The organism is Mesorhizobium sp. M0028 (genome assembly GCF_040323855.1).
Classification (GTDB): Bacteria; Pseudomonadota; Alphaproteobacteria; order Rhizobiales; family Rhizobiaceae; genus Mesorhizobium.
This window is the reverse complement of record NZ_JAMYVG010000025.1, coordinates 1-53,676: the sequence shown is the minus strand read 5'-3', so window position 1 is coordinate 53,676 and position 53,676 is coordinate 1. Positions and strand designations below refer to the sequence as shown.

Here is a 53,676-nt window from a genome sequence, read left to right as displayed (position 1 = left end):
AGCACCACGTCGTAGCGGTGCTTATGGCCGGTGCTGATGACCGCCTCGACCGCGGCCTTGCCGTTGCCGACCACTTTCACCCGATGCCCGGCCTTCAGGAGGGTGGCGCGGGCCAGCATGGCGTTGATGTCGTTGTCCTCGGCGATCAGCACCGACAGGCCCTGCTGGCGGCCGCCAATGGCGTGCCCAGCCTGCGCGCCGCGCTTTTGCGGTTGCGGCTCGGCGATGACCGGTGCGTGGCTGGTCAAAAGCACGCGCAGCAATGTCTCGCCGCGCACCGGCCTCGCCAGGAAGGTGGCGTAACCGTTGGCACGGAACTCGCCAAGCATGCCGCGGTCGGTCGGCGCGATCAGCGTCACCGCCTCGCAATCGACAAATCCGCTCTGGCGCAGGCGCCTGAGCAGCCTGCCGTCGCTTTGCTCCATGGCAGCATCGACCAGAAGCACGTTGCAGCCCTCGGCGAAAGGGGCGGCCTGGGCGGCGGCGGCGGCCAGATCGACCGTTCCGCCATTGGCGCGAATGGTGCGGGCGATGGCTTCGGCCTCGACCAGGTTCTTCGACACGATTACCGCATGCCGGCCCAACAGCGCGTTCTGGCGGATCTGCAGCGCCTCGACGGCGGAAATAGCGGGAATCTCGAAGACGAATTCGGATCCCTGGCCAAGCCGGCTCGACACCGAGATAGTGCCGCCCATCGCCGTCACCAGGCGCTTGGAAATCGCGAGACCGAGGCCGGCACCACCATGCGTACGGGTCGAGGTGCCGTCAGCCTGTTCGAAGTCCTCGAAGATGCGCTCCATGTCCTCCTCGCGCAGACCGGGGCCGGTGTCGGTGATGGTGAAGCGGATGCGGTTGGTGGTTTCGGTGCGGACGCGGCCGATGCTTGCCAGGACGCCGCCGCTGTCGGTGAACTTGACGGCATTGCCGATAAGGTTGAGCAGCACCTGCCTGACCCTGCCGGGGTCGGCGGTGATCAGCTGCGGCACGTCGGGTTCGACATGGCAGCCGAGGCCGATATCCTTGGCAAAAGCCCGCGCCGCCAAAAGCTCGATGACATTGTCGGCGATCTCGCGCACCGACATCGGTTGCGGTTCGGGATCGAAGCGGCCGGCCTCGATCTTGGAATAGTCGAGCAGGTCCTCGATCAGCGCCAGCAGCGCGCTGGCCGAGGTCGAGATGGCGCCGACATAGGTCCGCTGCTCGGGCGAAAGGCTGGTGTCGGCGAGAAGCCGGGCCATGCCCATGATGCCGTTCATCGGCGTGCGTATCTCGTGGCTGACGGTGGCGAGGAAGCGCGATTTGGCCTGGCTCGCATATTCGGCCCGTTCGCGGGCGGTGATCAGCGAGGATTCGGCGCGTTTGCGGGCGGTGATGTCACGGGCGATGGCGCGATGCGAAACGGCGCCGCTGTCCTTGTCGCGCACCGACAGCTCGATCCAAGAGAACCAGCGTGGGCCGTCCGGCGTGCGAATGGCGACATCAGTGGAACTCAGGCATTCATGGTCGGAAAAGGCGGCGTCGGGAACGATGCCGACATCGATGCCTAGTTCCGCCAGGGTCTTGCCGGCGAGGTCGCGCTGGTCGGTTTCGACAAGGTCGGCGAAAACCTTGTTGGCGTAGACGATATGGCCGTCGCGGTCGCGGTGGACGACGAGATCGCCGAGTGCATCGATCAGACCGCGAAAGCGCTCCTCGCTCTCCTGCATCTCCCACATGCGGTCGGCCAGCGTCTCGATCTCGGCGCGACTGCGGGCGGTCGTGGCATCGAGCAGGGCCACCGCGCGACGCTGGGTGCGCCTGTTGCGCAGATGCATGGCGAGCCCGGCGATGGCTGTCGCCAAAAGGCCAATGGTGATGAAGATCGGCGCTCCGGTCAGATGCGACAGGCCTGCCAGCACGACGATGGCGACGAGAGTCAGGAAGGGCAGGCCGTGGCGGTTGGCGTCCGGCAATTCCGGCGCCAGCGGCGGCGCGGCGACAAGCTGCCGCCCTGACGCCTCGGGGGCCGCCCGGTCGGCCCGTTCGGCTGGTTCCGCCTCTCTGATGCCGGGTTCCGCAATCATACGGAATTCCTGCCAGACAGAGCTTATTGAAGGTTGTGGTTGATCGTTCGAATTTTAGCGGTCGCGCTCTTTTTTTCCCTTTGGAGCCTCACATGTCCACCACCACGCGGCCGCGGATCTTGCCCTCGACGATGTCATGCGCGGCGCCGATGATGCCGTCGAAGCCGATGCTCGTCGACAGGCTGGCAAGCTTTGCGTGATCGAGATCGGTGCCGATGCGGCGCCAGGCCTCGATGCGGACCGCCTTGGGCGCCATCACCGAATCGATGCCGAGCAGCGAGACGCCGCGCAGGATGAACGGGGCGACGCTTGCCGGCAGGTCCATGCCGCCGGCGAGGCCGCAAGCGGCAACGGCGCCGCCATAGGAGGTCATCGACAGGACGTTGGCCAGCGTGTGCCTGCCGACAGCGTCGATGCCGCCGGCCCAGCGTTCCTTGGCTAGCGGTTTTGCAGGCTGCGCAAGCTCGTCGCGTGAAATCACTTCCGCGGCACCGAGGTCGGTCAGATAGGGGCTTTCGGCACTGCGGCCGGTCGAGGCGATGACGTGATAGCCGAGGCTGGACAGGATCGAGACCGCGACCGACCCGACGCCACCGGCAGCGCCCGTCACCACCACAGGGCCGCGGTCGGGCACGATGCCGTGGCGCTCCAGCGCGATGACGCAAAGCATGGCGGTGTAGCCGGCGGTGCCGACCGCCATCGCATCATGCGGGCTCATGCCGTCCGGCAGCGGTACCAGCCAGTCGCCCTTGATGCGGGCGCGTCCGGCAAAGGCGCCGAAATGCGTCTCGCCGACGCCCCAGCCGTTCAATATGACCTTGTCACCCTCGCGCCAGTCGGGATTGGAAGACGAGATGACGGTGCCGGCGAAATCGACGCCCGGCACCAGCGGCCAGCGGCGGATCACCGGCGCCTTGCCGGTGATTGCAAGGCCGTCCTTGTAGTTCACCGTCGTCGCCTCCACCGCGACGGTGACGTCGCCTTCCATCAGGTCTGCCTCGGTGAGCTCGGTCACCGCGACCGACTGGTTTTTCTCGGCGTCGCGCGAAACGAGGATGGCTTTGAAGGCTTCGGGCATTTTTTCTCCTCGGGCTTGCAAATAAGAAATGTGCGGTGCCGGGCGAGTGAGGTCAATCGCTCGATGTTCCGCGCCACCAGCCAATGAGCTCATCGAAGACGACCAGCACGGCACCGACCGAAATGAAGGCATCGGCGAGGTTGAAGATCGCGAAGGACCAGACCGGCGTGTGAAACAGAATATAGTCGATGACATGGCCATAGGCAGCGCGGTCGATCAGATTGCCGAGCGCGCCGCCGACGATCAGCGCGAAGCCGACGCGGGCAAGCAGGTGGCCGGGCGGCGTGCGGGCCGCAAGATAGAGAACGAAAGCGACCACCAGAACCGCGACGACCACCAGGCCGGTGTCGCCGAAGGACGAAAACAGCGAAAACGCGATGCCGGTGTTGTAGGTGCGGTACAGCGCCAGGAACGGCAGGAGATCGAGCCTTTCCTGGAAGGCAAGGCCGGTCTCGACCAGATATTTCAGCCACTGGTCGAGCGCTATCGCGGCGACAACCAGAAAAGCGTAGGGGCTCCAGGACTTCATGGTTTGCAGTTTCACGGTTTGGGATGTCACGATCGGGCATCCTCCGGGCCGAGCTTCAGCGCGCCGCGCCGGATCTCGAACAGCATGACGCCGGTGGCCACCGCAAGGTTGAGCGAATCGGCGCGGCCTGCCTGCGGTATCCGCAGCAGCTTGTCGCAGCTTGCGGCAAGCTCGTCAGGCAGGCCTTGCTGCTCGTTGCCCATCATCAAAAGCACCGGGCCTTTTGAAAAATCGACCGAGCGGTAATCGACCGCACCCTTAAGATGGGTGCCGGCGACGAGGCCGGGAAAGCTCTTTCGCCAGGCGAGAAAAGCCTCGGCCGACGCCTTGGCGACCGGCACGGCGAAGATCGAGCCCATGGTGGCGCGTACCGTCTCGACCGAAAAGGGATCGGTGGTCTCGCCGACCAGGATGACGCCTTTGGCCCCGACGGCGTCGACCGTGCGGATGACGGTGCCGAGGTTGCCGGGGTCGCGGACGCGGTCGAGCACCACCCAGACGTCGCCATCATGGGCGCGAATGTCCTTCAGCGGCAGCAATTTCTGCGAGAACACGCCGACGACCATTTGCGGATTGTCGCGGCGGGTGATGGCGACCAGCACGTTTTCCGAAACTTCAAGTACGGTGCCGCCGGCGGCAACCGTGCGCGCCGCAACTTTTTCAACCGCCGCATTGCCACGTCCGGCCTTGGCGAAAACCAATGTCCTGATAGACCAGCCGAGATCGAGCGCGTCGATGACCAGCTTCAGGCCTTCGGCCATGAAGGCATTCTGCTGGTCGCGGAATTTCTTCTGCGCGAGCGCCTTGATGTCCTTGACCAGCGGATTGGCGAGGCTGGTGACTTCCTTCACCTGCCCTGGCGCGCCCGCGTGCCGTTCGTACGCACTCATTCAGGCCACCCAGCGCGAGAACAGCGAGGTCGAAAGCGCCCGGCCGGCGGATTTCTCGCGGATGATCAATTCGCCGGATTCGACCGTGCCGCCCATGCCGGCGAAGGTGTCGCGCATCAAGGCGTGGATGGCGAAGAAAGAGGCGCGGATCGAATAGGCGGTCAGCACCACAGCGAGCGGCTTCGGCGTCAGGATCGCACGGCAGATGTCGGTCAGCGCCGGCAAATCTTCGAACAGATGCCAGACCTCGCCCTTCGGTCCGCGGCCATAGGCGGGCGGGTCGAACAGGATGATGTCGTAGCGGCTGCCGCGGCGCTCCTCGCGCTCGGCGAATTTCACGGCATCGTCGACGATCCAGCGGATCGGCCTTTGCGACAGGCCCGCCATCTCCTGGTTTTCGCGCGCCCAGCCGATCGCCTTCTTGGAAGCATCGACATGGGTGACCTCGGCGCCGGCACGCGCCGCCACCAGCGAGGCAAGACCGGTATAACCGAACAGGTTCAGCACCTTCACCGGCCGTTTTGCCGCCGCAATCAGCCCGGCCATGTGGTCCCAGTGCGAGGCCTGCTCGGGAAAGACACCGACATGGCGAAACGAAGTGAAGCGGCCGAGATAGTCGATGCCGTCATGCTTCATCGGCCAGGTCTCGCCGAGCGGCGTCTTCGGAAAGCGCCAGCGGCCGATGCCTTCCTCGTCGGTATCGCCGGTGAAAATGGCATCGGCGCGTTCCCAGTCCCTGGCCGGCAATGCCTTTTGCCAGATCGCCTGGCCCTCCGGCCGAACGATGCGGTAGGGGCCGTATTGCTCGAGCTTTTCTCCGGCGCCGCTGTCGAGCAGCGCGTAATCCTGATTGGCGCCGACTTCGAGGATCAGCGGCAGATGTTCGGCAGGCAGCGCGCCATCGCGGCGCGAAAGTGGGCGCGGCGCTGCTTTCTGCTCGGACCGGTCCTGCGGTTTCGTCTCCGGACCAGCGGTTGGATTGGGGTCGCGCCGCCGCGGCTGCTCTATCCCGCCTTTTTTCGCGGGCGGGCGGCTGTCGCGGCGTTTGTCGCGAAAAGGTTTCAAGAAGGCGCATCTCCGGACGGCGGCTGCGCCGCTTCTGCCACAGCGAATTGACCGGCGCAACAAAAGGGCTGCAGGCGTTTGCGAACGGATCAGCCACGCCTGATCGACAGCAGCCCGACTGCGAGCGCGATGAAACCGACGGCCTTGAAGCCGGTGACGACCATATGGCCGGCTTCCCAGCGGCTCCGGATAGCTTCGAAATTGCCCGGGATCGGTCCAGGCACCCAGGTGGCCAGGACATCGTTTGCCGGTTTGACGAGCGCAACCCACGCGACAAGCGCCATCAGATAAAGCATGGTGGCGGCCAACACCCACCAGAATGCCGGGCGGTCGCCGCGCAGCATCCATGCGAGGAGCCCCGGACAGGCGACGGCCGCCACGTCCAGCGGTGCGCCGACAGTCAAAAAGAACTGGAACTGAGCATTGAAGACCGTGGTTTCTCGCCAGAGCGAAGGCGGCCATCTGGTCAGCCGCGGCACCGATTCCAGTACGTGGGCGAAGGATGGTCCGAGGCTTAGGGCAGCAACGGTGGCGGTCAAAACAGACCAGAACAACAGAAGACCGCGTATATCCATAATGGCCAGACAACGGCGTCAGGCCGCATACGTTCCGGTCGGCGATCATCCTGCTTGCCGCCGAAAGCGCAGGCGCACTATCGTCCATCCAAATTGGGCATCCATCCAAACCGGGTTGCGATCCATGTCCCGCGCCGAACGCCTGCTCGACTTGATCCAGATCCTGCGCCGGCATCGCCGGCCAGTCAGCGGCCGCAGCCTTGCCGGCGAAATGGGTGTGTCGATCCGCACGCTCTATCGCGATATCGCCACGTTGCAGGGGCAGGGCGCACCGATCGAGGGCGAGGCGGGGCTGGGTTACGTGCTCAGGCCAGGCTTCATGCTGCCGCCCTTGATGTTCACCGACGAGGAGATCGAGGCGATCGTGCTCGGTTCGCGCTGGGTGGCCAAGCAGCCGGACTGGCGGCTTGCCAACGCCGCCACCGACGCGCTGGCCAAGATCGCCGCCGTGCTGCCGGACGATTTGCGCGAAGAGCTCGATGCCTCGACGCTGCTGGTCGGGTCGCGCACCGAGGTCACCGAAGGCATCGATCTCGGCGTGGTGCGGCAAGCCATCCGCGAGGAGCACAAGTTGAGCTTTGTCTATCGCGATGCCGGCGGCGCTGCCTCCGAGCGCACCGTCTGGCCGTTTGCACTCGGCTTCTTCGACAAGGTGCGCGTCGTCGCGGCGTGGTGCGAGATGCGCCAGGATTTCAGGCACTTTCGCGCCGATCGGATATCCGGCCTCAACGCCACCGAGACGCGTTATCCGCGCCGTCGCCAGGTGCTGCTCAAAGAATGGCGGGCGACGCTCGACAAGCCAAGCTAAGGCTGCCGCTCAGTTAAGACTGCTGCCAGAATCTGGCAGTGGTGCACGCTATGCTGCTCCAGTCGAAACCATCTGGAGAGCAATTCATGACACCGCCCAATTTCGTCATCCTCTATGTCGACAAGCCTGAGCAAAGCGGCGCCTTCTACAGCGCGCTGCTCGGACGCGAGCCGGTCGACACCTCGCCGACCTTCGTGTTGTTCGTGCTCGACAACGGCTTCAAACTCGGCCTCTGGTCGCGTCATACCGTAGAGCCGGCCGCGGCGGCCGCAGGCGGTGGCGCCGAGGTCGTCTTTGCGTTGGATACGCCTGGCGCTGTCGACACCACCCATGCCGAGTGGGCCGACCGTGGGCTGACCATCCTGCAGAGCCCGACCGACATGGATTTCGGCCGCACCTTCGTCGCGCTCGATCCGGACAACCACCGGCTACGGGTTTATTGGCAAAAGGAGTAAGGCAGTAGGGCAGTAGGGCAGTAGGCGAGAGCAAAGTAGCACTAGGCGCGGCGCCGCACGATTAGCACGGTTTCCTACTGCCCTACTGCCCTACTGCCCTACTGCCCTACTGCCCTACTGCCCTACGCTTGCGCGATACACGGCAATGCCGGCGGCCAGGTCCTCGAGGGCCGCGCCGACCGACTTGAACAGCGTGATCTCGTCATTGCCCTGCCGGCCTTTTTTCTGGCCGCGTGCCAGTTCATAGAGGTCGGCGACGATGGCTTGCGGCTTCAGCACGCCGGAGGCCAGCGGCTGGACGATGTCGCCGGCTTCCTTGGTGGCGCCGGCGCGGGTGTCGACATAGACGCGGGCGCGTGCAATCGCGTCGTCGTCGCTTTCGCGCATCGCCGGCGTGAAGCCGCCAACCAGATCGACATGGGTTCCCGGTTTCAAGAGTACCCCTTTGATCAGTGGCGCGGTGGTGATGGTCGCCGATGACACGATATCGGCCTGGCCGAGTTCGACGTCGAGATCGCCTGCGGCGTCGGCCGCAAAACCCTCGGCACGCAATTTTGCCGCGACCTTTTCGGCATTGGCCGGCGTGCGGTTCCAGATGCGGATGTTCTTGATCGGCCGCACCGCCGAATGCGCCTTTGCAAGGAATGGCGACAGCGCGCCGGCGCCGACCACCAGCAGCCGTGATGCGTCTTCGCGGGCCAGATAGGACGCGGCCAGTGCCGAGGCGCAGGCGGTGCGCCACTGCGTCAGCCGCTGGCCATCGATCAAGGCCTGAGGCTCGCCGGTGGCGCCGTCCAGCAACAGGTAGAGGCCCATCACCGCAGGCTTGCCGACGGCGTTGTTGTCGGGCGACACTGTGACGATCTTGACGCCGATATGGCCATCGGCCGAGGTGCCGGCGTTGAAGTCGGTCCAGGCCGGCATCAGAAGCAGCGTCGAGGCGGCACCGTCGGGCCGCTCGACCGTGTGATGATGCCTGACCGGCTGCACGGCGCCGTCGCGAAAAGCGGCGCGCAATGTCTCGACCAGCCCGGGAAAGGTCAGCGCGCGGTCGACCTCGGCGGCGGAAATGGTCAGCATGATGGCTCCGTGGAGAAATAGGCCGGTTGCGCTTCCTGCCCGAGCCGCGGCTCAGTTCATCGGCTTCGGCAAGGCCGGGCCCTGCGCCGCTGTGGGCGCGCGGCTGACTGCCAGACGCAGGTTCTCGGCCTCGGCGGCGCGCTGGCGCGCCAGCTTGCGGTAGCGGCCCTGCTTGATCCAGGTCGCCAGGCTGCCGACGATCATGCCGATGGCCAGCGCCAGGAACAGGAAAATGAACAGCGGCACGGTCAGCGTCAGCGCCGGATTGCCGGGATTGAACGGATCGAGCGTGAAGGCCACCGGTTCGCGGTTGGCGACGGCCAGCGCAATCAGGATGACGGCCAGCGGCACGAAAACCACGATGAGGATGAAGCGATTGAACATGTTTTTCCGTTCGGAAGAAAAGGCAGCAACGGGTCGGCGGGCGCCGCGCCTATTTGCCTCCGTTCAGCCTTTCACGCAATTCCTTGCCGGTCTTGAAGAACGGCACCCATTTCTCCTCGACCTCTACGGATTCGCCGGTGCGCGGATTGCGGCCGGTGCGGGCAGGGCGGTTTTTCACCGAAAACGCGCCGAAGCCGCGCAACTCGACCCGGTTGCCCTCGGCAAGCGCGTCGGTGATTTCATCGAAGATGGCGCCGACAATGTTTTCGACATCGCGCAGGAAAAGATGCGGATTGCGCGTGGCGATGATCTGCACAAGTTCGGATTTGATCATGAAAAGGCTCCCCGTGAAAGCAGTGCCGCCGAAATTATCAGAATGATTTTATTTGCTTTTTCACTCCCAAGCGGCTCCTCAAGGGTGCCAGACGGAAACGAGACCGTCAAGAAACAAGCGGTCCGCTCCAATTTCGTGAAGGACGTCGCCGCCATGGCCAGGCAGGCCAAGCGCAGCGCCGACGGTCTGCGCCATCGCCTTGGAGAACAGGAAACCACCGCGTTTTTCCGTGTCCTTCCATTCCACCACCTTGAGCTTGGCATCGACACCCTTGCCTGCAAGCCAGTCGATCGCTTCGGCCTCGCCGCCGACCGCGTCGATCAATCTGTTTGTGACCGCCTGCCGGCCGGTGAAGATCGACCCGTCCGCGAGCGCCAGCGCCTCCGGCTTGGTCATGTTGCGGCGCTCGGCGACGATGCCGACGAACCAGTCGTAGCTGTCGAGAATGAGTTTGCGGACCATGGCGCGTTCATCGTCATTGGTCGGCTTGAAGGGGGAAGGCGAGGCCTTCAAGGGCGAGGATTTCACCTCCTCCAGCTTGACGCCGAGCTTGTCCATGAGGCCGCTGACGTCCGGGTACTGGATCAGAACGCCGATCGAGCCGACGATCGAGGATTTGCGTGCGACAATATGGTCGGCCGCGGTGGCTATCATGTAACCCGCCGACGCCGCGAGCGTGCCGACCTCGGCCACCACCGGCTTGTCGGCGGCGAGCTTGCGCACTGCCTCGTAGATCGACTCGCCACCGACGGTGGTGCCGCCGGGTGAATCGATCGACAGGATCACAGCCTTGACGCGCGGCGACTGACGGATGGCTTCCAGCCGCTTGATCAGTTCTTCGTCTTCGGTGATGGTACCTTCGATCTTGACCTTAGCGATGTGGTCGACAGCCGCGCCGGTGAATTCGTCACCATAAATCCACGCGGAAAAGGCGATCAGCCCGGCTGCGGCGACAAGAATCGCCGCAACACGCCAGAATGTCAGCTTGCGGCGCAAGCGGCGGCGGTCGATCAGGTCGTCGGCTCTCAATGCCATGGTCAGCCTCGTAGTCGGTGGGAGCAGATGCTTTTAAAGCAACCATTCGCGCCCGGCTACCGTTTCCTGACGGCCTTCGCCAAAGCCGTCTTCGGCGTTCGGGCAAGCTTCAATCTGTCGCGTTCCACAGGCTCTAACACTGTGCGCCCATATCTGGTATGAGGTTCAGGCTGCGCTGGGGCCATTTTCGTTGTATAGGGGCGGCTGTCATATTTTTGCGGTTTTCCTCGGCTTGTGCTTGCTTGAGGGTGCCGGCACCCCACCTATAGGGCGGCCTGGCGGGCAGGGGTTTAGAAGAAGCAGTCATGTTAGCGGGACCAATCGAACCGACCAACACCGAGACGGAGTTGGCTCCCAAGGCCGCAGGCCGGGCGCGGGTCGACGCCTTTGACATCGCGCAGCGTCATTCGCGCCGGGTGCGGATCCTCAAGCTGGCCGTGCCGCTGGTCGCCGCCCTGATCGCGGTCGCGTTTCCGGTCTATTCCTATCTCATGGCTCCCGCTGCAATCGAGGTGCAGGCCGACGGCGGCTCCTTTGCCAATGGCAAGCTGGTGATGGCCAATCCCAAGCTCAACGGCTTCACCAAGCAGAACCTGCCCTATTCGATGACGGCCCTGCGCGCCATACAGGACGTCAGCAAACAAGGCATCATCGATCTGGAAGGCATCAAGGCCAGGCTGCCGATTGCGGCCGACAACACGGCCGCCATCGATGCCGCGCGCGGCACCTATGATCGCGACGGCAACACGTTCAGCCTGACCAGCGACGTGACGGTATCGACCACGGATGGCGTGGTGGCAAAATTCAAATCAGTCTATCTCGACATGGGCGAAGGCACTATGAAGACAAGCGAACCCGTCGATGTCAGCCGCGGCGGGTCCCGGATCAGGGCGGATTCGATGTCGGTCCAGGACAATGGCAAGGTCCTGGTTTTCGAGAACAAGGTGCGCGTCGACATCGATCCCGCCAGTTTGAAGGCGGCAGAGGCAAAGAGCGGAGAGACCAATGCGGTTCAGTAGTTCGGCACGGCGCCTCGCCGCGGTTTCGGCGTTGCTGACCCTCGGGCTGCCATTGGGGCTCACCCTGGGGACGGCTTCGTCGCTGGCGCAGTCCAGCGCCACCAGCCAAATGTCCGGCCTCAGGCTGTCGGGCGACAAGCCGATCCAGATCGAAAGCGACAAGCTCGAGGTGCGCCAGGCGGAAAGCGTCGCCGTCTTCACCGGCAACGTCAACGTCGTCCAGGGTCCAACCGTACTCAAGGCCGGCAAAATGACGGTCTATTACGTCAGGGATGCAGCCGCCGCCAAAGGCGCCGAGCCGGCGGGTGCCGCGGCGATGACCGGATCCGCCAACATCGACCATCTCGTGGTCGACGATAAGGTCTACATCAAATCGGACAATCAGGTTGCCACCGGCGACCGCGGCACCTTCGACATGAAGACCGAGGTGCTGGTGCTTTCGGGCAGCAAGGTCGTGCTCTCGCAAGGCGACAACGTGCTTGTCGGCTGCAAGCTTACCGTGCAGATGAAGAGCGGCCTTGCCCAGGTCGACGCCTGCGGCGGCCGCGTCATGATGTCGATCACGCCGCAGGCGAAGTCTGGAGCAGCGAAACCCTGATGACCGGCATATCGTCGCTGCTGGCGCGTCTTCCAGGGCGCGCCGCCAGCAAACTTGCGGCACCGGCCAGGGTCACCGTCGAAGCGGCAAAGTTCAAGGGAACCTTGATCGCCAAGGGGCTGACCAAAAGCTACAAGGGCCGCAAAGTCGTCAGCGGCGTGACGCTGGGCGTGCGCGCCGGCGAGGCGGTTGGGCTGCTCGGCCCCAATGGCGCCGGCAAGACCACCTGTTTCTACATGGTGACCGGGCTGGTGCCGGTCGACGAAGGCACCATCGAAATCGACGGCTTCGACGTCACGTCGATGCCGATGTATCGCCGCGCCCGTCTCGGCATCGGCTATCTGCCGCAGGAAGCGTCGATTTTTCGCGGCCTGAACGTCGAGCAAAACATCCGGGCCGTGCTCGAAGTGGTCGAAAAGAGCCGCAAGGAGCGTGAGCGCCTGCTCGACGAATTGCTCGAGGAATTCCACATCAGCCATCTGCGCAAGGCTCCATCGCTGTCGCTCTCCGGCGGTGAGCGGCGGCGCCTCGAAATTGCCCGTGCGTTGGCAACCCGCCCCGCCTACATGCTGCTCGACGAACCGTTCGCCGGCATCGACCCGATCGCCGTCGCCGACATCCAGCAGCTCGTGCGCCACTTGACGGCACGTGGCATCGGCGTGCTGATCACCGACCACAATGTGCGTGAGACCCTTGGCCTGATCGACCGCGCCTACATCATCCATGCCGGTCAGGTGCTGACCCATGGCCGAGCCGACGAAATCGTCGCAAATGCCGATGTGCGGCGGCTTTATCTTGGCGAGGGATTTACGCTCTAAATGCGAAATTCCGGTTCGAACGGGATTTCCGGCGTAGTCCGGCAGCTTTTTCTTCGATTTTCTGCCTGAAAAACGCGCTGGCAGGCGAGTTTTTCCGCACCTCGCCTTGACAAGCAAAAGCCGGGCCAGTTTCTATGCTGGCCTGGAAAATTCTTTCCAGCAGTGCGGGTGCGTAGACGGGGCGTTTGAAACCGAACCATGGCGTTGGCGGCAAAACTACAGCTACGACAGTCGCAGTCGCTGGTGATGACGCCGCAGCTGATGCAGTCGATCCGCCTGCTGCAGTTCACCCACCTCGAGCTGGAACGCTTCATCGACGACGAGATCGAACGCAATCCCCTGCTGGAACGCGCCGAACCGCAGGACGACGCCGCCAGCGACCAGGCGCAGAAGAGCGACGCCGCATCGGAACCGGCCGCCGACGGCGACTGGTTCGAAGCGGAGACGGCGTGGAGCGCCGAGGCGATCTCGGAAAAGCTCGATACGTCGCTGGAAAACCTGTTTCCCGACGATCCTGGAACGAGCGAGCGGCTCGGCCCCGACCTGACGGCGCAATGGAAATCGGCGTCCGGCAATAGTTCCGCCTCTTCCTCCGACGGCTTCGACGTCGCGGATATGGCGGCGGCTGCCATCACGCTGCGCGACCATGTCGGCGAGCAGGTGGCGCTCGCCTTCGCCGATCCGGCCGCGCGCCTGATCGCCAGCGAGCTTGCCGACGGCCTCGATGAGGCCGGCTACATGCGTGCGGACATGGCCGAGATCGCGGCCCGCCTCGGCACGGACCCCCCGGCGGTGGCAATGGCGCTGGCGATTTGCCAGACATTCGAGCCCGCCGGCATCTTCGCCCGCGACCTCGCCGAATGCCTGTCGCTGCAGCTTGCCGTGCGCGACCGGCTCGATCCGGCGATGAGGGCATTGATCGCCAATCTCGAACTCCTGGCACGGCGCGATTTCCAGACGCTGAAGCGGATTTGCGGTGTCGACGAGGAGGATCTGCTCGACATGCTGGCCGAGATCCGGGCGCTCGACCCGCGGCCGGGAATGGCGTTTTCGCGCGGTGCCAGCGATGCGATCGTGGCCGACGTCGAGGTGCGCGCAGCCAATGACGGCAGCTGGACGGTCGAGCTCAACGCCGAGACGCTACCGCGCGTGCTGGTCGATCACATCTATTTCGCTCAGGTCACGCCGCATGCGAAAAACCAAGCGGAAAAGGATTTCCTCGCCGAATGCCTGCAGAATGCCAACTGGCTGACGCGCAGCCTCGACCAGCGGGCGAAGACTATCCTGAAGGTCGCCTCCGAGATCGTGCGCCAGCAGGACGCTTTTCTCGTCCACGGCGTGCGGCACCTGAAGCCGCTCAACCTGCGCACGGTGGCGGACGCTATCGGCATGCACGAATCGACGGTCAGCCGGGTCACGGCAAACAAATACATGCTGACGCCGCGCGGCGTGTTCGAGCTGCGCTATTTCTTTACCGCCTCGATCGCTTCGTCGGGTGGCGGCGATGCGCATTCGTCGGAAGCGGTGCGCGACCGCATAAAGCAGCTGATCGACGAGGAGAAAGCCGTCGATGTGCTTTCCGACGATGCCATCGTGGACATGCTGCGGGAAAGCGGCGTCGACATTGCCAGGCGCACGGTTGCCAAATACCGGGAAGGCATGAACATACCCTCTTCGGTGCAACGGCGGCGCGAAAAACGCGCTTTGGCCAGCGCCGGCCGTTGAACTCCGGCAGAATTTCCACAGCTTTCGCGTTCATTGACAAGCGGCAACGAAGTGGCTAGAAGCCCGCCCGCATGAGACGGGCTGGCGAGTGGATTTGAGTTCGCTGATGCCCGCACGAGAGATGGTCCGTCACGACGTAGGCCACGGACGGCCAAGAAGGCGGCTTGTGATCAACCGGAAAGTTCGGATTTAAAATCGGCGCAAGTGACGCCGCAAAGCTTGTGCGCACGGACCACGAGTATAAACTCGGGACAGTTTGAAGCCTGAGCAAGGAAGGTCAGTTTTCAGATGACATTGCGCATATCGGGAAAACACATGGATATCGGCGATGCGTTCCGTACGCGCATCAACGACCGTGTCGGGGAAGTGATCGGGAAATATTTCGATCGGGGCTTTTCAGGGCAAATCGTAGTCGTCAAATCGGGGTCGCGCTACACGGCCGATTGCATGATCCGGCTGGATTCCGGTGCTTCGCTGCAGGCGACCGGCGATGCCCAGGATCCGACGCTTGCCTTCGATGCCGCGGCGGACCGTCTGGAAACCCGCCTCAGGCGCTACAAGCGCCGGCTGAAGTCGCACAATTCAGGCAATAGCAATGGCGAACTCACCGACGTCGCCTATACGGTGATGGCCCCGCTTGCCGATGACGACGAGGAGATACCGGAGAATTTCGCGCCGGCCATCGTCGCCGAATCGACCATGACGCTGCGGACCATGTCGGTGGCGTCAGCCGTGATCGAGCTCGACACCAAGGACAGCCCGGTCCTGGTCTTCCGCAATGCCGGAAACGACCATCTCAACATCGTCTATCGCCGGCCGGACGGGAATATCGGCTGGATCGACCCGTCTACGGCCAAGGTCGCGCAGGGGTAAAAACCAGCCGCACGCAAGCGTGGGGACTGGCGACGGCAGGCGAACAAGGGATTTCAAGCATGGATCTGAGCGATCTCGTCAACGTTCCGGCAATCATGCCGGCGTTGAAGGCGAACTCCAAAAAGCAGCTGCTGCAATTGCTGTCTGAAAGGGCGGCGGCAATTTCCGGCATTCCGGAGCGGGAGGTGTTCGACACCATCCTGCAACGCGAGCGGCTGGGTTCGACCGGCGTCGGCAACGGCATCGCCATTCCGCATGGCAAGCTGGCCGGGGTGAAGCGGATCGCTGGAGTTTTTGCCCGGCTGGAGACACCGGTCGATTTCGAGGCCCTCGACGATCAGCCGGTCGACCTGGTGTTTCTGCTTTTGGCCCCCGAAGGTGCCGGCGCCGACCACCTCAAGGCGCTGTCGCGCATCGCGCGGGTGCTGCGCGATGCCGACACGGTTGCCAAGATCAGGGGCACGCGCGATGCCGTGGCCATCCACGCGCTGCTGTCGGATACACAGGCCTCGCACGCCGCCTGAGTTGATTGGACGCGTTGAAGGGCCGCCGTGAGCGGCCCTGTCCGTTTCAGCCAGATCGGCGCGCCGTGTTGTTAGTGGATAGCGACGGGGGTCAGATCGTTTTCCAAGGCGCCGGCCAGCGCCCGGTCGCGAGCATCCGAAAGCAGGATCGGCTGGCCGTTGGCGGCAAACAGGGCCCACAGTTCCAGCCCGGGCGCGATTTCGCCGAGGCCCGGGAAACGGCCGCGCAGATCGTCGCTCGACACTTTCCTGAGATAGGCGACCGAACCTTCGCCGAGATGAGCGAATTCGCCGCTGGTCATGATGATATTTTCGTCAGTTCTGGTCATTTCAAGCCTCCTTGCCGCGAGACGCCGCTCAAGGCCATCCCGCATGAGAGCTATCGGCAAAACTCAGTCTTTCACCGATATGTTTATTTTTCGTACCAGCCGTTCGGACTCCGGCCGATCGAGATCGATCGACAAGAGGCCGTTCTTCAATTCCGCCGCAATCACCCGCATGCCGTCGGCCAGCACGAAACAGCGCTGGAACTGGCGCGCGGCGATGCCGCGGTGGAGGAATTCGCGCTCGGTGTCGTCGTTCTGACGGCCGCGCACGACCAACTGGTTCTCCTCCGTGGAGACATCGAGATCGCTTTCCGCGAAACCGGCGACGGCGAGCGTGATGCGCAGCCTTTCGGTTTTGCCGTCGGCACCGCTGAGGCGCTCGATGTTGTACGGAGGATAGCTGTCACCCGACTTCGCCAAGCGCTCCAGTGTCTTTTCCATGGAATCGAAACCGAGGAGAAGCGGGCTGGAAAAAGGCGTCATTCGGCTCATGTTACAGTGTCCTCTCAAGAGCGACATAAAGTGGAAAAACCCGGATGGCATTTTTCCCGATGGTCTTGATATGGTCCGCCGCCCGGCAGACTTCAAGCCGTCACACGTCCCGCCCAAAAAGACTTGCCAAAACAAGGAATTGAAATGCCCCAATCCCGCAGGATCATCATCGACACTGACCCCGGTCAGGACGATGCCGTCGCCATATTGCTGGCGCTCGGCAGCGCCGAGCTGGAGATCGTCGGCATCACCGCGGTGGCCGGCAACGTGCCGCTGAAACTCACCGAAAAAAACGCACGCAAGATCTGCGAGTTGGCCGGCCGGCCGGATGTCAAGGTCTATGCAGGCGCCATCCGGCCGCTGGCGCGTGAACTCGTCACCGCCGAGGAAGTGCATGGCAAGACCGGCCTCAACGGACCGCAACTGCCTGAGCCAAAGATGAAGCTGCAGGATCAGTATGCGGTCGATTTCATCGTCGAGACGCTGATGAAGGAGGAGACCGGCACGATCACGCTTTGCGCGCTCGGGCCGCTCACCAATGTTGCGCTGGCGCTGATCCGCGAGCCGAAAATCGCGCCGCGCATCAAGGAGATCGTGCTGATGGGCGGCGGCTTCTTCGAGGGCGGCAACGTCACGCCGACTGCCGAGTTCAACATCTATGTCGACCCGCATGCCGCCGATGTCGTGTTCAAATCCGACATTCCGATCGTGATGATGCCGCTCGACGTCACCCACAAGGCGCTGACCACCGCCAAGCGCACGAAGGCTTTCCGCAAGCTCGGCACCAGGGTCGGCACGGCGACGGCGGACATGCTGGAATTCTTCGAACGCTTCGACGAAGAGAAATACGGCACCGATGGCGGCCCGCTGCACGATCCTTGCGTCATCGCCTATCTGTTGAAGCCGAAGCTGTTCAAGGGCCGCAACTGCAATGTCAGTGTGGAAACCGCCTCGGAGCTCACCATGGGCATGACGGTGATCGACTGGTGGGGAGTGACCAAGCGGCCGAAGAACGCCATGGTGATGCGCGACATCGATCATGATGCGTTTTTCGCGCTGTTGCTGGAAAGGCTGGGGCGGCTTTAGTGCCGCTCAGTCATTGAGCAGGCGGTAGGTGCTGGTGCCGTTATTGCGGTGCTGTTGTTCGATCGAGACTTCCGATCCGATCATGTGGGGCGTCTCCACCTCACCATCGATAAATACCAGTGCGTTGCCGTCATGGAGACGGACTTCATATCTATAATAAAGTCCATGGCCGACGGAACCTTTCGGATTTAGAGGCATCGTCGCAACATCTTCGACGATGCCTCCTATGCGTTGCGTGCCCATGATCGGGCTATTCTGTCTTGTTACAATCGCCACGGCGGCCACAAGAGCGAATGAGCAAAAGAAAGCGACGCCAACGACTGTATCGCGAAACTCTTCCCGAAGCAGAAGAAGGCGGTTTCTAAGAGAAAGATTCGTCGGCCCCATCACTTAGAGTTGAATAGCGTAAGGGCTTTGTTCAAGAGCGATTTCTTCGAAGAGAGCTCTGTCACTCGTTTACCTTCGAAAACAGCTTCATTGATCGATCGCCGTTCAATTTGGAAATCGGTAGAAGACAAAGCCATTGTCGCGCGTGACGCGCTCGATGCCGACGTGCGAGCCGATCAGGCGCGGACGATCGTCGTCGATGAAAACAGATGAACCGTCTTCAAGGACCAGCATGTAGACACTTCGGCCTTTGCCCCAATGGGCACTTTTGACGGCTGCATCGATTGGGTCCACCGAGCGGATCGGGCTGGCGTTATTCGTCCACTTGAGCGGATCGAGGGCCAACACCGCCGCAAACAAAGCAACAATCAGGATCACGCCGATCGCGTGCCTTTTCACATCCACAAAAGTCCATGGCACCGGCATGAACCCCCAACTGTCGATTCATGTGGTGCACAGAAGGCTGACTTTCAATCGGGCTTCCTGTTCCAGGAGATTGCTATTTGCGTCCCGGCTCGCGGCTGTTACTTCGCCTTGGAAAACGCCAGCCACAGGCCGCCGCCCACCAGGAAGCTGCCGCTGATTCGCGACAAGAGCTTGACGCGGCCGGCCGAGAGCAGGCGTCCGGCGCGGCCGGCGGCCAACGCGTAGGTCGAATCCGAGACGGCGGCGAAGATCATGGCGGTGAGACCCATGACGCCGATCTGTAACGCGTAATTGCCTTCGGGGGCGATGAACTGCGGAAAGAAGGCGCCGAAGAACACCAGCGTCTTCGGATTGCTGATCGCCACCAGCAGGCCCTGCAGGAAGAAGCCGCCGCGCGGCTTTTTAGCCGATCCGTCGGCGTTCAGCTTGCCTTTCGAGCGGAACATCTGCACGCCCATCCAGATCAGGTAGGCGGCGCCGATCAGCCGGACCCATTCGAACCAGTGGCCCATGCCGGCGATAAGCGAGGTCAGCCCGATGCCGACGATGGCGATCATGATGGCCAGCCCGGCCTGGGTGCCGGCGACATTGGCGAGGCCGGCGCGCGAGCCGTGGCGGATGCTGTTGGCGATGATCAGCGTGACCGTCGGCCCCGGCACAAGAATGATGACGATGCAAGCGACGACGTAGGTGGCGTAGAGTTCCAGCGACATTTTTCCCTCCGCAGAATGCCGCTCGTGCGGCGCGCTGTCGCGATCAATGCATGGCGATGAGTTGCGTGCAAGCCGGCGAGGCGCCGACAATGCGGAGCTGATTTCAGCAGGCGCCGGCCTGCCATGGTAGCGTTGCCTCATAGGCGGCAGCCGCCCCCAGCACCGAGAGGTCAGCGCGTGGCCGCCCGATCAATTGCATGCCCATCGGCCTGCCCTTGGGGTCGAAGCCCACCGGCACATTGATCGCCGGGCAGCCGCCGAGCGTGGCGAACGCTGAAACCTGCATCCAGCGATGATAGCTGTCCATGGCACGCCCGGCCACTTCCCTTGGCCAGTGGGTGGAGACCTCGAAAGGGAAGACCTGCGCGGTCGGCAGCGCGATGAGATCGAATCGATCGAAGAGCGACAGCAGGGTTTTGTGCCATGACGAGCGCCTCACCGTGGCGGCGTGGATCTGCGGTGCGGTGAGGCCCAGTGCATGTTCCACTTCCCACACGGCCTCCGGCTTGAGAAGGCGGCGTTTCAAGGGATCGTCGTAATGCACCTTGAGCGCACAACCGCTGCTCGCCTGGCGAAGCGTTACAAAGGCCTGCCACAGCGCTTCGAACTCGAATTCCGGCATCAGCGGCTCGGCTTCGAAGGATAGATCCGCTAACCGGCCGAGTGCTGCCTCGCAAAGCTGTAGAATGCCTGCTTCAATCGGCAGATGACCGTCAAGATCGCCGAGCCAGGCGATGCGCCCGCCGGCCGCCCGCGATTCCAGCCCTTCGAGGAACGAGCCTGGCTTATCATGCGACAGCGGCGCGCGAGGATGATAGCCGGCCTGAACGTCGAGCAGCAGGGCGATGTCGCGCACGTTACGCCCCATCGGCCCTTCGACGCCCATTTGCGCATGAAACACATCAAGATCAGGGCCGGCCGGTACCAATCCCTGCGACGGGCGGAAGCCATAGACATTGTTGTAGGCAGCGGGATTGCGCAGCGAACCGCCGAAGTCGCTGCCATCGGCAATGGGAACCATGTCGAGCGCCAGCGCGACCGCCGCGCCGCCGCTCGAGCCGCCGGCGGTCAGCGCTGGGTCGAACGCGTTGAGCGTCTGTCCAAACACGGTATTGTAGGTGTTGGAGCCGAGCCCGAATTGGGGAACGTTGGTCTTGCCGATGATGATGGCGCCGGCCTGCCGAACACGCTCGACGAAGAAGTCGTCTTCCTCAGGCACGAAATCGGCGAAGATCGGCGAGCCGAAGGTGGTTCTCAGGCCTTTTGTCAGCGCAAGATCCTTGATCGCGATCGGCAGACCGAACAGCGATCCGGTATCTGCTCCTCGCGCCAAATGAGCGTCTGCCTCGTCGGCCTCGCGCAGGATGTCGGCACGCTCACGCAATGAAACGATGGCGTTGACCTGTGGGTTCACCGCCTCGATCCGGTCCAGGAATGCAGCGATCACTTCGCGCACCGAAAGCTGCCGGCGCCTGATCCTGTCGGCCAGTTCCACGGCGGACAGGCGGCAGATGTCGCCGGCGGGCGGCACGGCATGCCTGGTGGTCGGGCGCGTGGCTGTCATCGCGCTTCAGCCGGCAGATGTCGGCATGGCGGCGTCGACATCCCTGGCCAGCGGGATGGCAGGCTGGGCGCCGGCTTTCAGGCAGGCCAGCGAACCGGCTGCGGCAGCGCGGGCAAGCGCCTGGTCGAGCGGCAGGCCTGCCGCCAGTCCGGCAGCAAAATAGCCGCAGAACGTGTCGCCGGCGCCGACCGTGTCGAGCGGAGTGATCTTCAGCGCCGGAACCATCAGGAGATCGTCCGGCGTCGCGGCGAGAACGCCGTCTGGGCCAAGCGTGACGACGATGGTGCGGCCAGTTCTCGAGGCATAGTCGCGCATCCGTGCCGGGCGGTCGCGGCCACTCAACGACAGCGCCTCACCATAGAGGTCGAACTCGGTCTCGTTGGCGACGAGATAGTCGGCCTTGCCGAGGAAGCCGGCCGCGTCGCCGTGGAAAGGTGCGGTGTTGAGCACGGTGACCGCGTTGGCCGTCCTTGCCGCGTCAAGCGCTGTCTCGACCGTTTGCAACGGGACCTCCAACTGCAGCAGCACGACATCGCCGTTTTTCAGGAAAGCCTTGGAAAGGTCACCCGGCACGACCGAATCATTGGCGCCCGCCACGACGGCGATCACGTTCTCGCCGTCGGCGCCGACCATGATCAACGCGGTACCCGTCGAGGCAAAGGTCTCGCCGACGCCGGACAGGTCGATCTTGCCGTCGCGCAGCAGCGCCAAAGCCTCGCCGGCGAAGCTGTCCTTGCCGACCGCGCCGACCATGCGCACCTTGGCGCCGGCGCGGGCGGCGGCCAGCGCCTGGTTGGCTCCCTTGCCGCCGGGGGCGGTGGCGAAACCGGAGCCGCGCACCGTTTCGCCGGGACCGGGCAAGCGGTCGACACTGGCGATGAGGTCGAGATTGATGGAACCGATGACGACGATCAAGAAGTGCCTCCCGCTAGCGCATGTCACTCTAATTGCGCGGGAAGCTACTCCGTAAGATCGCTGCTTGTCACCCTCGGGGCCCTTCGCTCCTATCGTTCCATTCGTTGGCTATTCAAGAAGAGACTTGTCCCGCCTCCCAGCCGAGGATGGCGCGTTTGCGCGTCAGGCCCCAATGGTAGCCGGTGAGCGCGCCGGACTTGCCGAGAGCCCGGTGGCACGGCACGACGAAGGACATCGGATTGGCACCGACCGCGGCACCGACAGCCCGGCTGGCGCTCGGTGCGCCGATGCGCGCGGCGATCGAGGAATAGGTGCAGGCCTTGCCCATCGGAATGCGCAGCAAGGCCTCCCAGACGCGGACCTGGAAGTCGGTGCCGATCATGACGACGCGCAGCGGCTGGTCGGCGCGCCACAGCGTCGGATCGAAGATGCGCGCGGCATAGGGCGCCGTCGCCGCCATGTCCTCGACATAGGTCGCATTCGGCCAGCGGCTGGACATGTCGGCAAAGGCCGCGCGCTCGCCGCCGGGGTCGTTGAAGGCGAGGCCGGCAAGGCCGCGGTCCGTCACCATGATCAAAGCGATGCCGAAAGGCGAGATATGATAGCCGTAGCGGATGGTGAGCCCTGCGCCGCGGGTCTTGTAGTCGCCCGGCGACATCGCTTCATGGGTGACGAACAGATCGTGCAGCCGGCCTGGGCCGGACATGCCGAGTTCGAACGAAGTTTCCAGCAGCGGCATGCCGGAATCCAGCAGTTTGCGCGCATGATCGAGGGTGACGGCCTGCAGAAAAGCCTTCGGCGACAGGCCGGCCCAGCGGGTGAACAGCTTCTGCAGCCCGGTCGGCGTCTCGCCGACCTCCTCGGCCAGCACTTCCAACGAAGGCTGGTCGCGATAGTCGAGGCTGATCTTTTCGATGGCACGACGGACGATTTCGTAGTCGCCGCCTTCAGGCGTGATGTCTTTCTGAAGGATTGCTGTCGTTTTGAGAGGCATTTGGGCGTTCATGGTAGTATCTCCTTGAGTGCGAATATCGTCCTTCGCGGCGCCGATCACCACCCGAAACTTGCTTTCCCGCAGCATGTACCCAGATAGAGTTGGCTTTGAATGGGGAGGACAATCATGGCCGGCGAGAAGATGCAGCTGACCAAGGAAAAAGAAACGCTGCTGATCACCGTCTACGGCAAGGCGCTGGAAAGCCGGCTTCCCAACTCGCTGCTGAAAGACCGCTTTGCGGACGAGGCGGTTCGCCGCATCGACTACGATTTCTCGCGGCTCAAGGTCGACAACAATCTCGGCGTCGGTCTGGCGATCCGGGCCAAGACGCTGGACGACTGGGTTTCGGCTTTTCTGGCGAACAACCCGAACGCCATTGTACTGCATCTCGGCTGCGGGCTGGACACACGAATATTCCGTATCGACCCGCCAGCCGGCGTCGACTGGTTCGACGTCGACTACGCCGAAGTCATCGAGCTCAGGCGCAAGCTCTACCCGATGCGCGAGCATTACCACCTGATCGGATCATCCGTCACGGAGCCTGGCTGGTTAGATGAAGTGCCCGGCGATCGCCCGGCGATGGTCGTGGCGGAGGCCTGACCCCCTACCTTGCCGCTGACGAGGGCCCAAGACTGGTTTCGCGGCTTGTGTCGCATCTGGCCAGCGGCGAATTTATCTGCGATGCCTACAGCGACCTGGGTCTAAAGCTCGTGCGCCTCAACCGGTCGTTCCGCGCCACCGGAGCCGAACTCCACTGGGCGATCAACGATCCGCGCGACTTGGAACGGTCAGTGCCCGGCCTGCGGTTGGTCGAGGAAACGATGGCGTACAAACCCGAACATGCCGCCCGTGTGAGCTGGTTCGCCGGACTGGTCTTTCGCCTCTGGAGCCACGTTCCGGCTCTTCGGAGGGTCGGCAGGCTGTTGAGATTTCGGTTTTGATCGTCAGCGCGCCTTGGCGGTCGCCAGAGCGCGCGAAAATGCGGTGGCAAAACTTTCGCGGTCGTCGGGGTTGAGGAAGCCACCGATCGAGACTGTTTTTCCTTGCGCCTCGACCGCCATTCTGGTGATGCCGATTTCGGTGTGGCGGGCGATCGAAAAGCGTGCCCAGAACGGATTGAAGCGATGTGCTTCCGATTTGCCTGACGGGGCAGTCTTGCGGATATCGAGGCTGGTGCGAGACACCGACACCTCCTCGCGAGCCCGAGCGGCACGATAATTGGCGCGGAAGGCGATATAGATGGCAATAACATCGAGGCCGAAGAAGCCGAACACCGGCCAGGCGCCGCGCGACAGGAAAAACGCTCCGGTCACCAGCCACCCGAACAGCAATGCGCCCATCAGGATGACAAAGCCGGTCTTGCCCAGCGACCGGTGCGGTATCAGCAGCGCCTGGAAGAATGGCTCGTCGGCCTGAAATGAGGCGTTTGTGTCGCTCATTACAGAATATTATAGGAAAGCAATGACAAGCCCCAAGTCCAAAAACTCTTCGGCGCTAAAAAAAGACCTGTTGCCCGGCCGCCGCGACGGCTCGAACGCCAAGCCGCGTCCGCGGCCGGCGAGGTCGCGGGCGCTTTACAGCCCGGCCGAGGTGCATGAGATTTTCCGGCGCTTTTCCGTTCAGCGGCCGGACCCGAGAGGCGAACTCGAACATATCAACGCCTTCACGCTGCTGGTGGCGGTGGTGCTTTCGGCGCAGGCGACGGACGCCGGCGTCAACAGGGCGACGCGGGCGCTGTTCAAGATCGCCGACACGCCGCAGAAAATGCTGGCGCTGGGCGAGACCAGGCTCGGCGACCATATCCGCACTATCGGGCTGTGGCGCAACAAGGCCAAGAATGTCATCGCGTTGTCGGAAGCCCTGATCCGCGACCACGGCGGCAAGGTGCCCGATGATCGCGATCAACTGGTCGAGCTGCCGGGTGTCGGCCGCAAGACCGCCAATGTCGTGCTCAACGTCGCCTTCGGCCAGCATACGATGGCGGTCGACACGCACATCTTCCGCATCGGCAACAGGCTCGGCCTGGCGCCGGGCAAGACGCCGGAACAGGTCGAGCAAGGATTCCTGAAGATCATTCCGGACGAATATATGCGACATGCGCATCATTGGCTGATCCTGCACGGCCGCTATGTCTGCAAGGCGCGTAAGCCGGATTGCCCTGCCTGCGTCATCGCCGATATCTGCAAGGCCAAGGAAAAGACGACCAGCGTGCCTGCACCACTGGTCGAGATCGCGCCGCTCGGGCCAGTAGAGGCGGCTACTGAATCAGTGCCAGCCAAGTGACTCTGAAGTTCCTCCTATGTGGCGCCATCCACGTTCAGGAGCTCTCTTCGACAAACACCTCCTCGCGCCTCTTCCTGACCGCGGGGAGAAACACGATGACGAGCACGGCGAGCGCGATGAGGAGCAGGCTGGCGCTGATCGGTCTCGTCACGAAGGTACTCGGATCGCCGCGAGAGAGGATCATGGCGCGGCGCAGGTTTTCCTCGAGCAGCGGGCCGAGCACGAAGCCAAGCAGCAGCGGCGCGGGTTCGCAGCGCAGCTTGGTCAGGAGATAGCCAAGCAAGCCGAAGAGTGCGACTGCATAGAGGTCGTAGACGTTGGTGTTGACGCTGTAAACGCCGATCGAGCAGAACGCCATGATGATCGGGAAGAGCACGTAATACGGGATCGTAAGCAGTTTCACCCAAAGCCCGATTAGCGGCAGATTCAAGACGATCAGCATCAGATTGCCGATCCACATCGAGGTGATGATACCCCAAAACAGTGCAGGCTGTTCGATCGCAACATTGGGGCCGGGTACGATGCCCTGGATGATCATCGCGCCGATCATCAGCGCCATTACCGGGTTGGCCGGAATGCCGAGCGTCAGCATCGGGATAAAGGAGGTTTGTGCGCCGGCATTGTTGGCCGATTCCGGTCCGGCGACGCCTTCGATTGCGCCTTTGCCGAATTCCCCCGGACTTTTCGAGACACGTTTTTCGACGGTGTAGGAGGCAAAGGCGGCAAGGATCGCGCCGCCTCCCGGCAGGATGCCGAGCGCCGAACCGATGATTGTCCCGCGCACGATGGGGGCCGCCATGCGCCGAAAATCTTCGCGGGTCGGCATAAGGCCGGAGATCTTTCGGATCAGCACGGAACGCTCATGCTCGTTTTCGAGGTTGCGCAGTATCTCGGCGACGCCGAAGACACCGACCGCCACTGCGACGAAATTCAGCCCGTCGGCATATTCGCGGATGCCGAGCGTGAAGCGGGGCGTGCCGGTGTAGATATCCGTGCCGACAAGTCCGAGCAGCAGGCCGAGCACGACCATGGCCAGTGCCTTGACGATCGAGCCGTGGGCGAGCGCGACGGACGAGACCAGGCCGACAATCATCAGCGAAAAATACTCGGCTGCGCCGAATCTCAGCGCTATCGCCGTCAGCGGTGGGGCAAAGATGGCGACGAGGAAGGTCGACACCGTGCCGGCAAAGAACGAGCCTATCGCCGCGGTCGCCAGTGCCGCCCCGGCGCGACCGTTCCTGGCCATTTGGTAGCCGTCGATGGCGGTGACGGCCGACGAGGATTCGCCGGGCATGTTGATGAGGATGGCGGTAGTCGAACCGCCATACTGCGCGCCGTAATAGATGCCGGCGAGCATGATGAGGGAGGAAACCGGATCGCCGATCTGGAAGGTGATCGGCAACAGCATGGCAATGGTTGCGGTGGCGCCGATGCCGGGCAGGACACCAATCAGCGTGCCGAGAAGGACGCCGATCAGGCAGAAACCGAGGTTTGCCAAAGATGTGGCCGTCGAAAAGCCGAGTGCGAGATTGTTGAGGAGTTCCATTTCATCTCCTCACAATGATAGGGGCAGCCACGGGCCGAAACGCCGGAACGGCAGGCCGAGTGCGTAGCTGAAGACGACGAATGCGAACAGCGTCAGGCCGGCCGACAGCACGAGCGCGGTCAGCGGCTTCATACGGCCGCTGCCGAACGATGCGATTAGCGCCGTCAGGAAGATCGAGGGGATAAAGCCGAGGCCGCGCACCGTCAGGCCGAAGAAGATCGGAGCGGGCAGAATGAACAGCATGCCGCGCCACGCGATGTGGCCGATCGGGTCGCTCTCGAAACGCACCGCTTGGACGAGGATGACGGCGCCAAGCAGGATCAGCACGATCGCCAGCACCAGCGGGAAATAGCCCGGTCCCATACGGAAGGCGGTGCCGATTTCGAGGCCGAGCGACTGCAGCGCGAAAAATGCGCCGAGGAAGATGAACAGCGCTGCGCAAATGCCGTTGGTTCTGTCGATTGCGAACGGTTTCATGACGTCCTCCCGGGCCGCGCCGCGGGCTTGCCCATGCCGTGTAAAAACGGGGCGCTGGTGGCGCCCCGTTCAAGCTTTAGTCGGCGTACTGGCCGGCCGCTTCGATGATAGGCTTCCACCGCGCGATCTCACTTTCCAGCTTGGCCTTGAGCGCGGCCGGCGTGGCGTCGGCCTCGGGCGACGGCTTGGTGCCGAGTTCGGCAAAGCGGGCGACGACGTTCTGATCCTTCAGCGCCACCTGCAGCGATTTCGACAGGCGCTCGGTGATCTCGGCCGGCGTGCCCTTGGGTGCATAGATTCCGTGCCAGATGCCGACCTGCACCTGCGGAAGGCCGGCTTCCGTCGTTGTCGGCACGTCCGGAAGCACGTCGAGGCGTTGCGCCGAGGTTACGGCATAGCCCTTGATCGTGCCGCCCTGGATCTGCTTGGTGGTGTTGGTCGTCTGGTCGCACATGATGTCGACCTGGCCGCCGAGAAGGTCGGTCATGGCCGGGCCAGTGCCTTTGTAGGGAACGGTGACCAGCGGCGTGCCGATGGCGCTCATGAACAGCATGCCGCACAGATGCGAGGCCGCGCCTATCCCGGCATTGGCGACGGTGACGGTGTCCTTGTTGGCCTTGGCATAGTCGACCAGTCCCTTCAGATCGGTCGGCTCGAGATCCTTGCGGCCGACGATGGTCATCGGCACTTCTGTGACGAGACCGATATATTCGAACGCGTTCAGCGTGTCGTAGGCGAGGTTCCTATACAGCGTCGCGCTGGTCGCCATGCCGATGTGATGCAGGAGCAGCGTATAGCCGTCAGGATCGGCATTCGCGACGCGGCCGGCGCCTAGCGTGCCGCCGGCGCCGCCGACATTCTCGACGATGACCTGCTGGCCGAGGTCCTTCGACATGGCTTCCGCGACAAGACGCGTGACGGTGTCGGTTGGGCCGCCGGCCGAAAACGGCACGACAACGGTGATGGTGCGTTCGGGGTACGTCTGCGCGCCCGCGGCCAACGGGTAAAGCATGGCGACCGCAACGGCAGCCAGCGCGGCGACGAATTTTCTCATCGTGATTTCCTCCCAGAATACGAATTACCAACCGCTGCGCGGAGTTCCTCTCAAACCGAATGTAGATGGAGCAATAACTAGCGCAACCCGACAAATGACAATCGCCTCAAACGGCAAACTGCACGTTTGTCCGCGCAAATGAGTGGAAAGGTCGGGCCGCGCGATGCCCTTCCTCCGACCTATCTTAATAGCCGTAGCCGCGCGCCATCGCCGCCGCGAACACCGGGATCAACAGGAAGATGAATGCCTCCGTGCGGACATAGGTGCGAACGGACGCTAGCTCCGCCGCAGGCACCTGGAAGCCGGGACTGGCGCTCGCCTGCCTGCTCCAGGACAGGAATCGGACGGTCGGGATAATCGACAACAGGCCGACAATTGCGAAAGCGGCCATCTTTGCCCAGAACATCCAGTTGTAGACGTAGAATTCCCAGCCCTTGAGACCATAGATGACGCGGCCGATGCCGACGACGATGATCAGCATGGCAATGATGCCGTAATGGCGATCGATACCGACAAGCCGCTTCAGCGTCGCGGCGGACAGGTCGCTGCGGATCAGGACGAATTCGGCGCCGATGATGCCTGCCAGCGAAAACACCAGCAGATGATGGAAGATGGTAAGCACAAGGTCGGTGGTGTCCATGCTGTTTCCCCTCTGTCGGACGGCAGCGCCGAAACCGAACGCAGTGAACCAAATACTGGCGAAAAACTAACACCGCTTGGCGGGATTCACATCAGCCTGGAAGATGATCTACACAGCCTTGGTTCTTGTTTTACGCAACGGATTTTGATTCCCCATTTTATGCATGTCGCTGTCCTAACCGTTGGATGACCGGCATTAGGCACCGGCAACACAACCGAGGCATGACCATGACCAGTCCGCAGACGATTGTCGCCCCAGTGATTGAGACCTCTCGCACGGTCCTGCGACCGCACCGGCTGGACGATTTCGACGCCTATGTCGCAATGTGGGCCGATCCCGTCGTCACCCGTTTTATCGGCGGCAAGCCGCGCACGCGGGAGGAAAGCTGGATGCGTTTCCTGCGCCATGCCGGCCTGTGGTCGCTTCTGGGCTACGGCTTCTGGGCGGTCGAGGAAAAGGCGACCAGCCGCTTCATCGGCGAGGCCGGCTTCCACGATCTGAAACGCGACATGACGCCGTCGATCGAGGGCATTCCGGAGGCCGGATGGGCTCTGGTTTCGGGCGTGCATGGCCAGGGGTTGGCCAGCGAAGTCGTCGCACGGGTGCTTGCCTGGGGCGATGAGGCATTTGCAGCCGCGAAGACCGTCTGCATCATCGATCCGGAAAACACCGGCTCGCTGAACGTCGCGGCAAAATGCGGTTATGGCGAAGTGCTGTGAACCGTCTATCAAGACAAGCCGACCATCCTGCTGCAGCGGCAGCCCTGACCGATGCTGTCTGGGCACTGCCTGCCACATCGTAGTCGGGCGTCGAGTTCGCCAGCCTGAACATCGCACGGGCCGATTGTGGCGCATGGGGAGTGTTCTGTCTTTGACAGGATGACGCAAACTCTGCATGAATTTTATCGAGCGGGTCTGAATTCAGGCTACGTTTCTGGCAGGCACCGGAGGAGGTGTCGCGATTTGGAGGAATCCCATGCTGAACAGACGCAGATTCTTGATGAGCACCGCGGCGGCAGGTGCTGCCGGGCTCGCGGCATCGCATTTTATCCCCGCTTTCGCGCAGGACGCACCGCAGCTGCAGATTTTCGTGCCGGCGGCGCCGGGCGGCGGCTGGGACCAGACGGCGCGCGCCATGGACCAGGTGCTGCGCAGTGAAAAGCTGATCTCCGGCTCGCAGATCACCAATGTCGGCGGCGCCGGTGGCACCGTCGGCCTGCCGCAGTTCGTCAACCAGTGGAAGGGCAAGGGCAATGCGCTGATGGTGGCTGGCATGGTCATGGTCGGCGCCATCATCGCCAACAAGGCGGCCAACAACCTTACCGAGGTCACCCCGATCGCCCGCCTTACCGGCGAGTTCGAGGCGCTTGTGGTGCCGGCCGCCTCGCCGTTCAAGACTGCGGCCGACTTCGTTGCCGCCCTCAAGGCCGACCCGACGCAGGTTCCAGTCGCCGGCGGTTCGGCCGGCGGCTCGGACCACATCTTGTTCGGCCTCATCGCCAAGACCGTCGGTGTTCCTGCAACCAACCTGTCCTATGTGCCGTTCGCCGGCGGCGGCGAGGCGCTGTCGGCGCTGCTCGGCAACCAGGTCGCGGCCGGCATCTCGGGCTATGGCGAGTTCGCCGAACAGGTCAAGGCGGGCGCGCTGCGGCTGCTGGCGATATCTGCCGACAAACGCCAGGAGGGCATCGATGCTCCGACCATGAAGGAAGCCGGCATCGACGTCGAGCTGTTCAACTGGCGCGGCGTCTTCGCGCCGCCCGGCGTCTCGGACGCCGACAAGGCAGCAATGATCAAGCTGATCGAGACGATGGCCAAGAGCGACGCCTGGGCCACCGAATGCAAGAACCGCAACTGGACGCAGATCCTGCTCACCGGTGACGACTATGCGAAATTCGTCGCCGAAGACACGGCCCGCATCGGGACGATCCTCAAGGACCTCGGCCTGGCGTGATGCTCTCGGCAAGGGGCGGCCTGCGCCAACCCTTGCCGACTTTCGCCAGCCGCATGGACATACGCGGCGCCGGAGGTGAAACTACGCCGAGATCGGCCGAGTGAGACCGGTCCAAGGAGAACCGGCCCCAAGGGACCGACATTGGGAGGACGATGATGAGCACCAGCGACCAGCAGGCGCCGCCGCGCCTTGCAGTGCCCGAACTGCTGATCGGCGTTGGGCTCCTCGCCTGTGCGGGTGCGGTTGCCTGGCAGACGCTGGCAATCCCGGTGTCGCCGCTCTATTCCAAGGTCGGTCCGACCGTCTTTCCCTACATCACCATGACGGGGATGGTGATCCTGTCGCTGCTGCTCATCATTGCCGCCTTGCGGGGCGGATGGCAGCCGGAGGACGAAAAGGAGACGCCGACCGACTGGAAGGCGATGGGCATCGTCGTCCTCGGACTGATCGCCAACCTCGTGCTGATCCAGCCGCTCGGCTTTACCGCCGCATCTGTCATCATGTTCGTTCTCATCTGCCACGGTTTCGGCAGCCGGCGTCCGCTGCGTGACGTGCTGCTCGGTCTGATCCTGGCGCTGGCCGCCTATTTCGGCTTTGCCAGGGCACTCGGCGTCAATATCGGCGCCGGCTTCATCGAAAACCAGCTGAACGCGATCGTCGATTCGGTCGTTGCCGTGCTGAGGGGCTGACGCCATGGAAACGCTCGGCCATCTCGCGCACGGATTTTCGGTCGCCTTCTCGCCGATCAATCTCATATGGTGCCTGGTCGGCACCACGCTGGGGACTGCGATCGGCGTGCTGCCCGGCCTCGGACCGGCATTGACCATCGCGTTGCTGTTGCCGATCACCTACCAGGTGGCGCCGGAGGCGTCGTTCATCCTGTTTGCCGGCATCTATTACGGCGCCATGTATGGCGGCTCGACGACATCGATCCTGCTCAACACGCCTGGCGAAAGCGCCACTATCGTCACCGCGCTGGAAGGCAACCGGATGGCCCGCTCCGGCCGTGGCGGTGCGGCCTTGGCAACCTCGGCGATCGGCTCCTTCGTCGCCGGCACGCTGGGCACGATCGGCGTTGCCTTCCTGGCGCCGATCGTCGTCAAATTCGCGCTGGCTTTCGGTCCGGCCGAATATTTCTCGCTAATGGTGCTGGCCTTCATCACGGTTTCGGCGGTGCTCGGCTCGTCGTCGGTGCGCGGCCTGACCAGCCTGTTCGTCGGCTTCGTCGTCGGCATGATAGGCGTCGATCTGCAGACGGGGCAGCCGCGCTTCACCTTCGGCATGAGCGAATTGTTGGACGGCGTCGACGTCATCGTCGTCGCCGTTGGCCTGTTCGCCGTTGGCGAGACGCTTTACATGGCCTCGCGCCGCTATGCCGGCAAGGACGACATCGTGCCGTTGAAAGGGTCGCTCTACATGACCGCGGCTGAATGGTCGCGCTCGTGGAGGCCATGGCTGCGCGGCTCCCTGATCGGCTTCCCGATCGGCGCCATGCCGGCCGGCGGCGCCGAAATCCCGACCTTCCTCTCCTATGCCATCGAGAAGAAACTCTCCAGACACAAGGAGGAGTTCGGCACGGTCGGTGCCATCGAGGGCGTTGCCGGGCCGGAAGCGGCCAATAATGCATCCGCCGCCGGCGTGCTGGTGCCGATGCTGACGCTCGGCCTGCCGACCTCGGCGACGGCCGCGATCATGCTGTCGGCATTTCAGAGCTACGGCATCAATCCGGGGCCGCTGCTGCTGACGACGCAGGCCGACCTGGTGTGGGGGCTGATCGCCAGCCTGTTCATCGCCAATGTCATCCTCGTCGTCCTCAACCTGCCGCTGATCGGGCTCTGGGTGCGATTACTGAAGATTCCGGCGCCGCAGCTCTATGCCGGCATTCTGGTGTTCGCCACGGTCGGCACCTACGGCATTTCGCAATCGCCGATCGACCTCATCATCCTCTATCTGCTCGGTGCCGCCGGCTTCCTGATGCGGCGTTTCGATTTCCCGACCGCGCCAGTCATCATCGGCATGATTCTCGGGCCGCTTGCCGAAACGCAGTTCCGCCGCGCGATGACCATCTCGAACGGCGATTGGACGGTGTTCTACAAGCATCCGCTGTCGCTGACGCTGCTGACGCTGGCCTTCATCGGGTTGGTTGGACCGCATATCTGGGCCTACATCGAGCACAGGCGCATGCGCGGACCGGAGCACGTGCCGGGCGATGCCTGAGCTGTTCGTGACGTCATGACAGACCTGCTTTCCGGCATCCGCATCCTTGACCTGACCAATGTGCTGGCCGGCCCCTATTGCGCCTACCAGCTGGCATTGCTCGGGGCCGACGTCATCAAGGTCGAGACGCCGCAAGGCGGTGATCTGGCGCGCCAGCTTGGCGCCTCGCCGGAGCTCAACCGGGTGGGCATGGGCGCTTCGTTCCTGGCGCAGAATGCCGGCAAACGCTCGGTGGCGCTCGATCTCAAGCAGGAGGCCGACCGCGAACGCTTCCTCGATCTGGTCGCTTCGGCCGACGCGCTGGTCGAGAATTTCCGCCCCGGCGTCATGGACCGGCTGGGGCTTGGCCATGCCAGGCTGAAGGAGGTCCGGCCAAGCCTTGTCTATTGTGCGATATCGGGCTTCGGCCAGACCGGGCCGATGCGCGACAATCCAGCCTATGACCAGATCATCCAGGGTCTTTCCGGCATCATGAGCATCACCGGTACACCGGAAACGGCGCCGCTGCGTGTCGGCTATCCCGTCGCCGATACGCTTGGCGGGCTGGTCGGGGCGTTCGCCATTACCGCCGCGCTGGTCAAGCAGAAGACGACAGGCGAGGGTGCGTTCCTCGACGTCTCTATGCTCGAATGCACGCTTTCTGCGCTCGGCTGGCCGGTGTCGAACTATCTGACGGCGGACGTCGAGCCGCAGCCGATGGGCAATGAAAACATGACGGCCGCACCGTCTGGCGCGTTTCGCACCGGCGACGGCTTGCTCAACATCGCAGCCAACAAGCAGGAGCAGTTCGTCACACTGTGCCGGTTGATCGATCGGCCGGAGCTGGCGTCGGATGTCCGCTTTGCCGAGCGCGAAACGCGCAAGCAGAACCGCATTGCATTGAAAGCGCTGATCGAGGATGCCTTGGCGAGCGGCTCTGCCGCCGCCTGGGAGGAGACGTTCAATCGCGCCGGCGTGCCGGCAGGCCGGGTGCTGACAATCCCGCAGGTACTGCAAGAGCAACAGGTGATCCAGCGCGGCATGACGGCGCGCTTCCAGGCTGTGTCCGGGATGGACCGGCCGCTGATCGTGGTGCGCGGCGGCTTCATGGTCGATGGCGAGGCACCTTTGCCGAGCAGGCCGCCGCCGGGGCTCGGCGAGCATATGGACGAGGTTTTTGCCGGTTTGCCGCCACGCGCCAAGAAAAGAGCGAAGGTATGAGCGGCACGGAAAAGAAGGCATGAGCGACACGGAAAACAAGACTGGCCGCGCGCGCGGCGAGGAATGGTGGCAGACCGGCATCATCGAGATGCGGCCCGGCGTCATCCGGCTGCGCGGCTATGAGATCCAGGATCTGATCGGCCGCGTCAGCTTTCCCGCAATGATCTGGCTGATGATGCGCGGCGAACTGCCAAGCGAGGAGCAGGCGACGCTGCTTGGCATCGCGCTGGGTGCCGCCGTCGACCACGGACCGCAGGCGCCGTCGATCGCCATCGCCCGTATGGCGATCACTTGCGGCGTCGGCATCAACAGCGCCATGGCGTCGGCCATCAACGTGCTTGGCGACGTGCATGGCGGCGCCGGCGAACAGGCGCTTTCCTTCTACGGAGACATCGCCGCCGAACTGGACGCCGGCGTGCCGCTCGCGGACGCCGTGTCGGCGCGGGTTGATCGTTTCCTTGCTGGGGAAGACGGTTATGTGCCGGGGCTCGGCCATCGTTTCCATCCGGTCGACCCGCGGGCACCCCGCCTCATCGAGCTGACCCGCGACTTTGCCGCGCTCGGCGTTGTCAGCGGGCGCTTCGCCGACATCGCCGAGGCGATCGAGGCCGAGGTTGCGCGGCGCAAGGGCAAAAAAATCCCGCTCAATATCGACGGCGCCACGGCCGTCATCTACGGAGAGCTCGGCTTCCCGCCGCCGCTGACGCGAGGCCTTTTCGTACTGTCGCGCTCGGTCGGCATCCTGGCCCATGCATGGGAACAGTCGCAGGAAAGCGACCGCAACAAAGGGCCGCTGCCGCGCGAATGGCTGTGGGCCTATACCGGCACGCCGGCGCGGCCTTTGCCCGAGGAAGACGAAGGCAGCCAGTGAGATGTCGGTTCAAGCGACAGCGGAGGGCGCTGGAGCCAATTCCCGATAGAGTCGGGATAGACCCCCATGTTTTATTGAGCGTGATCTTTTCCGAAAGCCGGATTCTGCTTTTTGGGGGTATGCTCCAGCTCGGGACTCCTGATGTTCCTCACCAGCGTCGAAAGATCCGGCTCGTCGATCAGCAGCGCCGCGTCGGCCGGTGCCAGCCATGCCCGCTGCCGCCTGTTGGCTTCTTGCCAGTCGGCAAGTTCCTCGGTTACCTCCAGCAAATAGACGACGACGTCGACGCGGACGAAGCGGTTCGCCAGCCGCTTCCAGTAGCAATAGGTGCCGGCCGGCTGTTTCAATATCCTGCCGAGGACGCCGGCTTCTTCCTGTGCTTCGATGGTGGCCGCCTTGCGACCGCCCTTGCCCTTCATCGGCCAGCCTTTCGGCACGATGAAGCGCCTCGTCGTTCGCGATGTGACGAGCATAACCTCGACTTCGCCATGCTCGCTCAGCCGAAAGGGGATCGCCGCGACCTGGCGAATCCGGGCGCCCTTCCTTGCCTTACGGACGACCTTCTTTCTGCTGGCTGCCATTCAAAAATCCAGTCGAAGCGGTGCCCAAAGCACGAAGGGCAGCATTGCTAAATCCAAACCGCCTTCGATGTTATCTCAGGTGCGGCGGCATCCAAGCATAATAAGTCGGCTAAATAAATGAAAACGTTAGCGGCAAGTGCTGACAAAGCCGCTCCCTGACGGCAGCAACTGACAAGTCGGCTTCATCTGCGGCACCACCTGCGGTTGGGGCGCCGGGATTTGGCGGTCCTGCGCACGGTATTGCTGTTGCTGCTGCTGATATTGCTGCCGCTGCAGCCTGTTCTCCAGCATCTGCAACTGGTTTTGCTGGATCAATGCGTTGCGGTCGGCGGGGCTGACGATCTGTGCCGATGCGGCAGGATTTACGCCCGACAGCATCACCGTTGCCAGCATTGCCGACCCTAAAAACGTCAATAGACGAAGCTGTGACATTCATTAATTCCCGCACAAAACCGACCTCAGATTAATATAGGGGTTTTGCCCGGCGATGCCATGGCCGCCGCTGATTCGCGGCGAATTGCTACGTCGTCCTGCCGGCTTTGAGGAGGCATTGCGGTACGCGAGGCTGGCTCTCCCATTTCACTCGACTTCGCGCAGCCGATATCCGACGCCGGTCTCGGTGGTGATATAACGGGGCTGGTCGGGTATCTTTTCGATCTTTTGCCTGAGTTGCCGGACATAGACCCTGAGATATTGAACGTCGGTGGAATCGCCCCAGACCTGCTTCAGCAGGAATTGGTGGGTGAGAACCTTGCCGGCGTGCTGTACGAGGATGCGGAGGATGTCGTATTCCTTCGGCGAGAGCTTTATCTCCTTGTCCTCGACCTTGACGATGCGCTTCACCAGATCGACGGAGAGGTCGCCGGTGTGGAACACCGGTTTCTCACCCTGCTGCTGGAACTTGTGGCGCAGCGCCACGCGGATGCGTGCCACAAGCTCGTTCATACCGAACGGCTTGGTGACATAATCGTCGGCGCCGAGTTCGAGGGCCGAGACGATGCCGGCCTCATCAGTGCGGCTCGAAAGAATAACCACGGGAATGTCCAGGCCATCATCCCGCCATTTGCGCAGCAGCTCATGCCCGCTCATGCCGGGCAGGCCGAGATCGAGGAGGACCAGGTCCGGCTTTTCCGTCTCCATGAGTTCAATCGCCGCGCTGGCGTTCGGCGCCTCGCTGATCGCATAGCCTTGGCTGCCGAGCCCCACGCGAAGCAGTTTCCGGATCGGCGGCTCGTCGTCGACCACCAATATCCTGACGTCCAAATTCGTCATGACAGGTGGTCCATGTTTCGATCGTCAGCATCGGGTTCACCGACATCGGGGAGTTCTGCCGGCACCGGCATTCTTATGGTGAAAACCGCGCCCGAGCGGTCGGTCCTGTTCGCCGCCGAGAGCGTCCCGCCCATCGCTTCGATGAAGCCGCGGCAAATCGACAATCCGAGCCCGGTGCCGGCACGCACCTGGTCACCCTTGCGCACACGGTAGAAAGTGTCGAAAACGCGCTCCAGGTCCGCTGGCGGAATGCCTGGTCCCTCATCCATGATCTGCAGGATGACGCTGCCATTGTCGGCCCAGGCCTGCAGGCGGATCGTCGAACCTGGCGGCGCGTATTTTGCAGCATTGTCGAGGAGATTGAACAGCACCTGCTCGAACAGAACGGGATCGACACGCAACATCGGCAGATCCGATGGAATATCGATCTCGGTCTTGTGCTCGCCGACGATTTTGCGGGCCCGATGCAGGGCTGAGCCGACAATGTCGCCGACATAGTGGAACGCATAATTTGGCTCCATCGTGCCGGACTCTATCTTGGTCATGTCGAGCAGATTGGCGATGAAGCGGTTCAGCCTTTCCGATTCATCAAGCACGGTCGACAGCAGTCCCGCCCGGTCCTGCTCGGGAAGCGCGGCTTCGAAGTCGCTGAGTGTTCCGGCCGCGCCCATGATGGCGGCAAGCGGCGTTTTCAAATCGTGGGAAATGGAGGTGAGCAAGGCCGAGCGCAGACGGTCTGCCTCGGCCGCAAGCTTGGCCCGGTCAACATCGGCGACGAGCTGGATGCGCTCGATGGCGACCGCCGCCTGGTCGGCGAGCGCATCGAGCAGACGCTGCTGGTCGGGTGTCAGCAGCGGGCCTTGCTTGTCGTTGTCGAGGCCAACGACGCCCACCGCCGTGCGTCCGGTCCGCAAGGGCAGATAGAGGCGTTTTGCGCCCGGCAGCGTGTCGGCGCCGCGCCCGGCGGCGCGGTTGTGTTCCCAGGCCCAGAGCGCTGCGGCAATGTCTGCCTCGGCCAGCGTGTCGTCGGGCGGGTAGCCGGCCTTGACCACAATCGTGCCGTTCTCCGGCAGAAGCAGCACCACGCGAAGCTTCAGCATCGAGGCGATCTGGAAGGCAGTCGCCCAGAGAACGTCGTCGAGCGTGCCCGTTCCGGCCAGTTTCTTGGAGAACAAATAGAGATCCTCGGTAGTGCGGGCGCGGGATTGTGCTGCCACGACCTGGCGCTGCACCCGAGCCGTCAAATTGCTGGCGATGATCGCCACGCAGAAGAAGAAGCCGAGTGCGACGGCGCTTTCAGGATCGCTGATATTCAGCGTGTAGAGAGGATCGAGGAAGAAGAAATTGAAGACCACGGCGCTGAGAACGGAAGCGAATATCGCCGGCCAAAGCCCGGCCGTGACCGCTGACGCCAGCACAGCCATGAGAAAGACAAGAGCGATGTTGCGCACATCCAGCACGCGCGACAGCAATTCGCCGAACAACAGCCCTGCCACGACATAGAAGACGACAGTCAGATAGGGCCTGATGTCGAGGCGCGGTGGTTGAGCGGGAGTCAGCCCCCGCGACGCCGGGACTTGCGCCTGGGCGTCACCGGAGACGACGTGAACGCTGATCTTGCCGGCATCGCGTATCAGGTCATAAGTGGCGGAGCCGTCAAATAACTGCCGCCAGCGCGACTTGCGTGGCTTGCCAGTGATGATGTGGGTAACGTTATTGGCCGCCGCATAGCGCAGGATGTCTACGGCAACGTCGTGGCCAGGTATGGTCACGGCAACGCCGCCCAATTGTTCAGCAAGGCGAAGCGTTGATGCCAGCCTGTCGCGATCCTGCTCGGACAGCCCGGTCGAGCGTGGCGTCTCGACATAGAGCGCCAGCCACGAGGCGCGAAGCCGCTCTGCCTGGCGGCGGGCATAGCGTACAAGCGACGCGCTGCGCGGATCCTCATCGACCCAGACCAGGACACGCTCGCTGGCCGCCCAGGGTCCCGGGATGGCGTGGGCCTGCATATGGTTGAGCAACTGCTCATCGACCCGCTGGGCGGTGCGGCGAAGCGCCAATTCCCGGAGCGCGGTCAGATTGCCCGGCGAGAAATAGTTCTCGATGGCGCGCTGGGCGGTGTTGGGGAAGTAGACCTTGCCTTCTTCCAGCCGCTTGATCAGGTCGTCGGGAGTGAGGTCGATGATCTCGACGTCGTCGGCTTGATCGATGATGGAGTCGGGAACGGTTTCACGCACCCTGACGCGCGTGATCTGGGCCACGACGTCGTTCAGGCTTTCGACGTGCTGGATGTTCAGTGTCGTGTAGACATCGATGCCGTGCGTCAGGATTTCCTGGACGTCGAGGTAGCGCTTGGGGTGGCGGCTGCCGGCGACGTTGGTGTGGGCGAGTTCGTCGACCAGAACCAGCGCCGGGCGCCGGGCGAGGATGGCGTCGAGATCCATCTCCTCGAGGATCCGCCCCTTGTAATCGATCTCAAGGCGAGGAATGACCTCGTAGCCTTCGACCAGCGTCTGGGTTTCCTTGCGGCCGTGCGTCTCGACGATGCCGATCACCACGTCGACTCCTTCGGCCAGCCTGGCGCGGCCTGACATCAGCATCTCGTAGGTCTTGCCGACACCGGGGGCGGCGCCGAGAAATATCCTCAGCCGACCGCGCTCCTCCCGCTCGGCGTGCGCGAGCAGCGCGTCGGGAGAAGGCCTGGTTTCGGCGGTGCGGCTGTCGTCTGGCATAAGGGTCAATCATGAACGGCGCCGGCTTCGGTGTCGATCCCGGCGCCGCCCTTCATTGTTTCATCGCATCGTCCAGCGCAAGGTTGAGGGCCAGCACATTGACCACCGCCTCGCCCATGAATCCCAATTCGCGATCCTCGATATGGCTGTCGACGAGCGATTTGATCCTGGATTCATCGACGCCCCTGGCCTTAGCCACCCTGGCGACCTGAAAATAGGCCGCATCGGAGCTGATATGCGGATCGAGGCCGCTGCCGGACGTGGTGACCAGATCCATCGGTACCGGCTGGTTCGGGTTTTCGGCTCTCAACTTCTCGGCGTCGCTCTTGATACGGTCGATCAGCTTCGGGTTGGTCGGGCCGAGATTCGAACCTCCCGAGGCGGCGGCATTGTAGCCGTCGCCGGCAGCCGACGGACGGCCATGGAAGTAGCGGTCGCTGGTGAAGGCCTGGCCGATCAGCTCGGAACCGACGAGTTTGCCGTCCTTCTCGATCAGGCTGCCATTGGCCTGGCGCGGAAACAGCGCCTGGGCAATGCCGGTCATGCCGATCGGATAGACCAACCCCGTCAGAACGGTGAAGAAGACGATCATGACGATCGCAGGCCTGATTTGATTGAGCATCGACGTGGTTCCTTATGCGAGACCGAGAGCAGTGATGGCCATGTCGATCACCTTGATGCCGACGAAGGGCACGACGACGCCGCCAAGGCCGTAGACTATGAGATTGCGGCTGAGCAGCGCACCGGCGCCGACAGCGCGGTATTTGACGCCCCTCAGCGACAGCGGGATCAGCGCGATGATGATCAGCGCGTTGAAGATGATGGCCGAGAGGATAGCGCTCTGCGGCGTTGCCAGATGCATGACGTTGAGCGCTTGCAGCGGCCCGGCGGTTTGGCCCGGGGCGATGTAGAAGACGGCGAATATTGCCGGGATGATGGCAAAATACTTTGCGACGTCGTTGGCGATGGAGAAGGTCGTCAGCGAACCACGCGTCATCAGCAGCGCCTTGCCGATTTCGACGATCTCGATCAGCTTGGTCGGATCGCTGTCGAGATCGACCATGTTGCCGGCCTCGCGTGCCGCGACCGTGCCGGTGTTCATGGCGACGCCGACATCGGCCTGCGCAAGCGCCGGCGCGTCGTTGGTGCCATCACCGCACATCGCGACCAGCTTGCCCTTGGCCTGTTCGTCGCGGATCAGCTTCAGCTTGTCCTCGGGCGTCGCCTGGGCAAGGAAGTCGTCGACGCCGGCTTCCGCCGCGATCGCCGCCGCGGTCATCGGATTGTCGCCGGTGATCATCACCGTGCGGATGCCCATGCGGCGCAATTCGGCAAAGCGTTCTGCGATGCCGCCCTTGACGATGTCCTTCAGGTGGACGACGCCGAGCAGGCGCCCATCGCGCTCGACCGCCAGCGGGGTGCCGCCGGATTTGGCGATCTCGTCGGCGATGGTTTGAAGGTCGCGGACGGTGTCGCTGCCGGGGCGCGTACTGCCTGTGGCAATGGTCGAGAGGTTGACGCGGGCAAGCACCGCATCGACTGCGCCCTTGCGGACCGAGGAGCCTTCCAGGTCGACGCCGCTCATGCGGGTTTGCGCGGTGAAGGGCACGAAACTCGCGTGCAGGCTTGCCATGTCGCGGGCGCGGATGGCGTATTTCTCCTTCGCCAGCACGACGATCGAGCGGCCTTCCGGCGTTTCGTCGGCAAGCGAGGCAAGTTGGGCGGCGTCGGCCAGTTCCTGTTCGGTGACGCCCCTGACCGGACGGAATGCCGTTGCCTGGCGGTTGCCCAGCGTGATCGTGCCGGTCTTGTCGAGCAGCAGCGTGTCGACATCGCCGGCCGCCTCGACGGCGCGGCCCGACATGGCGAGCACGTTGAAACGCACCAGGCGGTCCATGCCGGCGATGCCGATGGCCGACAGCAGGGCGCCGATCGTGGTCGGGATCAGCGTGACGAACAGGGCGACCAGCACCGTCACCGAGATATAGCCGCCCGAATAGGAGGCAAAACTCGGGATCGTCGCTGTCGCCAGCACGAAGATCAGCGTCATGCCGACGAGCAGGATGTTGAGCGCGATCTCGTTGGGTGTCTTCTGGCGCTCGGCGCCTTCGACCAGCGAGATCATGCGGTCGAGGAACGTATGGCCGGAAGCCGCGGTGATGCGCACCCGGATCCAGTCGGACAAGACTTGCGTGCCGCCGGTCACCGCCGAACGATCGCCTCCGGATTCGCGGATGACAGGTGCGGATTCGCCAGTGATCGCCGCCTCGTTGACCGAAGCCACGCCTTCGACCACCTCGCCATCCGAGGGGATGATGTCGCCGGCTTCGACAAGCACGATATCGCCGACCTTCAGGCTGGTGCCGGGCACCAGCTTGAACTTGCGGCGGTCGCCGCCGTTCAACAGCTTGGCTTGCGTCTCGGTTCGCGCCCGACGCAGCGAGTCTGCTTGCGCCTTGCCGCGGCCTTCGGCCACCGCTTCGGCGAAGTTGGCGAAAAGCACTGTGAACCACAGCCAGATGATGATCTGCAGCGTGAAGCCAAGATCGCCGCCGCTGGTAACGAGATCTTTGACGAACAGCACGGTGGTGAGCGCCGAGACGACGGCGACGACGAACATCACCGGGTTTCGCATCAAGGTGCGCGGGTTCAGTTTTCTGAAGGATCCGCCGATGGCGGGCAACAGAATGCGGGGATCCATGATGCTCACGGATTTCGACTGGCTCATTTGGTGGCTCCAGTGTCGATGTTGGTGACCGGTCGATCGTGTGCCGAACGAAGGTGCGGCGGCCCGTAAGCCAGCAGCCAGATAATGATCAAGGCTGCCGCAATAGCGAGGAATGTGGACAGGGTCGGGAAAGGAGGAGGTGTTTTCTCCCCCTCCGGCTCGGGACGATGCCGGGCCTTTCGAGATATGATCTTGAACCAGGGCATGGCCGTTTCAGAATGTCTGACGGTGAATCATCGCCAGGTGCTCGACGATCGGTCCGACCGCCAGGGCCGGGAAGAAGGTCAGGCCACCAACGATCAGGATGACACCGACCAACAGCCCGACGAACAGCGGACCGTCGGTCGGGAAGGTGCCGGCGGAGGCAGGGACGGTCTTCTTCGCCACCAGCGATCCAGCAATCGCCAGCGCCGGAATAATGACCAGGAAGCGGCCCATCAGCATGCCGATGCCGAGCGTTATGTTGTACCAGGGCGTGTTGCCGCTGAGACCGCCAAAGGCGGAGCCATTGTTCGCCGCGGCCGAGGTGTAGGCATAGAGGACCTCGGAGAAGCCGTGCGGGCCGGCGTTGGCGATGGAAGCAACGCCGGTCGGCAGCACCACCGCGATGGCGGTGAAGACCAGCATCGCCAGCGGCAGGCAGAAGACGGCCAGCATTGCCATCTTGACCTCCTTGGCCTCGATCTTCTTGCCGAGATATTCGGGCGTGCGTCCGACCATCAGCCCGGCAACGAAGACGGCGATCACGATGAACATCAGGATACCGTAGAAGCCGGCCCCGACGCCGCCGACAATGACCTCGCCGAGCTGCATGTTGATGATGGGGATCATGCCGCCGAGTGCGGTGAAGCTGTCATGCATGGCGTTGACCGCGCCGCAGGACGCGGCGGTGGTGATGACGGCAAACAGTGCCGACAGAGCGATGCCGAAGCGGCTTTCCTTGCCCTCCATGTTGCCGCCGTCGATGCCCAGCGCATGGACGAGCGGATTGCCGGCGGCCTCGGCCCAGTAGCAGACGGCAACGCCGGCGATGAACAGCACGCCCATCGCCGCCAGAATTGCCCAGCCCTGGCGCTGGTTGCCGACCATGCGACCGAAGACATTGGTTAGCGCCGCGCCGAAGGCGAAGATCGTCACCATCTGGATCAGGTTCGAGATCGCGTCGGGATTTTCGAAGGGATGCGCTGCATTGGCGTTGAAGAAGCCGCCGCCATTGGTGCCGAGCATCTTGATGGCAACCTGCGAAGCGACCGGCCCGACCGCGATCGTCTGTTGCGCGCCTTCCAGCGTCGTCGCGTTGACGTAAGCACCAACCGTCTGCGGCAAACCGAGATAGACATAGACAAGCGTCAACACGATGCAGAACGGCACAAGCAGATAGAGCGTGCAGCGGGTCATATCGACCCAGAAATTGCCGATCGATTTGCCTGAGGCTCTAGCAAAACCGCGGATCAGTGCGACCGCGATGGCGATGCCGGTCGCGGCCGACAGAAAGTTCTGCACGGTCAAGCCGGCCATCTGCACGAGATAGGACATCGTGCTTTCGCCGCCGTAGTTCTGCCAGTTGGTGTTGGTCATGAAGCTGGCGGCGGTGTTGAAGGCAAGCCCAGGTTCGACGGCGGTCATGCCGCCCGGATTGTAGGGCAGGCCGCCTTGCAGCCGCTGCAGGAAATAGAGCACCAGGAAGCCGGCCAGGTTAAAGAACAGCAGGGCCGCCGCATAGGAGGTCCAGTGCTGCTCCTCGCGCTCGCTGGTCCCGGACATACGGTAGAGCCCGCGCTCGAGCGGGGCCAGAATTGGCGACAGGAATGTGCGCTCGCCGCTGAAAACGCGATGCATGTAGCCGCCGAGCGGCTTGGCCAGCAAAACGACGATCCCGCAATAGACGAGGATCTGCAGCCATCCGTTGATTGTCATGGGGTTGGCTCCTTGCCAGCGGAGATCAGAAGCGTTCCGGGCGAACGAGGGCGTATGTCAGGTAAGCGAGAAGGAACAGGGTCACGGCGCCGCCGAGGATATAGTCGAAGAGCATGTTTCGATCCCCTAAACTTACAGCCCGTCGCAGGCTTTGATGTAACCGAAGCATAGAGCAAAGAACGAGATTCCTATCCCGACAACAATGATGTCCATCGTGCAATTTCCTATATTGAGTTTGTTCTTTTCAACTTGGACAAAACTGTCCAAGCCCGCTCACCGCTTCACATCGGCGGCCGGATACATCGCTCTGCCGAATATGGATCAAAGTGCCATAAAGGTTCGAGACGGGACGCGGAGCAAAGAAATCAAAATCCCATAAGGATTTCGCCGCCTCGGCGCTGGCCACAGCTTCAGGGGGAGGTGCGCACCGGCGCGCGAAGCTGCCGGGGATCAGTCTGCGCGGGTATAGATCAGAGCGTAATCGTCCGCATAGGCCCGCTTCCAGCCCAGTTCGTCGAAGAACGGAATGCGGCTGTCGTCGGCGGTCAACAATGCCCAGCCTATCGCATATTTCTCGAGCTGGGCTTTCAGGATCGGCTTGCCCCGGCTGTGCCCAGTCTGCTCATCCGTTTCCGTAAAGCCGTTCAGGAAGAGCTGATCCGCCCGGCCGTCGATAAACGTCTTGATGCCATGGAAAATCAGCGTGCCGCCGAAATTGTAGGAATTCAGCAGATTGCCTGACAGATTATGGGCTTGGGCGAAGGCCAGCGCATCCCTCGCCGAAGTCTTCTGGCTCGGCACGACCGGATAGGCCAGGAAGACCGCGGCCGCCAAAACCAGCAAAACGGCAAGTCCAGCGCAAATTCTGGAAAATTGCCGCGCGAAAAATTGTTCAAGTCCGTCGCGCTTTTCCGCGGCCCATGTAGGGGCTGAAAGCGCTGGATATTGTTGCGCAACCTCGACGGCAAGGACGACCGGGACAAGAAGAAAGAACAGGTACATGAACCGTATGTGGGTGAGATAGACGTGCAAGGTGAAGACAAGGAACAGCGCCTTGGCCCAGCCAATACGCAATCTCGACACGAGCAGCCCGAAAAACGCCACCAGCAGGGCCACCTCCTGGAGGGTATGCCGCGAGGCGTCGAAGGGTTGCCACTCCGCAATGTAAGGCACCGCCTCATTGCCATAGGCCACGGTGAATGTGGCGAGTATGGCCTTGACGCCATAGGGATTGAGCAGGCTGACCAGCGGGCAAAGCAGCCCGAAAGCGATCCACTTGGCCAGCAGCCGGGAGTTCGACAAGCGCGTGCGCATGACGAGATCGAGGCCGGCGAAGGCGGCGATAATGAAACCGAAGGTGAAGGTGGCATGGAGATTGGCCCACAGGCAAAGCAGCGCCAGCAGCCATAGAGGCGGCGCTTTCTCGTTGCGTGCGGCTTGGAAAAGACCGGCGGTCCAGACGACGATAATGGGCAAGGTAAAGATGTGGGGTCGGGCGACATAGATTGGCCCGATCAAGAGCGCGAGCACCAGTGTCAGTGCTATCGCCAGCGTCGGCTTCAACGACGCGCTGAGATACCACGACGTCAAGAAGGCCGTCAGCGCGATTACCGCAGTCGCCAGCAGTACCACGCCGTTCCAGCCGCCGGCTTCGAAGGCAAGGGCAAGGAGAACCTGGCTAAGCCATTCCTTGGCGATCCATGGCTGGCCGGCAAAAGTGTAGGAGTAAATGTCGACGGAGGGGAATGTGCGGCTTGCCAGCATATCCATGCCGACCTTGATGTGCCACCAGCTATCGGGATCCTGCAGGAGGGAGGTGGCAAAGGCGAGGAGCGCCGTCGCCATCACGACGGCCGCCAGCAGGCAAAACACCAGCCTCACATGCCGTATGTCGTCTATCGACGGCCTCGCCTCACCAGACATCCCGCGCATATGGCATCCCTGAGCCGCGATAGCGGAAGGGATAGCCCGAATTTGTTAGAAAACCGATAAGCTGCAGGATTGCGGCCACAACCCTGTGCCGCGCGTCTAACCGGCTGGGCACGTTGAGCAGCGACTACTAAGTTGCGGGTGAGGGGCAGACCTCCGGCCGTTCAGCCCTCGGCCTTGAAGTTCTTGGCTTCCTTCTCGACTTTCGGGCTGTCCTTGCCGTGCTTGCGCATCAGATCCTTCGCCTGCTTCGGCGAAACGTCGGTGGTTTCGGCCAGGTGCAGAGCCTTCTTTTCGTCCGGATCGCGCGTCTTGCGGTCGGCCATTGCGGTTTTCTTGTTAGCCATTACGACGCTCTTATGCTCTCGGCGATTTCGTTCAGCACCTTGCGGTCGGTGCCGTGGCGCTTGATCAGCGTGCGTGCCTGATCAGGGGTAATGCCCGCTTCCTCGGCGAAATGGCGTACCTCATAGTCTTCGCCGCCCGCCACTCGTGAGCGGTCGCGACTGTCGGTCCTGGTTTTGTCGTCGGCCATGGCAGCTCTCCTCATCTCAACGAGAGCATAACGGGCAAGATTTCAGCGAGTTCCTTCGAGCGTGTCGCCCAGTTGCCTACCCTCGGGCATGACCCGACATGAGCGGCGGTTTTTGCTCAAAGCAAGGGCACGGTGCCAGGCTGGCCTTCGCGCACAAAAAGGCTCGCTTCCTTGGCCGCACCAGTAAATTTCCGCCGCGCGCTGCCAACCGCCCGCCACTGCTCCTGGGCGCAGCCTGGTATTCGTTGCGGATTGCTAAGGGTAGCGATGGTCGAACACGACCCCCATGGTCCTACCAACGGCCGTCATGACGATAATCTCGACCAGATCGTCGTCACTGTCACCGCAGGCCGGGGCCGTCCGGCGAACGATGTCCAGCATCGCCCTCGTCGATATGGTGTCGCCGGCGCCGAATCTTGAAAGCGCAGATGAAACAAGCTCTTGGGCCGTCAAGTCGGCGACAGTCACCCTCTGCACCACGTTCATTGGCTTCCTCCCACCATGAACCCTCTCCCGCGAGAATGATACGCCGAACGTCGGGTTTCGCCAGCGAAATGGTGGTCCTACCAGCGCGCGGGGCAGCGACCGAAATCGTCGGTTTTGCGTGAGGCAATCCAGGCGCGAGGCGGCAGCACTTTTGTGCCATGCGACTTCGCCACAGACCCATCCCGGCGGCCGGGATGGGTCTCAATTTATTTACTTGGCAGTTTGATTGCTTGGCAGTCGGGTCTGCTCGGTTGCGGTCGAAGTCAGCGCAGCAAGAACCACGGTGCGGGCAGGACCAGGACGGTTCTTCGTTTCACGGAACGCCGAACCGGTCTGTCTTTTTTGTTTGACGCAATTCCGGATGGAAAACCGTTCACACGTTTTCCTGGAATTGCTTGTCTTATGACTCTAGGCGGCCAGATCGCTCGGAAGCTTGCCGCCATTCTCGACCAGCTTTTTCATCAGTGCATCATGCAGCCACAGATTCATCGTTACGGTGTCGTTCATGTCGCCGGTGTAGTTCAGCTCGTGAGCAAGCTCCTTGCGGGCGCCGAGGCTGCTATCGATATTCAGAGCCTTCATCAGGTCGACGATCGAATTCTTCCAGTTGAGCTTTTGCCCTTTCGCGGCCACCGCCTTGTCGAGAATGGCAGCGATGTCAGGAGCAGAGGACGGCGCGGATGGCGTTGCCGGAGCCGGGGTTGCAGCCGGGTCGGGTCGGGTAGGCGCCGTCGGCTGGGTGGCCGTGCTCGAAGCAGGCGCGGGAGACGGTTGCGCCGGCGGCGCTTCGGCCGCAACCGCGTTTCCGAAAATCGCACCTTTGATACTGTCGAAAATGCCCATTGCTATCTCCTGGGTTGCCTTCACGGTGTGTTGCCTTGACGGTCGGTGAGGCGACCGTTGCCGAATTCGCATTGAGCGCCCTGGTTGTACCGGACCACGAACGCAACGCAGGGGCAACTTCAAACTGGCTGAAAGGTAAAGGCTTGGTTGCATGGTGAAATCGGCTCAGTGATCCGATCCCGAAGTAGAATGGTCAGATCGCGGCACGACAAATAGTTACGCGCAATGGGCGAGGAAACGGTTGGCAGCCAGTTTTGCTGACGCAGACCAGAAAAATCATCTAGATTCGTGTTCGCCATTCGCTGAGAGGAACGAAGCCATGACAGCAGTCGTCGCATCCGACAGGCTCGAACGTTCGCTGGTTTGGGCAGAGGACGATCCGTCGGTCAAATGGGCCGGCGCTTTCGCGGTTTACGGCGGGCACGGCACCACCCAGTCCTCAGTCATTGTCTACGAGATCGAGCCCGGCAAGCGGCTCGGCTGGCACACCGACGCCACCGAGGAGACGCAATACATCATCGCCGGCACCGGCGAGCTGCACATCGAGGGCGGCAGCATCCACCCGGTCAGGCCCGGCAGCGTCCTGGTACTTCCGACGCCGGTCCGGCACGACCTCGTCAACACCGGCACCGAAACCCTGCGCGCCGTCGCTTTCTTTGCGGCGGCGATGTTCACACAGACATTCGACGACGTCATGCTGCCGCCGAAATCCCATGTCCTCGGCACGCCCAATCGCGCAGGCTGAACGCGTGCCAGCGGGAATCATCCGGCCTGCGGATTGCGGACTTGGAGCTGAGATGAGCGCGCGCGCGGCCGGCAAGCGGTTCGGCGTCGTTACGCGCCTGTGTCACGGGCGGACCGGCTGATGGCGCCCGTCAAGGTCGACCCGGCCAAGGTGCGCGAGTTCAGGGATGCCGAAAGCTTCCATGCCTGGCTTGGCGAGCATCACGACAGCGAGGACGAAGTCTGGATCAAGATCCATAAGCGCGATTCGGGGCTGCCGTCGATCACGCCGAAGCAAGCCATCGACGTGGCGTTATGCTGGGGCTGGATCGATGCGGTGCGCAAGGCCCTGGACGGCAAAAGCTATTTGCAGCGTTATACCCCGCGCGGCAAGAAGAGCACCTGGAGCCAGATCAACGTCGACAATGTCGCCCGGCTGATCGAGGAGGGCCGGATGACCGAGCATGGGCTGAGGCAGGCCGAGGCAGCCAAGGCCGACGGCCGCTGGGCGCGCGCCTATAGGAGCGGCAAGGAAATGAAGATCCCCGACGACCTCCAGGCGGCAATAGACGCCGAGCCCAAGGCGAAAGAGATGCTGGCGAAGCTCAGCGAGCAAAACCGCTTCGCGCTCGCCTTCCGCACCCACAACATGAAGACCGAAGCCGGACGCAAGAAGAAGATCGCGGCGTTCGTGGAGATGCTGAAGCGCGGCGAGACCATCCATCCGCAACGAAAACGCGATTCTGGCTGAACATTCTGACCGCGCTTGTCTCCCGCATCTTGTGCTTGTCCCGAATGCGGCCGGATCGCTGCTCAGCCTTCGATCCTGGCGATGTCGCCGACGATTGTTTTCGGCGAGCGTCGCCTGACATTTCGACAACATCTCTCATTCGTTTGATCGATGCAGGAACAAAGCTCCGTCCTCACAGTCGGTATGGTATATTAGCAGGCGCTGTTATGAGGTTTTTGCCCGTTCAGGAGCCGACTGGCACGTGGGCCGTGTTTGATGCGACCGTGGACGTGCCTGCGGATTTCGCGGGCAGTTGCCTTATCGGCTTGCCGCGGGAGCGGGCGGAGTGGCTCGCAGCAAGAGCCAATCGAGATGCTGCAAAAGGCACTTCGACTTGGCGGTTGTCAGCTGCCGGACCGGCAAAAGCCGCGGTTCTTAGACTTAGACCGTTAGGAGAGATTTCGATGATGCACGAACAGGTAATGGAAGCTGCGTTGGCAGCCAGAAATCAGGAAGTGGATATTTGTGGTGTCTTCGACATCACCAACAAAACCGATGCGCCAATTGGCTCTCGCCGATTGGGCGAGGCTATCCACTTTGTCGCCAATGCACCTATCGTTGGCTATGATGTTCACGCCGCCGTCATCCGATATGGCCCACTCGGAACCCCCAGCCTCAGAGCAACAGATTGCACACAGCTGTGGGAGAAGTTTGGCGAGGCCTTGCTGCAACACTGACGGGCTGACCTTTGGCGCGTATGGCACCACCATCGTGCAGGACACTTCCCTTGTGAGAACGACGTGGAAGCCTGGCGGGTGATATTGCAATCAAATTAGCGTGAGCGCATATTTTTTACCGGCTGGACTCGCAACCGGCCAGGCCCGGCGGCCGGCCGCCAACGGGCCGTCAGGCCGCCAACAAATGGTTCGGCAGGCCCGACGTCCCCCCTTGGCAAGGTCGCCGGAAACAAAGCATGATGCGGCGGCAAAACGGGTTTGGGAGAATGACATGCCTAAGGTTTCGGAGCTCTTTTTCAAGACAGCCATCGTCTTTCTTATTCTGGGAATTGCAGCTGGCCTGCAGATGGCAATTTCAGGCGATCACGGCGCGTTTCCGGCTCACGCGCACATCAACCTGCTGGGATGGGTCACTAGTGCAATATTCGGCGGCTACTATGCGCTGAACCCGGCGAAGGCTGCCCGCAGGACGGCGATGATCCACTATGGCGTGTACAATCTCGGCCTGGTCGTGATGTTGCCGGCGCTTTACCTGATGCTGCAGGGAAATCCGGCGCTCGAGCCGATCGTCGCCACCGGCTCAATGATTGTCGCTGTCGCCGTGCTGATCTTTGCCTTCGTGGTTTTCTCCGGCGAAACAGAGCGCTCGGTCTCGGGAATACAAGCGGTTCCGCGCTAGACGCGTAGCGACACTAACGAACCTGTCGAAGCCCGCGCTCTGGTGGAGCGCGGGTCGTTCGGCTTGTGGGCTGATCTGGGGTAAGGGGTGCGGCGCAGATGGAGCCGCTCAGTAGCGATCCTTCGCGCCCTCTGCAAATTACGAATTACGGTGACAGTGCACCATTTTCTTTTTCCCGCCTGTCGCGTTTCCCAATTTCACTGCTCTTTCCGGTTTGCTCGGCAATCACGGTCGAGAAGTGCTTCGCTGCCCATCGGTTGCACGACATCGGCGGCGCGGTAATGCAAGTCGAGCCATGCGTTCAATTTACGCACAGCGACAGCCGAGCAAACATGACAAATAGTGCACTGTCACCGTAATTCTGTCGCCGTAATTCAAAGTGCACTGTCACCGTAATTCAAACGTCCGCTTGCTGACCCTTAGCTGACTCTCACAAGCTTCTTGCAAAGTGCAATGTTGTACGGAACGCATCCTTGCGACCCAAAGAAATGCCGCGCGTCGAGATTGGCTGCCCAGATGCCCATAGCAATTTCGTCGAAACCTTCGCAAGCAGCTCGCTGTTCAACATGGCACATCAAAGCTGCGGCAACTCCACGACGACGAGCTTCCGGCATAACCGAGATGTGGTGCACATAGATCAGGGGCCGAGGGAAAGTGAACGGCGTTTCTGGCAGCGACTGAATTTCAAACCAGACGTAGCCGACTGGAGCACGATCAATCTCAGCAATCGCGATCGAGCTCTTCGGATCAGCCAGCCTCGCTGCGAAGAATGTCCTCACCGCAGACGGATCGGCTGCCTGTTTGAAAACGTCTGGATGCAATTCAGCATGGAGACTCTGAACCACCTGATTGAGCCGAACGAGCGCGTCAAAGTCTGCCTCCGAGGCAGCCCGGATTTCCACTGACATTGAGACACCTCCCCGTTTGTAGACGACGCTGCGACGGTGATGTCTTTCTGTCAACGAACGTCGGTCTTCCACCCATCTCGGCCATTGGCGGAGTTTTGACCCTAGTGATCAGTAGGCTGGTTAGTAGGCTACTAACCGAACCTTACCAAACGCCCGGAAAATAAAGGGTTTCTCGGGATTAGCTGGCGGAGAGAGCGGGATTCGAACCCGCGTTACGGTCTCCCGTAAACACACTTTCCAGGCGTGCGCCTTCAACCACTCGGCCACCTCTCCGTCCTTTTAGCATCTTCGACGCGGCCGGTTTCGCCGTGCGGGTTGGGGAGATGCATCTCCTTTGGGATTCCGGCCCGGAATTCCGGCCGTGGGCGCCGTCAACCAGCGGATACCCTTTCCCCGCACCCGAGCCGTCAAGCAACAGGCGCGGGGCTCATCTAGTCGATCCGGTGCCGAATGCCAAGACACTCTATTCGCTTTGCCGGACAGGGATGCTCAGCCCATGGCATCAGTGTGCTCGTTGGGCGCCTACAAACCAGTCGGCCGCGGCGTCTTCGCCGTCTGGCTCGTCAGCCGGCCCAGGTGCAAGCCGCCGGCGTAAGTTCAACTTCGCGTGTCGCGATTGCAGACGAAGCAGGTAAATCCTATTTAACAGTCCGACACGACATTCCGATAAACTCCTGGGGAGGAAGGGTCTGGATGTTTCGCTTCGTCTTTCGTCTCGCTGCAATGGTCGCGCTTTCGGTTTCGGTCATCATGGCCGTGCTCGACGCGACCCGGTCGGTGGCGGCTTCGGCGCTGGTGATGACCCCGCTCAACACCAGCTGGCTCGCCGTCTCGCCGGACACGCGCAGCGCCTTTGAAAGCTTCGTCCGCGACAAGCTCAATCCGCTGCTGTGGGACGGCGCCATCGCCTGGGTGCTCAGCCAGCCCGGCTTTGCCGTGTTCGCGGTGCTGGCCTTCGTTCTTTATGCCATCGGCTACAGGCGGCAGCGCCCCAGCGGGCGGTTCGCCGCGACCTAAAATTCCTGCGTTCCCGGATCCAGCGTTCCCCGGATCGGGGAAGGCTCAAGCAAGAAGAAAAGGAAATCGCACATGTTTCTCAGCGATATGCTGAACAAGAAGCTCAACCTGCCGAAGCCCTCCGAGGCGTTGCCCGGCCGCGACCGGCCGATCCCGACGGCATCGAAGCATTTCGTCTCGAACAGGCCGCTCAAGGGTCCCTATCCCGAAGGGCTTGAGACGGCGATGTTCGGGCTGGGCTGTTTCTGGGGTGCCGAGCGCCTGTTCTGGCAGGTCGATGGCGTCTGGGTCACGGCGGCCGGCTATGCTGGCGGCGTCACGCCCAACCCGACCTATCAGGAAACCTGCACCGGGCTCACCGGCCATGCCGAAGTCGTGCTCGTCGTCTACGATCCGAAGATCGTGTCCTATGCCGAGCTTTTGAAGCTGTTCTGGGAAAGCCACGACCCGACGCAAGGCATGCGCCAGGGCAATGATGTCGGCACCACCTACCGTTCGGCGATCTACACGTTCAACGACGCGCAACACCAGGCGGCGCTCGCTTCGCGCGATGCTTACGAGGCTTCGCTGCGCGGTGCCGGACGCGGCAAGATCACCACCGAGATCGCGCCGGCGCCGGAATTCTACTTCGCCGAGGAAGACCACCAGCAATATCTGGCGAAGAACCCCTACGGCTATTGCGGCCTGCAGGGAACCGGCGTCTCCTGCGCCATACCGGCCGCCGTCTCCGCCTGATTTTACGCCCCTGACGCAAGGAATATGCTGTGGGCGCGGCCGGGGGCGCGCCGCCGGTGAAAAAAGGAGAAAATAAAACCTGTTTTTTTTTTTTGGGGGGGCGCCATAGGGGCGAACAGGGGGGGGT

62 protein-coding genes and 1 tRNA gene (1 of these 63 only partly in view) are annotated in these 53,676 nt (G+C 62.6%); 24 read left to right on the top strand and 39 right to left on the bottom strand.

The features are described from left to right. The 6 genes from NKJ93_RS29450 to NKJ93_RS29425 form a co-directional block, all read right to left on the bottom strand. On the bottom strand, positions 1–2,063 hold the 5' portion of the coding sequence (locus tag NKJ93_RS29450) for a hybrid sensor histidine kinase/response regulator (protein WP_023718947.1). The gene continues 226 nt to the left of window position 1, outside the view; the window shows 2,063 of its 2,289 coding nt (coding positions 1–2,063); the start codon lies at positions 2,061–2,063; its stop codon lies off the left edge, out of view. Positions 2,064–2,151: 88 nt separating this feature from the next. Further along, positions 2,152–3,141, bottom strand: a complete 990-nt coding sequence (gene acuI / locus NKJ93_RS29445; RefSeq protein ID WP_352592654.1) for an acrylyl-CoA reductase (NADPH) — start codon at positions 3,139–3,141, stop codon at positions 2,152–2,154. Positions 3,142–3,193: 52 nt separating this feature from the next. Next, entirely contained in the window at positions 3,194–3,670 is a 477-nt protein-coding gene (gene lspA, locus NKJ93_RS29440; protein WP_023718949.1) for a signal peptidase II, read from the bottom strand. 26 nt (positions 3,671–3,696) lie between these two features. Then, on the bottom strand, positions 3,697–4,560 hold the full coding sequence (locus NKJ93_RS29435; RefSeq protein WP_023718950.1) for a TrmH family RNA methyltransferase: 864 nt from the start codon (positions 4,558–4,560) through the stop codon (positions 3,697–3,699). Further along, a complete protein-coding gene (locus NKJ93_RS29430; RefSeq protein WP_352592651.1) occupies positions 4,561–5,625 on the bottom strand; it encodes an RsmD family RNA methyltransferase in 1,065 nt (354 codons plus the stop codon). Positions 5,626–5,714: 89 nt separating this feature from the next. Next, positions 5,715–6,200, bottom strand: coding sequence for a DUF1772 domain-containing protein (locus tag NKJ93_RS29425; protein ID WP_023718952.1), 486 nt, complete (start codon positions 6,198–6,200; stop codon positions 5,715–5,717). 124 nt (positions 6,201–6,324) lie between these two features. On the opposite strand from NKJ93_RS29425, the gene NKJ93_RS29420 reads away from it, so the two are divergent. Both NKJ93_RS29420 and NKJ93_RS29415 read left to right on the top strand, forming a co-directional pair. Further along, positions 6,325–7,008: a helix-turn-helix transcriptional regulator gene (locus tag NKJ93_RS29420; RefSeq protein WP_023718953.1), complete on the top strand. Its 684-nt coding sequence runs from the start codon at positions 6,325–6,327 to the stop codon at positions 7,006–7,008. Positions 7,009–7,094: 86 nt separating this feature from the next. After that, the gene (locus NKJ93_RS29415) at positions 7,095–7,463 is read left to right on the top strand and encodes a VOC family protein (protein WP_031193999.1); all 369 of its coding nucleotides are present in this window, start codon (positions 7,095–7,097) and stop codon (positions 7,461–7,463) included. A gap of 114 nt (positions 7,464–7,577) precedes the next feature. Here the strand turns inward: NKJ93_RS29415 and lhpI are convergent, their stop codons facing one another. From lhpI to sppA, 4 genes are all read right to left on the bottom strand, one after another. After that, positions 7,578–8,543 carry a bifunctional Delta(1)-pyrroline-2-carboxylate/Delta(1)-piperideine-2-carboxylate reductase gene (gene lhpI / locus NKJ93_RS29410; protein ID WP_023718954.1) on the bottom strand — a complete coding sequence of 322 codons (966 nt, stop codon included), beginning with the start codon at positions 8,541–8,543 and terminating at the stop codon, positions 7,578–7,580. 51 nt (positions 8,544–8,594) lie between these two features. Next, positions 8,595–8,927, bottom strand: coding sequence for a lipopolysaccharide assembly protein LapA domain-containing protein (locus tag NKJ93_RS29405; RefSeq protein ID WP_023718955.1), 333 nt, complete (start codon positions 8,925–8,927; stop codon positions 8,595–8,597). Positions 8,928–8,976: 49 nt separating this feature from the next. Further along, on the bottom strand, positions 8,977–9,261 hold the full coding sequence (locus NKJ93_RS29400; RefSeq protein ID WP_006200394.1) for an integration host factor subunit beta: 285 nt from the start codon (positions 9,259–9,261) through the stop codon (positions 8,977–8,979). A 78-nt stretch (positions 9,262–9,339) separates the two neighbouring features. Continuing rightward, positions 9,340–10,296, bottom strand: a complete 957-nt coding sequence (sppA, locus tag NKJ93_RS29395; protein ID WP_023718956.1) for a signal peptide peptidase SppA — start codon at positions 10,294–10,296, stop codon at positions 9,340–9,342. A gap of 305 nt (positions 10,297–10,601) precedes the next feature. Here sppA and lptC point away from each other — a divergent pair, with 305 nt between their 5' ends. From lptC to ptsN, 6 genes are all read left to right on the top strand, one after another. Beyond that, a complete protein-coding gene (gene lptC, locus NKJ93_RS29390) occupies positions 10,602–11,315 on the top strand; it encodes an LPS export ABC transporter periplasmic protein LptC (protein WP_023718957.1) in 714 nt (237 codons plus the stop codon). After that, the gene (locus NKJ93_RS29385; protein WP_023718958.1) at positions 11,302–11,913 is read left to right on the top strand and encodes an LptA/OstA family protein; all 612 of its coding nucleotides are present in this window, start codon (positions 11,302–11,304) and stop codon (positions 11,911–11,913) included. The genes lptC and NKJ93_RS29385 overlap by 14 nt, the downstream gene beginning before the upstream one ends. After that, positions 11,913–12,731, top strand: coding sequence for an LPS export ABC transporter ATP-binding protein (gene lptB / locus NKJ93_RS29380; RefSeq protein ID WP_023718959.1), 819 nt, complete (start codon positions 11,913–11,915; stop codon positions 12,729–12,731). The genes NKJ93_RS29385 and lptB overlap by 1 nt, the downstream gene beginning before the upstream one ends. A gap of 198 nt (positions 12,732–12,929) precedes the next feature. Next, positions 12,930–14,456 (top strand): RNA polymerase factor sigma-54, encoded by a 1,527-nt coding sequence (gene rpoN / locus NKJ93_RS29375; protein WP_352483586.1) that lies wholly within the window; start codon positions 12,930–12,932, stop codon positions 14,454–14,456. Between the two features lie 288 nt (positions 14,457–14,744). Further along, a complete protein-coding gene (hpf, locus tag NKJ93_RS29370; protein WP_352483585.1) occupies positions 14,745–15,329 on the top strand; it encodes a ribosome hibernation-promoting factor, HPF/YfiA family in 585 nt (194 codons plus the stop codon). A gap of 59 nt (positions 15,330–15,388) precedes the next feature. Beyond that, positions 15,389–15,853, top strand: coding sequence for a PTS IIA-like nitrogen regulatory protein PtsN (gene ptsN, locus NKJ93_RS29365; protein WP_023718962.1), 465 nt, complete (start codon positions 15,389–15,391; stop codon positions 15,851–15,853). A 71-nt stretch (positions 15,854–15,924) separates the two neighbouring features. Here the strand turns inward: ptsN and NKJ93_RS29360 are convergent, their stop codons facing one another. Together NKJ93_RS29360 and NKJ93_RS29355 are read right to left on the bottom strand one after the other, a co-directional pair. Beyond that, positions 15,925–16,182: a BQ00720 family protein gene (locus NKJ93_RS29360; protein WP_352483584.1), complete on the bottom strand. Its 258-nt coding sequence runs from the start codon at positions 16,180–16,182 to the stop codon at positions 15,925–15,927. Positions 16,183–16,245: 63 nt separating this feature from the next. After that, positions 16,246–16,671 carry an Hsp20 family protein gene (locus NKJ93_RS29355; RefSeq protein ID WP_023718964.1) on the bottom strand — a complete coding sequence of 142 codons (426 nt, stop codon included), beginning with the start codon at positions 16,669–16,671 and terminating at the stop codon, positions 16,246–16,248. 144 nt (positions 16,672–16,815) lie between these two features. Here NKJ93_RS29355 and NKJ93_RS29350 point away from each other — a divergent pair, with 144 nt between their 5' ends. Then, a complete protein-coding gene (locus tag NKJ93_RS29350) occupies positions 16,816–17,757 on the top strand; it encodes a nucleoside hydrolase (protein WP_352483583.1) in 942 nt (313 codons plus the stop codon). 6 nt (positions 17,758–17,763) lie between these two features. Here NKJ93_RS29350 and NKJ93_RS29345 read toward each other — a convergent pair whose 3' ends face one another. The 6 genes from NKJ93_RS29345 to NKJ93_RS29320 form a co-directional block, all read right to left on the bottom strand. Beyond that, complete coding sequence (locus tag NKJ93_RS29345) at positions 17,764–18,000, bottom strand: hypothetical protein (RefSeq protein ID WP_023718966.1); 237 nt, start codon at positions 17,998–18,000, stop codon at positions 17,764–17,766. 249 nt (positions 18,001–18,249) lie between these two features. Next, a complete protein-coding gene (locus NKJ93_RS29340; RefSeq protein ID WP_023718967.1) occupies positions 18,250–18,570 on the bottom strand; it encodes a hypothetical protein in 321 nt (106 codons plus the stop codon). A gap of 98 nt (positions 18,571–18,668) precedes the next feature. Further along, positions 18,669–19,283, bottom strand: coding sequence for a LysE family translocator (locus NKJ93_RS29335; RefSeq protein ID WP_023675274.1), 615 nt, complete (start codon positions 19,281–19,283; stop codon positions 18,669–18,671). Positions 19,284–19,386: 103 nt separating this feature from the next. Further along, the gene (locus tag NKJ93_RS29330; RefSeq protein WP_352483582.1) at positions 19,387–20,847 is read right to left on the bottom strand and encodes an amidase; all 1,461 of its coding nucleotides are present in this window, start codon (positions 20,845–20,847) and stop codon (positions 19,387–19,389) included. Between the two features lie 6 nt (positions 20,848–20,853). After that, positions 20,854–21,762: a ribokinase gene (locus NKJ93_RS29325; RefSeq protein ID WP_023718970.1), complete on the bottom strand. Its 909-nt coding sequence runs from the start codon at positions 21,760–21,762 to the stop codon at positions 20,854–20,856. 112 nt (positions 21,763–21,874) lie between these two features. Further along, entirely contained in the window at positions 21,875–22,768 is an 894-nt protein-coding gene (locus tag NKJ93_RS29320) for a methylated-DNA--[protein]-cysteine S-methyltransferase (RefSeq protein WP_023718971.1), read from the bottom strand. Positions 22,769–22,882: 114 nt separating this feature from the next. Between NKJ93_RS29320 and NKJ93_RS29315 the strand changes: the two genes are divergently transcribed. Then, positions 22,883–23,356 (top strand): class I SAM-dependent methyltransferase, encoded by a 474-nt coding sequence (locus tag NKJ93_RS29315; protein WP_352592647.1) that lies wholly within the window; start codon positions 22,883–22,885, stop codon positions 23,354–23,356. A gap of 47 nt (positions 23,357–23,403) precedes the next feature. Then, entirely contained in the window at positions 23,404–23,697 is a 294-nt protein-coding gene (locus NKJ93_RS29310; protein WP_352592644.1) for a hypothetical protein, read from the top strand. 3 nt (positions 23,698–23,700) lie between these two features. Here NKJ93_RS29310 and NKJ93_RS29305 read toward each other — a convergent pair whose 3' ends face one another. Continuing rightward, entirely contained in the window at positions 23,701–24,195 is a 495-nt protein-coding gene (locus NKJ93_RS29305; RefSeq protein ID WP_023718973.1) for a DUF2244 domain-containing protein, read from the bottom strand. Between the two features lie 22 nt (positions 24,196–24,217). Between NKJ93_RS29305 and nth the strand changes: the two genes are divergently transcribed. Further along, positions 24,218–25,039, top strand: coding sequence for an endonuclease III (gene nth, locus NKJ93_RS29300; RefSeq protein ID WP_023718974.1), 822 nt, complete (start codon positions 24,218–24,220; stop codon positions 25,037–25,039). Positions 25,040–25,073: 34 nt separating this feature from the next. On the opposite strand, the gene NKJ93_RS29295 is transcribed toward nth, so the two are convergent. The 4 genes from NKJ93_RS29295 to NKJ93_RS29280 all read right to left on the bottom strand — a co-directional run bounded on the left by NKJ93_RS29295 (position 25,074) and on the right by NKJ93_RS29280 (position 28,756). Then, positions 25,074–26,585 carry a tripartite tricarboxylate transporter permease gene (locus NKJ93_RS29295; protein ID WP_352592641.1) on the bottom strand — a complete coding sequence of 504 codons (1,512 nt, stop codon included), beginning with the start codon at positions 26,583–26,585 and terminating at the stop codon, positions 25,074–25,076. Positions 26,586–26,594: 9 nt separating this feature from the next. After that, positions 26,595–27,062 (bottom strand): tripartite tricarboxylate transporter TctB family protein, encoded by a 468-nt coding sequence (locus NKJ93_RS29290; protein ID WP_023718976.1) that lies wholly within the window; start codon positions 27,060–27,062, stop codon positions 26,595–26,597. A gap of 76 nt (positions 27,063–27,138) precedes the next feature. Then, positions 27,139–28,116: a tripartite tricarboxylate transporter substrate-binding protein gene (locus NKJ93_RS29285; protein WP_023718977.1), complete on the bottom strand. Its 978-nt coding sequence runs from the start codon at positions 28,114–28,116 to the stop codon at positions 27,139–27,141. Between the two features lie 184 nt (positions 28,117–28,300). Beyond that, positions 28,301–28,756, bottom strand: coding sequence for a DUF2214 family protein (locus tag NKJ93_RS29280; RefSeq protein WP_352483580.1), 456 nt, complete (start codon positions 28,754–28,756; stop codon positions 28,301–28,303). Between the two features lie 227 nt (positions 28,757–28,983). Between NKJ93_RS29280 and NKJ93_RS29275 the strand changes: the two genes are divergently transcribed. From NKJ93_RS29275 to NKJ93_RS29250, 6 genes are all read left to right on the top strand, one after another. Beyond that, entirely contained in the window at positions 28,984–29,475 is a 492-nt protein-coding gene (locus tag NKJ93_RS29275) for a GNAT family N-acetyltransferase (protein ID WP_352592638.1), read from the top strand. 256 nt (positions 29,476–29,731) lie between these two features. Continuing rightward, positions 29,732–30,709 carry a Bug family tripartite tricarboxylate transporter substrate binding protein gene (locus tag NKJ93_RS29270; protein WP_352453995.1) on the top strand — a complete coding sequence of 326 codons (978 nt, stop codon included), beginning with the start codon at positions 29,732–29,734 and terminating at the stop codon, positions 30,707–30,709. A 155-nt stretch (positions 30,710–30,864) separates the two neighbouring features. Then, positions 30,865–31,398, top strand: coding sequence for a tripartite tricarboxylate transporter TctB family protein (locus NKJ93_RS29265; protein ID WP_023718981.1), 534 nt, complete (start codon positions 30,865–30,867; stop codon positions 31,396–31,398). A gap of 4 nt (positions 31,399–31,402) precedes the next feature. Then, positions 31,403–32,926, top strand: coding sequence for a tripartite tricarboxylate transporter permease (locus NKJ93_RS29260; protein WP_352483579.1), 1,524 nt, complete (start codon positions 31,403–31,405; stop codon positions 32,924–32,926). A gap of 15 nt (positions 32,927–32,941) precedes the next feature. Continuing rightward, positions 32,942–34,126 carry a CaiB/BaiF CoA transferase family protein gene (locus tag NKJ93_RS29255; protein WP_023718983.1) on the top strand — a complete coding sequence of 395 codons (1,185 nt, stop codon included), beginning with the start codon at positions 32,942–32,944 and terminating at the stop codon, positions 34,124–34,126. Positions 34,127–34,145: 19 nt separating this feature from the next. Continuing rightward, entirely contained in the window at positions 34,146–34,997 is an 852-nt protein-coding gene (locus NKJ93_RS29250; RefSeq protein WP_023718984.1) for a citryl-CoA lyase, read from the top strand. A 71-nt stretch (positions 34,998–35,068) separates the two neighbouring features. On the opposite strand, the gene NKJ93_RS29245 is transcribed toward NKJ93_RS29250, so the two are convergent. The 14 genes from NKJ93_RS29245 to NKJ93_RS29180 all read right to left on the bottom strand — a co-directional run bounded on the left by NKJ93_RS29245 (position 35,069) and on the right by NKJ93_RS29180 (position 48,020). After that, positions 35,069–35,578 (bottom strand): NUDIX hydrolase, encoded by a 510-nt coding sequence (locus NKJ93_RS29245; protein ID WP_023718985.1) that lies wholly within the window; start codon positions 35,576–35,578, stop codon positions 35,069–35,071. 126 nt (positions 35,579–35,704) lie between these two features. Continuing rightward, entirely contained in the window at positions 35,705–36,010 is a 306-nt protein-coding gene (locus NKJ93_RS29240; protein WP_023718986.1) for a hypothetical protein, read from the bottom strand. A 147-nt stretch (positions 36,011–36,157) separates the two neighbouring features. After that, entirely contained in the window at positions 36,158–36,850 is a 693-nt protein-coding gene (locus tag NKJ93_RS29235; protein ID WP_352592635.1) for a response regulator transcription factor, read from the bottom strand. Beyond that, on the bottom strand, positions 36,847–39,582 hold the full coding sequence (locus NKJ93_RS29230) for a DUF4118 domain-containing protein (protein WP_352495478.1): 2,736 nt from the start codon (positions 39,580–39,582) through the stop codon (positions 36,847–36,849). The genes NKJ93_RS29235 and NKJ93_RS29230 overlap by 4 nt, the downstream gene beginning before the upstream one ends. A gap of 52 nt (positions 39,583–39,634) precedes the next feature. Then, positions 39,635–40,204 carry a potassium-transporting ATPase subunit KdpC gene (gene kdpC, locus NKJ93_RS29225; protein WP_352495477.1) on the bottom strand — a complete coding sequence of 190 codons (570 nt, stop codon included), beginning with the start codon at positions 40,202–40,204 and terminating at the stop codon, positions 39,635–39,637. A gap of 12 nt (positions 40,205–40,216) precedes the next feature. After that, entirely contained in the window at positions 40,217–42,310 is a 2,094-nt protein-coding gene (kdpB, locus tag NKJ93_RS29220) for a potassium-transporting ATPase subunit KdpB (protein WP_352592632.1), read from the bottom strand. Next, entirely contained in the window at positions 42,307–42,516 is a 210-nt protein-coding gene (locus NKJ93_RS29215; RefSeq protein ID WP_031194001.1) for a hypothetical protein, read from the bottom strand. The genes kdpB and NKJ93_RS29215 overlap by 4 nt, the downstream gene beginning before the upstream one ends. Positions 42,517–42,523: 7 nt before the next feature. Continuing rightward, positions 42,524–44,227 (bottom strand): potassium-transporting ATPase subunit KdpA, encoded by a 1,704-nt coding sequence (kdpA, locus tag NKJ93_RS29210; protein ID WP_352592629.1) that lies wholly within the window; start codon positions 44,225–44,227, stop codon positions 42,524–42,526. A 25-nt stretch (positions 44,228–44,252) separates the two neighbouring features. Then, complete coding sequence (locus NKJ93_RS29205) at positions 44,253–44,342, bottom strand: K(+)-transporting ATPase subunit F (protein WP_023675300.1); 90 nt, start codon at positions 44,340–44,342, stop codon at positions 44,253–44,255. A 335-nt stretch (positions 44,343–44,677) separates the two neighbouring features. Beyond that, positions 44,678–46,159, bottom strand: coding sequence for a hypothetical protein (locus NKJ93_RS29200; protein WP_352495474.1), 1,482 nt, complete (start codon positions 46,157–46,159; stop codon positions 44,678–44,680). 161 nt (positions 46,160–46,320) lie between these two features. Beyond that, complete coding sequence (locus NKJ93_RS29195; RefSeq protein WP_036244723.1) at positions 46,321–46,503, bottom strand: hypothetical protein; 183 nt, start codon at positions 46,501–46,503, stop codon at positions 46,321–46,323. Continuing rightward, a complete protein-coding gene (locus tag NKJ93_RS29190; RefSeq protein ID WP_023718995.1) occupies positions 46,503–46,691 on the bottom strand; it encodes a DUF3606 domain-containing protein in 189 nt (62 codons plus the stop codon). The genes NKJ93_RS29195 and NKJ93_RS29190 overlap by 1 nt, the downstream gene beginning before the upstream one ends. Before the next feature lie 255 nt (positions 46,692–46,946). After that, positions 46,947–47,177 (bottom strand): hypothetical protein, encoded by a 231-nt coding sequence (locus NKJ93_RS29185; RefSeq protein WP_023718996.1) that lies wholly within the window; start codon positions 47,175–47,177, stop codon positions 46,947–46,949. Between the two features lie 408 nt (positions 47,178–47,585). Beyond that, positions 47,586–48,020: a DUF3597 domain-containing protein gene (locus NKJ93_RS29180; protein ID WP_352483570.1), complete on the bottom strand. Its 435-nt coding sequence runs from the start codon at positions 48,018–48,020 to the stop codon at positions 47,586–47,588. Positions 48,021–48,339: 319 nt separating this feature from the next. On the opposite strand from NKJ93_RS29180, the gene NKJ93_RS29175 reads away from it, so the two are divergent. The 4 genes from NKJ93_RS29175 to NKJ93_RS29160 all read left to right on the top strand — a co-directional run bounded on the left by NKJ93_RS29175 (position 48,340) and on the right by NKJ93_RS29160 (position 50,889). Next, the gene (locus tag NKJ93_RS29175) at positions 48,340–48,765 is read left to right on the top strand and encodes a cupin domain-containing protein (protein ID WP_031194003.1); all 426 of its coding nucleotides are present in this window, start codon (positions 48,340–48,342) and stop codon (positions 48,763–48,765) included. Positions 48,766–48,885: 120 nt separating this feature from the next. Then, positions 48,886–49,494, top strand: coding sequence for a YdeI/OmpD-associated family protein (locus NKJ93_RS29170; RefSeq protein ID WP_023718999.1), 609 nt, complete (start codon positions 48,886–48,888; stop codon positions 49,492–49,494). Between the two features lie 443 nt (positions 49,495–49,937). Further along, on the top strand, positions 49,938–50,210 hold the full coding sequence (locus NKJ93_RS29165; RefSeq protein WP_031194005.1) for a hypothetical protein: 273 nt from the start codon (positions 49,938–49,940) through the stop codon (positions 50,208–50,210). Between the two features lie 271 nt (positions 50,211–50,481). After that, positions 50,482–50,889, top strand: coding sequence for a heme-copper oxidase family protein (locus NKJ93_RS29160; protein WP_023719001.1), 408 nt, complete (start codon positions 50,482–50,484; stop codon positions 50,887–50,889). Positions 50,890–51,308: 419 nt separating this feature from the next. Here NKJ93_RS29160 and NKJ93_RS29155 read toward each other — a convergent pair whose 3' ends face one another. Then, entirely contained in the window at positions 51,309–51,797 is a 489-nt protein-coding gene (locus tag NKJ93_RS29155) for a GNAT family N-acetyltransferase (protein WP_352495472.1), read from the bottom strand. A 183-nt stretch (positions 51,798–51,980) separates the two neighbouring features. Next, positions 51,981–52,070, bottom strand: a tRNA-Ser gene (locus NKJ93_RS29150). 420 nt (positions 52,071–52,490) lie between these two features. Between NKJ93_RS29150 and NKJ93_RS29145 the strand changes: the two genes are divergently transcribed. Both NKJ93_RS29145 and msrA read left to right on the top strand, forming a co-directional pair. Further along, positions 52,491–52,814: a hypothetical protein gene (locus tag NKJ93_RS29145; protein WP_023719002.1), complete on the top strand. Its 324-nt coding sequence runs from the start codon at positions 52,491–52,493 to the stop codon at positions 52,812–52,814. Positions 52,815–52,886: 72 nt separating this feature from the next. Next, positions 52,887–53,549, top strand: a complete 663-nt coding sequence (gene msrA, locus NKJ93_RS29140) for a peptide-methionine (S)-S-oxide reductase MsrA (protein WP_352483568.1) — start codon at positions 52,887–52,889, stop codon at positions 53,547–53,549. Positions 53,550–53,676: the final 127 nt, after the last annotated feature.

Coding starts and splice junctions, on each gene's coding strand:
- acuI (WP_352592654.1), bottom strand. CDS start 3,141: ATGCCCGAAGCCTTCAAAGCCATCCTCGTTTCGCGCGACGCCGAGAAA.
- lspA (WP_023718949.1), bottom strand. CDS start 3,670: ATGAAGTCCTGGAGCCCCTACGCTTTTCTGGTTGTCGCCGCGATAGCG.
- NKJ93_RS29435 (WP_023718950.1), bottom strand. CDS start 4,560: ATGAGTGCGTACGAACGGCACGCGGGCGCGCCAGGGCAGGTGAAGGAA.
- NKJ93_RS29425 (WP_023718952.1), bottom strand. CDS start 6,200: ATGGATATACGCGGTCTTCTGTTGTTCTGGTCTGTTTTGACCGCCACC.
- NKJ93_RS29420 (WP_023718953.1), top strand. CDS start 6,325: ATGTCCCGCGCCGAACGCCTGCTCGACTTGATCCAGATCCTGCGCCGG.
- NKJ93_RS29415 (WP_031193999.1), top strand. CDS start 7,095: ATGACACCGCCCAATTTCGTCATCCTCTATGTCGACAAGCCTGAGCAA.
- lhpI (WP_023718954.1), bottom strand. CDS start 8,543: ATGCTGACCATTTCCGCCGCCGAGGTCGACCGCGCGCTGACCTTTCCC.
- NKJ93_RS29405 (WP_023718955.1), bottom strand. CDS start 8,927: ATGTTCAATCGCTTCATCCTCATCGTGGTTTTCGTGCCGCTGGCCGTC.
- NKJ93_RS29400 (WP_006200394.1), bottom strand. CDS start 9,261: ATGATCAAATCCGAACTTGTGCAGATCATCGCCACGCGCAATCCGCAT.
- sppA (WP_023718956.1), bottom strand. CDS start 10,296: ATGGCATTGAGAGCCGACGACCTGATCGACCGCCGCCGCTTGCGCCGC.
- lptC (WP_023718957.1), top strand. CDS start 10,602: ATGTTAGCGGGACCAATCGAACCGACCAACACCGAGACGGAGTTGGCT.
- NKJ93_RS29385 (WP_023718958.1), top strand. CDS start 11,302: ATGCGGTTCAGTAGTTCGGCACGGCGCCTCGCCGCGGTTTCGGCGTTG.
- lptB (WP_023718959.1), top strand. CDS start 11,913: ATGACCGGCATATCGTCGCTGCTGGCGCGTCTTCCAGGGCGCGCCGCC.
- rpoN (WP_352483586.1), top strand. CDS start 12,930: ATGGCGTTGGCGGCAAAACTACAGCTACGACAGTCGCAGTCGCTGGTG.
- hpf (WP_352483585.1), top strand. CDS start 14,745: ATGACATTGCGCATATCGGGAAAACACATGGATATCGGCGATGCGTTC.
- ptsN (WP_023718962.1), top strand. CDS start 15,389: ATGGATCTGAGCGATCTCGTCAACGTTCCGGCAATCATGCCGGCGTTG.
- NKJ93_RS29360 (WP_352483584.1), bottom strand. CDS start 16,182: ATGACCAGAACTGACGAAAATATCATCATGACCAGCGGCGAATTCGCT.
- NKJ93_RS29355 (WP_023718964.1), bottom strand. CDS start 16,671: ATGAGCCGAATGACGCCTTTTTCCAGCCCGCTTCTCCTCGGTTTCGAT.
- NKJ93_RS29350 (WP_352483583.1), top strand. CDS start 16,816: ATGCCCCAATCCCGCAGGATCATCATCGACACTGACCCCGGTCAGGAC.
- NKJ93_RS29345 (WP_023718966.1), bottom strand. CDS start 18,000: ATGGGCACGCAACGCATAGGAGGCATCGTCGAAGATGTTGCGACGATG.
- NKJ93_RS29340 (WP_023718967.1), bottom strand. CDS start 18,570: ATGCCGGTGCCATGGACTTTTGTGGATGTGAAAAGGCACGCGATCGGC.
- NKJ93_RS29335 (WP_023675274.1), bottom strand. CDS start 19,283: ATGTCGCTGGAACTCTACGCCACCTACGTCGTCGCTTGCATCGTCATC.
- NKJ93_RS29330 (WP_352483582.1), bottom strand. CDS start 20,847: ATGACAGCCACGCGCCCGACCACCAGGCATGCCGTGCCGCCCGCCGGC.
- NKJ93_RS29320 (WP_023718971.1), bottom strand. CDS start 22,768: ATGAACGCCCAAATGCCTCTCAAAACGACAGCAATCCTTCAGAAAGAC.
- NKJ93_RS29315 (WP_352592647.1), top strand. CDS start 22,883: ATGGCCGGCGAGAAGATGCAGCTGACCAAGGAAAAAGAAACGCTGCTG.
- NKJ93_RS29305 (WP_023718973.1), bottom strand. CDS start 24,195: ATGAGCGACACAAACGCCTCATTTCAGGCCGACGAGCCATTCTTCCAG.
- nth (WP_023718974.1), top strand. CDS start 24,218: ATGACAAGCCCCAAGTCCAAAAACTCTTCGGCGCTAAAAAAAGACCTG.
- NKJ93_RS29295 (WP_352592641.1), bottom strand. CDS start 26,585: ATGGAACTCCTCAACAATCTCGCACTCGGCTTTTCGACGGCCACATCT.
- NKJ93_RS29290 (WP_023718976.1), bottom strand. CDS start 27,062: ATGAAACCGTTCGCAATCGACAGAACCAACGGCATTTGCGCAGCGCTG.
- NKJ93_RS29285 (WP_023718977.1), bottom strand. CDS start 28,116: ATGAGAAAATTCGTCGCCGCGCTGGCTGCCGTTGCGGTCGCCATGCTT.
- NKJ93_RS29280 (WP_352483580.1), bottom strand. CDS start 28,756: ATGGACACCACCGACCTTGTGCTTACCATCTTCCATCATCTGCTGGTG.
- NKJ93_RS29275 (WP_352592638.1), top strand. CDS start 28,984: ATGACCAGTCCGCAGACGATTGTCGCCCCAGTGATTGAGACCTCTCGC.
- NKJ93_RS29270 (WP_352453995.1), top strand. CDS start 29,732: ATGCTGAACAGACGCAGATTCTTGATGAGCACCGCGGCGGCAGGTGCT.
- NKJ93_RS29265 (WP_023718981.1), top strand. CDS start 30,865: ATGAGCACCAGCGACCAGCAGGCGCCGCCGCGCCTTGCAGTGCCCGAA.
- NKJ93_RS29260 (WP_352483579.1), top strand. CDS start 31,403: ATGGAAACGCTCGGCCATCTCGCGCACGGATTTTCGGTCGCCTTCTCG.
- NKJ93_RS29255 (WP_023718983.1), top strand. CDS start 32,942: ATGACAGACCTGCTTTCCGGCATCCGCATCCTTGACCTGACCAATGTG.
- NKJ93_RS29250 (WP_023718984.1), top strand. CDS start 34,146: ATGAGCGACACGGAAAACAAGACTGGCCGCGCGCGCGGCGAGGAATGG.
- NKJ93_RS29245 (WP_023718985.1), bottom strand. CDS start 35,578: ATGGCAGCCAGCAGAAAGAAGGTCGTCCGTAAGGCAAGGAAGGGCGCC.
- NKJ93_RS29240 (WP_023718986.1), bottom strand. CDS start 36,010: ATGTCACAGCTTCGTCTATTGACGTTTTTAGGGTCGGCAATGCTGGCA.
- NKJ93_RS29235 (WP_352592635.1), bottom strand. CDS start 36,850: ATGACGAATTTGGACGTCAGGATATTGGTGGTCGACGACGAGCCGCCG.
- NKJ93_RS29230 (WP_352495478.1), bottom strand. CDS start 39,582: ATGCCAGACGACAGCCGCACCGCCGAAACCAGGCCTTCTCCCGACGCG.
- kdpC (WP_352495477.1), bottom strand. CDS start 40,204: ATGCTCAATCAAATCAGGCCTGCGATCGTCATGATCGTCTTCTTCACC.
- kdpB (WP_352592632.1), bottom strand. CDS start 42,310: ATGAGCCAGTCGAAATCCGTGAGCATCATGGATCCCCGCATTCTGTTG.
- NKJ93_RS29215 (WP_031194001.1), bottom strand. CDS start 42,516: ATGCCCTGGTTCAAGATCATATCTCGAAAGGCCCGGCATCGTCCCGAG.
- kdpA (WP_352592629.1), bottom strand. CDS start 44,227: ATGACAATCAACGGATGGCTGCAGATCCTCGTCTATTGCGGGATCGTC.
- NKJ93_RS29205 (WP_023675300.1), bottom strand. CDS start 44,342: ATGCTCTTCGACTATATCCTCGGCGGCGCCGTGACCCTGTTCCTTCTC.
- NKJ93_RS29200 (WP_352495474.1), bottom strand. CDS start 46,159: ATGCGCGGGATGTCTGGTGAGGCGAGGCCGTCGATAGACGACATACGG.
- NKJ93_RS29195 (WP_036244723.1), bottom strand. CDS start 46,503: ATGGCTAACAAGAAAACCGCAATGGCCGACCGCAAGACGCGCGATCCG.
- NKJ93_RS29190 (WP_023718995.1), bottom strand. CDS start 46,691: ATGGCCGACGACAAAACCAGGACCGACAGTCGCGACCGCTCACGAGTG.
- NKJ93_RS29185 (WP_023718996.1), bottom strand. CDS start 47,177: ATGAACGTGGTGCAGAGGGTGACTGTCGCCGACTTGACGGCCCAAGAG.
- NKJ93_RS29180 (WP_352483570.1), bottom strand. CDS start 48,020: ATGGGCATTTTCGACAGTATCAAAGGTGCGATTTTCGGAAACGCGGTT.
- NKJ93_RS29175 (WP_031194003.1), top strand. CDS start 48,340: ATGACAGCAGTCGTCGCATCCGACAGGCTCGAACGTTCGCTGGTTTGG.
- NKJ93_RS29170 (WP_023718999.1), top strand. CDS start 48,886: ATGGCGCCCGTCAAGGTCGACCCGGCCAAGGTGCGCGAGTTCAGGGAT.
- NKJ93_RS29165 (WP_031194005.1), top strand. CDS start 49,938: ATGATGCACGAACAGGTAATGGAAGCTGCGTTGGCAGCCAGAAATCAG.
- NKJ93_RS29160 (WP_023719001.1), top strand. CDS start 50,482: ATGCCTAAGGTTTCGGAGCTCTTTTTCAAGACAGCCATCGTCTTTCTT.
- NKJ93_RS29155 (WP_352495472.1), bottom strand. CDS start 51,797: ATGTCAGTGGAAATCCGGGCTGCCTCGGAGGCAGACTTTGACGCGCTC.
- NKJ93_RS29145 (WP_023719002.1), top strand. CDS start 52,491: ATGTTTCGCTTCGTCTTTCGTCTCGCTGCAATGGTCGCGCTTTCGGTT.
- msrA (WP_352483568.1), top strand. CDS start 52,887: ATGTTTCTCAGCGATATGCTGAACAAGAAGCTCAACCTGCCGAAGCCC.